The following is a 57,671-nucleotide window of genomic DNA, read 5'->3' on the forward strand; positions in this document are numbered from 1 at the left end:
CAACACAATGATGGGATACCGCCAGCAGAGGCCGAAAATCGGCTTAACTGTGTGTCCGGATTTAGTTGACCACTACAATCCGCCAGGCCGAAGACGGCTTTGCCTGGTACCCCACCAGCCCCGAGGTGGCGGCATGAACCAGCAACCTGATAAATCAGCATCACTCGCTTACGGCGCACCGCTGAGCAGCGACTCCTGGTCTGACTTCGTGGCAAGACTACACCACGACTGCATGGGTGAAGGCGTTCATGACCATTGCACCGCCGATGCCATCTTCAAGGTCGAGGCCCGCGAAATCATCTATGGGATAGATCAGGACTATACCGACAAATTAGCAGTGCTCATTGATGACTCCGCATGGTTCAGCCCACAAGAATACTGGGATGACCTGGATGAGGAACAGCAGAGCCAACTTAACGAATTGGCACAAGATCTCGAGGGAAAGGACTTTCTTGAACTGGGAGGATTCCGAGCTCAGTGGAGCCTCCTCGGAGATCTGAAGGATCACACAGTAACTGGCTGGGACGAAAAATGGGTTCCTGTAAACAGCCACTTAACCAAGGATGCGGCTGAGGCATTCATCCAACGCAAGAAGCACGATTACCGTAGAGGGTTGCGTGTATACGTCGATGCCCAAACCCACTGTTGGGAATACAACACCATCAAGGAAGCAATATTGAAGGGCCGTATCGGGCCGACAGACGATCTGCAGCAAATCAAGGATGAGCGGAATACGCTGTTGGCAGCCTTGGAGTTTTACCTGTCCTCTTGGGAGGGTGGCGAAGTGACTTGGTTCAGGGACTGTTATGCAGTTGAGGAAAAGGCCAGAGCCGCAATAGCCACAGTCAAAGGTGGTGCAGCATGAACCACTACGCCCAAGCGCTGGCCGAACTGCAAGCCCAGCCTGACCACGAGCTCAAGCAGATAGGCGACCAATGGCAGACCCCCAAGGCGCTGGCCTGGGGCCTGTTCCACCAGTTCGCCCCCACCCTGGGGCCGGTGGTGCTCGACATGTTCGCCGACGACTGCAACCACCTGGTGCCGCACTACTACGATGCCGAAGACAACGCCCTCACCCAGGAGCTGGCCGCCGACCTGCGCCGCCTCGGTGGAGCAGCCTACGCCAACCCGCCCTACTCGCGCCCCTGCACGGATAGCGAGGGGAACCCCATCACCGGGATGGAGGCCATCCTCAACTACTGCCGCGAGCAACGGGCGCTGGGCGCCAAGATCATGTTGCTCATCAAGGCCGCCACCAGCGAAACCTGGTGGCCGGAAGATGCCGACTTCATCCAGTTCATCAGCGGCCGTATCGGCTTTGAGGTGCCGAGCTGGTACGTGCCCCGCGACCCGAAGAAGGACAAGCCCAGCTCCAGCGGCTTCGCCTCAGCCGTGGTGATCTTCGACGCCGGCTGGCAGGGCGAGCGCCGCCCCGAGGCACGCCTGCGCCGTGACGACCTCATCACCACCGGCACCATCATCCTCGACATGATCCACCGCCAAGCGGTGGAGCTCACCCTGGCCGCCGATCACGTTATCCGTAACGCCACGCCCAAGCTGACCCCCGTGGTCACCCAGGAGCAACCCGCCGAAACAGAACCGGCCGCGGGGGAACCACCAGCAGCCGACGATAACGAGGCCAGCGCCGCGGCGGCGGCCGAACTGGGCTATGCCGACGCCACCAGCATCATGGCCAAGCAGTTTGAGTGCGTTGATCTCGGCGAAGAGCAACAGGATACGGTCAGGGATTATGTGCAAGGCTGGCTGGACGAGCCTTATCCACTCTCCGAGATCTTCTATCGGCTCGATCTGGCCGTCGCCAACCTGCTGGCCGGCAAGCCTATCCATCAGGGCTTTGTCGCAGAAGAGAGTCGTTCCCCCACCCTGCCCCACTGGCAACGCCACCCCGCAGTGAAGGGGGTTATCTACCAGATCGACGATGCGGACATCCTGACCCCGGCCAGGACCGCCGAGCTGGCCGCCTGGATCATCGACAACCTGACGGCGCCAGGCGATCTGCAAGAACTGGCCACCGCCAAGGCCGCCGAGCTGTTGGCGCAGAGTACCGAAGCCACCATCCCAGAGCCAAACCATGCAGAGCGGCAGCTCGAGCTGCTGGATGCCCACCACCCAACCGAGGAACCCAGCACCAAGTCGCTCGAGGACTGGGCCTTTGACTACCAGAACAACGAGCTCAATTTGGGCGGTGCTGTCTGGCATCGCTTTGTCACCGTGCTGACAGTCCTCTATGGGGAGCGGGAGCGCTACACCGCCCGCGAAGTGGCCATCGCCATCTCATTGAGTGATGCGCAGTTGCGTGACCAATTCACCATCATGCCCGATGACGAGCGCGAGCGCCTTGAGCGAATCCTCAATGCTATGGACACGATGGAATGGAACTATAAAGGAGCCCAGCGACCGCTGAACGACCCGCAACGCCAAGCTGCTGCTGTCGCAATCTTCACGGCTCTCATAGCAACGGAAGATGTGCCCAAGCATGAGTTACTCCAACGGGCCATTGCAGCCATCGACAACCTTGAGGAGGAATTCGTATGAGCATCATTCAGGAGGTTGCCGAGTGGGTTCATGCCCGAACCGATGGCGCCATCAGCGCAGAGGTGGCTGCGACCTTCTCCCTCACGGTCAGCAAGGCCAGCATCGTGATGGGCCAGATACACAGGGAGGCCCGCTTCACCACCCGGGTTGAACACTTTTGCATGGTCGGGGAGAACGGCAGAGGGCGGCACACTCGCCGCCTCTTCGTGGACCAGGTGCGGGATCCGCAATGGCACAAGACGCCGGTGATCGGCATCAACGAGGAGCAGCAGATTGTGAGGTTCGACAGCATTGTCGAGGCGGAACGAACAGGCGGGTTTGTGCGCGTCAGCATCACCCGGTGCCTGAACAACTCTCAGGCAACCCATGGTGGCTATCGCTGGACCATCGCTACAAATGAACAGAATGGATAGGAGGAAGCATGCAAGAACAGATTGAGAAGATTGACCAGAGTGAGCTGATGGTCATGCTGGGAAAAGGGCGCACGGCGCTGTATCACCTGCGCATGAGGGATACCACCTTTCCCAAACCCATCGACCACCAGCCACTGCGCTGGATCAAGTCACACATCATGGCCTGGATTGACAGCCACAACCGGATCAGTGGCAACGCCTAGCTCCCGCTGGATCACTGTCCACCAGCGCTCATAGGCAGCCGCTTGATCCTCAAGCCAGTCATGTTTGTTGTAAACAGCCATCACGCCAGTCAGGGTGTGCCCCAGCATCACTTCGGTGATATGGGGCGACACCCCCAATTCCGATAGCCGGGTCGACAGCGTTCGACGAGCATCATGAATCCTCCAATGGGGGATCCCCAGGCTGCTGCGCAAGCGGCTCACCAACCGATTACATGAGTGGATCTCCAGCGGCCCATTCCCCTCCCCCTGACCCGGGAACAGATAGACTGGGTCCACCGACGCCATGGCTGCTCGTTCGAACAGTTGCTTGCCCACCGATGTGATGGGGCGGCGGATAGGCCGGCCGGTCTTGCTGATCTCCGCCGGCACGGTCCAGACCATAGACTCGAAATCCAGGTCCTGACGCTTGAGCGTTCTGGCCTCGGACAGCCGGCACCCATAGACCAGACAAAGCAAGTGAATCACTTTGTTGCCGGTTCCGGCCCGGCTGGCCTCAATGGCCCGCCAGATCTTTGCAACCTCTGGCACCGTCAACACCCGGTGACCGGTCTTGGCGGGAGCGCCAACATCCCTGGCCCGCAGACTCATCATGTTGGGCATGTTGATCGTGCCGCGGCGAACATGCCAGTTGAAGCAGGCCTTTAGCCCCGTGATCACCATACGGGTAACCCCGGGTGCCCGTTCGCTGATGGCATCGAAATAGCTCAACCACATGTCCATGGTGATCTGGTTGATTGGCCGGTCAGGCAAGCGGTTCTTCACCGATGAGAAGGTATAGCGATAGTATTTCTGGGTACCTTCTCGGCACTCCCGCATCACGTACTTCTCGAACCACTCATCAAACAAGGCTGCAGGCGTAGGCTCGTCGCCCGAGGCACTGATCGGCGCAACACCGCTTTTGAGCTCATCGGCCTTTATCCGGGCCTCTCGCAAGGTCAGAGCCGGGTACCGACCAAGAGAGGTCCGAACCCGCTTCCCGTCGACCACATGCCGAACCTGGAACGCAACCACCCCCTTCGGTGAGACCCGGACACTCAACCCATCACCGTCGCTCACTTCGCTCGGGCCAGCATATGGTTTACCATTCACCCCTCGAAGCCAGCTATCTGATAACGCCATTGCTACCCCATTAAAATTTTGTACCACTCTCATGGGGTGTTTTGTACCAGATAATGTACCAGCAGGCCATTGAACAACGTCAGGTTTGGGTGAACGATGAAAGTGTCTTCGGAATTTGCACCTCACCAGAACGGCACTAAACCCTGAAAAATCAATCAGAAGCGCGAACACACAAGAACACATGAGCACATCAGCGAAGCAGACCACCCAGCCCACTTACTACTTCCACGACTACGAGACCTTCGGCATCAGTCCGGCCAAAGACAGGCCGTCGCAGTTTGCGGGCATTCGCACCGACGCGGATTTCAACGTCATCGGCGAGCCGCTGGTGATTTACTGCAAGCCGCCGGCAGATTACCTGCCGGAGCCGGAAGCCTGCCTCATCACCGGCATCACGCCGCAAAAGGCGATGAAGGACGGGCTGTGCGAGGCGGACTTCATCCGCCAGATCCACGCAGAGTTCGCCACCCCGGGCACCTGCGTGCTCGGCTACAACAGCATCCGCTTCGATGACGAGGTGACCCGCTACACCCTCTATCGCAACTTCTATGACCCCTATGCCTACGCCTGGCAGAACGGCAACTCCCGCTGGGACATCCTCGACATGCTGCGGGCCTGCTACGCCCTGCGCCCGCAGGGAATAGAGTGGGCGTTTGACGACGAGGGCAAGCCGAGCTTCCGGCTGGAGAAGCTCACCGTGGCCAACGGCGTGGCCCACGCCAACGCCCACGATGCGCTCTCGGATGTGCTGGCCACCATCGAGATGGCCAGGCTGGTGAAAAAAGCCCAGCCCAAGCTCTTCGAGTACCTCTTTGATCTTCGCAACAAGAACAAGGTGAAGGCCCTCATCGACGTGGTGACCATGAAACCCCTGGTGCACGTCTCCGGCATGTTCTCCCCCTGGCAGGGGTGTGCGAGCTGGGTGTCGCCGCTCGCCTGGCACCCCAGCAACCAGAACGCGGTGATCATGGTGGATCTGACCCGTGACCCGACTCCGCTCATCGAGCTCTCCTGCGAGGAGATCCGCGAGCGCCTCTACACCAGAAAAGAGGAGCTGGGGGATCTGGCTGGCATTCCGGTCAAACTGGTGCACATCAACAAGTGCCCGGTGCTGGCCCCGGCCGCCACCCTGACGCCGGAGCGGGCGGACGAACTGGGCATCAATCGGGCACAGTGCCGCAAAAGCCTGGATCTGCTGCGGGCCCACCCCGAGGTGCGGGAAAAACTGGTGGAGGTGTTCAACCAGGAGTTTGCCGGCAACACCGACGGCGACCCCGACACCCAGCTCTACGCCGGCTTCTTCGGCCACGGCGACAAGTCCACCATGGATCTGGTGCGCGCCACTCCGGCGGATCTGCTGGGGGAGCGGGAGTTTGCCTTCACGGATCCCCGTCTGCCCGAGATGCTGTTCCGTTACCGCGCCCGCAACTGGCCTCACACCTTGAGCGAAGCGGAGCAGAAGCGCTGGCGCCTGCACTGCAGCGACTACTTCAGCCGCCGCCTGCCGGATTATGTGCCGCGCCTGGAAGCCCTGGCGGAACAGAACCAGGGGAACGAACGGAACTTTGCGATTCTAAAGAGTCTCTATCACTACCTTGAAAATCTGTGAGATGTGAGCCGTTTCACAGTTAAAAACCGATGCGTTTCCCCGGCTCGCGACATAATGGGCAGGGAGCCCAAGCTCCTGATAGTGTGAATATTTAGATGCGCTGACGGCATGGATGCCGTGCTTTCGACTGTTGGGGAACTCTCGTTTTATGCGTTCAGCTCTGCCTGCTTTGACACTCGTCGCCTGTGCCCTGCTGCCCCAGGCCGCCCTCGCTGGCGCCCGGTTCGAGGTGCCAGACTACCTCTTGCGCCTGCCGGAGCAGACCTACCGGCTCATCGAGCACAACTTCAGCACCCTCTACCAGCAGACCGACTTCACCCCGCAAATCACCAACAGCTATTTCAACCACTCGGATCTCTACCGCTTCGCCGGCATTCCCCTGGCCATCACGCCGCAAAACGGCTTCCAGATGGAGGTGTTCGGCCAGCTCTACAACAAGTCGTCCCAGATCTATGCCCAGATGAGCCAGGATCTCTCCCTCTATCGCACCCTGCGGGTGGACATGATGGGGGATCAGAGCGACGAGATCGCCATCGGCATGGGGCTCGGCATCCCCCTGACAACCCGCCTCACCGTCAAGGCGCTCGCCTCCAGCAACGAGATCCCGGGCTATGGCTCCGCCAATTACGCCATCGGGATGGAGTGGCACTTCTAGAGACCATTTCGCCACGTAAAAAAGGCTCCCGAGGGAGCCTTTTTGCAGTGCAACGCCATCAGGGGTAGCGGATCACCGCCCCCTGCCCCCCTTGCAGCACCAGGGTGCTCCCCAGGGGCGTCTCGTCCCAGAAGTCCGTGCCCCCCGGCGTCAACGGGAACTCGCAGGCGTGCTCCCCCCAGTTGAACAGGCAGAGCAGCTCGCCGCCCACGGGCAGCGCCACCCGCCCGCGCTCGAATGTCATCCCCTCGAAGCGGGCCGCCGGGGTACGCGCGGCGCACAGGGCGAGCAGCTTGCCAAGGCGCGCCCCTTGCGCCTCGTCCAGATCCTGCAATCTGTCCCCCGCCAGCACCATGCCACCGCTCGCCACCAGGGCGGCCAGGTGAAATTCGTACTCGGCGCGGCTCCCGTGCTGGCCCGGGATATCCCGCAGGCAGACGCAGTCGGGGTCCAGCACCCAGAGCCGCTCGTGCTGCCAGGCGCGGCAGAAGGCTTCTCGCGCTATCTGGCGAAAACGGGGGCCCTGGCGCTCCACGTCATCGCTCACCCGCATGCCGTGCACCAGGCCGAGGCTCGGCCACAGCGGCGCATTGCAGCCGAGCAGGAAGGCCCCCTCCCCGGCGCCGCGCAGGATGGCGGCCATGCCGCGCCGATAGGCCTCCACCCGGGTGGCGGCGGGGTCGTGGAAGCGCCCACCGTGGATGGCCCCCCAGAAGTTGGCATCGAGCTTGAAGTAGTGAATGCCCCACTGGGTACGCAGGGTGCGAAATACCTGCTCCAGGTGGGCCTGCACCTCGGGGTGGGTGCCATCCAGCACGTACCAGGGGGTGCAGCGCCAGCCCCCGTAGGTGACCCGCTCCGAGGGGAGCGGCAGGCCATCCTCCCCTTTCACGAACCAGTCAGGGTGATCCTGGAACACTCGGGAGCCGGGCTCGGCGATAAAGGGGGCGACCCAGAGCGCAGGCTCGCAACCGGCGGCGCGGATCTCCCCTGCCAGGGCCGCCACCCCCTCCTCGAACTTGGCGGAAGGGGTGAGCCAGTCCCCCATCCTGGCCTGATAGCCGTCATCTATCTGCACGTAGCGCAGGGCCGGGAAACGCTCGGCCCGCACCGCCAGGTTCTCGCGAATGTCCGCCGCGCTCACGTTCGCGTAGTAGTGATACCAGGAGCACCAGCCGCTCGGGCGCGTGGGCACCTCCCCCACCAGGGAGCCGTGCTCGGCGGCGATATGCTGCGCCAGCGTCGCGAGCAGGGCCTCCCTGTCCGGCCCCTCCAGGCAGATCAGCGCCTCGCTCTGCCAGTGCGCACCCGGCGCCAGGGTGCGCCCTTCGGTGTTCATCACGATCTCGAGGCGCCCGTCGGGATGGAGGCGAAATTCCCCGCCAAAGCGCTGGCAGCTCGCAAAGGCCAGCAGCAGCCAGCCCCCCTCCTGCGCCACCAGCAGCAGGTTGTGCACCGTGTGGTAGCCATGATCGGCGGTGATGCGATAGACAGACGCATCGGGGCAGCGGCCCAGGTGCTCGGGGGCATTCCAGCGTCCCCCGGTCTGGGCCAGCATCTGGAATCCCTCCCCGTAGATGGCCGCGTCGGGCGCAAGTCCGAGATCCCCCTCAAACAGCCGCCAGTGGTGGACGGCCTCGGACTGCTTCCCTGTGTTGTCAAGCCTCACCCGGCAAAGCGGCCCCTCCCACTGGCGGGTTTGCAGCAGGGCGTCAGGGAGGGCGGGATCGGCGGGCAGTTGGCGCAACCGGGCCAGGAGAGAGGGGGTCGACATGGGAACTCCTTCTTGTGAATGGGGTTGAAGCCGGGCCATTGTATCCCCTGCGGGCCAGTTGACCCTGTTCCCTCCCCCCCGTGCCTGTTAAACTGCGACCTTGCTCACACTTGCCAAGATGAGGCCCCCGTGCTGCTGCAACGCACCCTGCGCTACCTTCGTGATTTTCTGGTCATCATCGCCTGTCTGCTGGCAGGCAAGGCCGTGGCGGCCATCCTGCCCTTCGCCTTCCCCGGCAGCATCATCGGCATGCTGCTGCTGTTCGTGCTGCTCTCCTTGCAGATCGTCCGCTTCTCCTGGGTCGAGCTGGGGGGCGGCCTGCTGCTGCGCCACATGGGGGCGCTGTTCGTGCCGGTGGCGGTGGGCCTGGTGGCCTGGCTCGAGCCCCTGCGCCAATCCTTCGGTCTCATCATGCTCTGCGTCGTGCTCGGCATCGTGCTCATCCTGGGCGCGGTCGGCCACCTCTATCAAAGGATGAACAAGCCATGATCCTCTGGTTCGCCCTGCCCCTCACCCTGGCCCTCTATTTCATGACCCGGGCCCTCTACCGCCGCCTGCCCTGGCCCGTCATCAATCCGGTGCTGATCCCCACCGCCGTCATCATCAGCCTGCTGCTCTGGCTCGATCTGCCCCTGGATCAGTACCAGCAGGGGGCCTCGCCCCTGACCGCCCTGCTGGAACCCGCCGTGGTGGCCCTGGCCCTGCCGCTTTACCAGCAGGCACGCCAGATCCGCGACAAGCTCACACCCATCCTGGCCTGTACCCTCACCGCGGTGCTCATCTCGGTCTGCACCACCCTGGGGGTCGGCCACCTGATGGGGGCGGATCCGGCGCTGCTCGCCTCCATCGCCACCAAGTCCATCACCACGCCGCTCGCCATGAGCGTCAGCCAGTCCCTCGGCGGCATTCCCGCCATCGCCGCCGCCGTGGTGGTGGTGGTGGGGATCCTGGGGGCCCTGGTGGGCTATCCCCTGCTCAAGCTGATGCGGGTCACCGACCCCGAGGCTCAGGGGCTCGCCATGGGAGCCTGCGCCCACGCCATCGGCACCGCCGCCTCCGCCGAGCAGGGGGTGACCCAGGGCGCCTTCTCGTCGCTGGCCATGGTGGTGTGCGGTGTGCTGACCGCGGCCATCGCCCCCCTGCTGTTCGCCCTCTACCACTGGCTGACCTGATCCCCGTTGCCATGGCCGCCCCTGCGGCCATGGCCTCTGTGCCCTTTCACCGTTTCCATCCGATACCCTCGCCTCCCTGATGCCGGGAGCTGGCGCACAGATTGCGAAAGACAAACGTTTCCTTTACCATCCCCGCCCCTTTGCCCATCAAGGCGTGAGCGCGCTCACACAATTCGCCGCGCTTGCTCCCTACAATGGCCCCCCAATTGGCCTTTGAGGACACAGTATGCATCCCCGCTTTGCCAAGCCATTCGAGACCCTTTCCGCCCCGCTCCAGGCCGCCCTGCTGCCCATGCTGGGGGACGATTTCCAGGCCCGTTTCACCCCGGACCAGGTCGCGACCCTGAAAGCCGCCACCGGGCTGGATGACAGGGCCCTGCGTCTGGCCTTGCTGCCGCTGGCGGCCGCCTGCTCGGTGGCCCCCATCTCCAGGTTCTTCGTCGGCGCCATCGCCTGCGGCCTGAGCGGCACCTGGTACTTTGGCGCCAACATGGAGTTCGCGGGCCAGGGGCTGTTCCACTCGGTCCACGCCGAGCAGTCCGCCATCTCCAACGCCTGGCTGGGTGGCGAGACCGGGATCTCCGAGATCACCGTGAACTACACCCCCTGCGGCCACTGCCGCCAGTTCATGAACGAGCTGAGCACCGCCAAGACCCTGAAGGTCTCCCTGCCGGACGATCTCAGCGAGCTGCAATCCTTCCTGCCCCACTCCTTCGGCCCCGCCGATCTCGAGATCACCGATGCCCTGATGAGCCCCCAGGCTCACGACGAGCTGGTGCTCGAGAGCGACGACCCCCTGTGGCAGGCTGCGCTCGCCGCCGCCCGCCAGAGCTATGCCCCCTACAGCCAGGGCTATGCCGCGGTGGCGCTGCAGTTCGAGGACGGGCGCATCTTCTGCGGCCGCTATGCCGAGAACGCCGCCTTCAACCCGAGCCTGCCGCCGATGCAGATGGCCTGCGCCCACGCTGTGCTGGGTGGCGAGGATCTCGCCACCGTGCGCCGCGCCGTGCTGCTGGAGAGCAAGGATGGCCAGATCAGCCAGCGGGATTCGGCCCAGTCCACCCTGAAGGCGCTGGGCTCGGTCGAGCTTGAGTACAAAGCCGTCTGACCCCGGCATCCGTCAACGGGAAGGGGAGCTGCGGCTCCCCTTCTTGCTCTCTGCGGCTCTCATCCTGCCCCTCACCCCCTTTCTCTGCGCCTCTGGCGCCGTGCATCAGATGCCCCCCTGCCCCATGTGAGGGCGGCCTCCCTCCGATGACCTTATTGGCAGACCTCCTCTGCGGTGGCGGGAAGCCCAGGTTAAGGGGCCCAATGCCCCGCCCCCGCCCCTTGCGGCCCCCGTGTGTGACCCCAAGATGCATTTGCCAAGCCACTGGGATCCCGCCTCTCCATGGATTTTGCAAATACCTTCCCTGCCTGTTCCGCCGACGCGGGGCCATATGGCCGCGGCGGGAAATATCGGGGAAGGGATAAATACCCCGCCCCCGCCCCTTGCGACCCCCGTGTGTGACCCCAAGATGCATTCGCCAAGCCACTGGGATCCCGCCTCTCCATGGATTTTGCAAATACCTTTCCCTGCCTGTTTCCTCGACGCAGGGCGGCATGGCGACGGCGGGAAACGTCGGGGAAGGGGTCAATGCCCCGCCCCTTGCGGCCCCCGTGTGTGACCCCAAGATGCATTTGCCAAGCCACTGGGATCCCGCCTCTCCATGGATTTTGCAAATGCCTTTCCCTGCCTGTTTCCTCGACGCGGGGCGGCATGGCGGCGGGAAACCTCGGGGAAGGGATCAATGCCCCAGCCCCGCCCCCTGTCGGCTGCTTCCCCCTGAAATACAGCGGGGGAGCCACTGGCTCCCCCGCTGTCATTGATGTGGCCGATATGGCGGCACCGACCCCTGTCAGGACTCCCACAGGATGCGCTGGCTGCCGGACCAGCGCTCGCCGATGTCCGCGTATTTTTGTTCCAGCAGGTGGCGGCGGATCTTCATGGTGGGGGTCAGCACCCCGTTCTCGATGTTCCAGGGGCTCTTGACCACCAGGATGCCCCGCAGGCGAGCATGGGATTCCAGCTTGTCGTTGACCCGATTGAGGGCAGCCTCCAGCTGGGCTTCCACCCCGGCCTTGTCCCCCTTCATGGCGCTCTCGGCGAGCTGCACCAGGGCGACCGGCTGCGGCATGCCGTAGCCGATGACGCAGAGCTGCTCGATGATGGGCTCCTGCCCGAGCATCCCCTCGATGGGCACCGGGGCCACGTACTTGCCCTTGGCGGTCTTGAAGACGTCCTTCATGCGGCCGGTGATGGTGAGGTAACCCTCCCGGTCCAGCTTGCCCATGTCACCGGTGTGCAGCCAGCCCTCGGCGTCGATGGCCTCCGCACTGTGCTCGGGATCCTTGTAGTAGCCCACCATCATGCCGTCGCAGCGACAGAGGATCTCCCCCTCGTCGGAGATCTTGATGGTCACCCCGGGCCCGGCCTTGCCGACGGTGCCTATCTTGTCCGCCCGGAACGGGTAGTTGAGGGTGGAGTAGGCGTGGTTCTCGGTCATGCCCCAGGCCTCGGTGATATGGATGCCGATGCTGTGATACCACTCCAGCAGCGCCGGGGCCACCGGCGCAGAGCCGCAGCCCAGCACCCGCGCCTGATCCAGCCCCAGCCCCTTTTGCAGCTTGCTCTTGATGAGGCTGGAGACGAGGGGGATCTTGAGCAGCAGCGCCAGCTTTTTCTGGGGCAGCTTCTCGTGGATCTTGATGCGGAACATGGCCCAGAGCCGCGGCACCGAGATGAAGACGGTGGGACGGCAGCGCTTGACGTCCTCGATGAAGGTGTCGAGGGATTCGGGGAAGGCGATGGTGGCACCGCTGAACAGGCTGCCGCCGTAGATGTAGACCCGCTCCGTGATGTGGGCAAGGGGCAGGTAGGAGAAGCCGCGATCCTCGGCGGTGAGGGAGACCGCCTCCACCAGCTTCTCACAGGACCAGGCGTAGCGCTCCACGCTCAGCATGGCCCCCTTGGGCTTGCCGGTGCTGCCGGAGGTGTAAACCAGGCTCAGCAGGGCATCCGGCGCCTGCACCGGGCTGTCCGGGATGGGGTCGTATTGCGCCAGCAGATCGTCCCACTGGTGGGTGGCCGGCATGGTGTCGTAAGGCAGAGCGATACGCAGCAGATCCCCGGGCACCCCCGCCTCCTGGCTCTTCCAGTCGTCCAGCTTGCCGACGAAGATCGCCCTGGTTTCGCTGTGGCGCAGCACGTATTCGATGGTGTCGACGTTGGCGGTGGGGTAGATGGGCACGCTCACGTATCCCCCCATCTGCATCGCCAGATCGGCGATGAACCACTGGGCGCAGTTCTTGGAGAGCAGGGCCACCTTGTCACCGGGCACCAGGCCCAGGGCGCGCAGTGCCGTCACCATGCGCCGCGCCTCGTCGGCAACCTCACCCCAGGTGAAGTCGACGTATTCGCGGTGGATGGTCTGACGCAGATAGATTCGGTCGGGACACTGCCGCTCCCAGTGATAGAGCATCTCGAGCGGCAGTCTGGTGGCAATGCGTGAGGTGGAGGCCATGGTTTAATCCCTGAAACAAAAGGCGAGCCTCATTATTAACCTTTTGATAACACTCAGGGAAGCAGATTACTTAAACTTGTGTTTGAACTGCGAATGGGATCAAGCTTCCGCCTGGGCCTGCAGACGCTTCCACATCTCCTGCACCAGCACCTCGTCCTGCTCGGAGAGCTCACCCTGCAAGATGGCCTCGTTCAGGCTGCGCAGCACATAGCTCTTGACGTCCCGCACCAGGGTCTTGCCCTCCAGCTCGGCGCGCGCCACCGCAAGGGAGATGTGCCCTCGCAGATAGCCACCCGCAAACAGCTCGTCTTCGCTGGCCGTGGCGACCATGGCGTCGATCAGTCCCAACAACTTGTGTTCAAAATCGTGAATCGTCATTTAACGCAGCCTCATTTCCGGGGTTGCCGGCAAAAAATTCGGGGAGTGGAACCGCGATCCGGTTGATCGCGGCTCTCTGGCGCCAGGCCAGCCGCATCCTTGATGTCCTATTCCGGGTTGGCCACCGGGTAGATGACCTGATCCTTGTATCCCGTGGTTATGCGCAGATAACCACTCAACGACCGGTTCAGTGCCGGATCGTCGGTGTCCACCAGCAGCGGACGGCCTTCTAGCGCCGCCAGCTTGGCTTTGGTGGCGAGCACCTGGATATGCTCGCGCCCGACGGCCCGGATCACGTCTGGACTCAATTGCTGATTTCCGCGCCCGAACAGATGTCCCTGACCGCCGATCAGGGTGATGATCAGACGGCAGCGACGGCCGCGGATCCGGGTCAGGATCTCGGCGGCGGACAGATCCTGCCCGATAAGCCGGCCATTTTCCACCAGATCCACACCGAGCAAGGTATTTTCCAGACCCAGCTCACCCATGCAGGCGGCCACCGTGCTCCCCGACCCCATCAGGTAGAGGGTATCGGGCTCCATCTGCTCCACCACACCGGCGGCGAGATCGGCGAGCACCAGCTCCTCGGACTCCCGCCCCCCCTGCTTGACCGCCTGCACGTAGCGCAGATCCCCGGGCACCAGCAGCTGGCCGTAGTGGCGGGCGCGCACCTTGCCGGCGCGAAACGCCTCCTCGTCGATGTCCATCACCTCCGCATCCACCAGGCTCAGAAGCTCCCCTGCGATCATTCTGGCCGCCACCCGGCCGCTCGCCGCCGGCGTCACCCCGTAGACCCCGGAGTGGATTTTGCACCCCGCCGGGATGCCGAGCACATGGCAGGACTCCCCCACCGCCGCGCAGATGTCACGGGCGGTGCCATCGCCACCGGCGAAGAGCAGCAGATCCACCCCGGCATCGCGCAGGGCCAGGGCGGCAGCCCGGGTGTCCTCGGCGCTCGTCTGCGCCCCGGCAGGCCGATGGACGATGCGATGGGGCAGCCCCAGCTCGGCGGCGAGGTCGGCCCCCATCTCTTCGGCCACCGTCAGCAGCTCGAATGACGTGGTCAGCTCGCACAGGGGCAACAGGGCCTGGCGGGCCCGCTCCCGGGCCTTGGGGACGGCCCCGCGCGCCAGCGCCTCGGCGACCATGCCGTCACTGCCCTTGAGACCGACGGCCCCGCCGATGCCGGCGACGGGGTTGATGATGAGCCCTAATCGAAACATGTTTCCCTCCTGTTGGATCGCCGCCATTTTTATCTTTTCCCGCCACTGGGACAAGCCATGACCCCCTGCTAAAATGCGCGGCTTCTACCTCAATCACTGTTCAACCAAGGTTCAATCATGCTGGAATGGATTGCTGACCCCTCCGCCTGGGTCGCGCTCGCCACCCTGACCCTGCTCGAGATCGTGCTCGGCATCGACAACATCATTTTCATCTCCATCCTGGTGGGTCGCCTGCCGGAAGCCCAGCGCCAGAAAGCGCGCATCCTGGGGCTGGGGCTCGCCATGGGCACCCGCATCCTGCTGCTGCTCTCCCTGGCCTGGGTGATGCGCCTCACCGAGCCCCTCTTCACCGTGCTGGGGGAAGCCATCTCGGGACGGGATCTCATCCTGCTGGTGGGGGGTCTGTTCCTCATCGCCAAGAGCACCCACGAGATCCACCAGAGCCTGGAAGGGGCCGCCGAAGAGGCGGGTGTGGTGAGCAAGACCGCGGGCTTCCTGTCCACCCTGGTGCAGATCGCCATACTCGACATCATCTTCAGCCTGGACTCCGTCATCACCGCCGTGGGCATGGCGGATCATGTCCCTGTCATGGTGCTGGCCATCATCATCGCCGTCGGCGTCATGATGTTTGCCGCCAAGGCCATTGGCGACTTCGTCGATACCCACCCCACCATCAAGATGCTGGCCCTCTCCTTCCTTATCCTGGTCGGGGTGGCGCTGATGGCCGAAGGGCTGGATCTGCACATTCCCAAGGGTTACATCTACTTCGCCATGGCCTTCTCGCTGGTGGTGGAGATGATCAACATCCGCCTGCGCGGCCACCAGGAGCGGGCCAAGTAAACCGCGACCTGCCGAGAGATGGCCAAACAAAAAGCGCGACCCAGGGTCGCGCTTTTTTATTGCCCCGCCAACGGGGCGCCTTGGGCTCAGAGGGCGTTGCGAGCGGCCACGGCGTCCGCCAGGTTGCGCAGCAGCACCTCGGTATCGGCCCAGCCGATGCAGGCGTCGGTGATGCTCTGGCCGAAGGTGAGCTCGCACCCGTCCACCAGATCCTGACGCCCTTCCACCAGGTGACTCTCCACCATGACGCCGAACACCGCCTTGCTGCCGGCACGCAGCTGACCGGCCACGTCCTCGGCCACCAGCATCTGGTTCTTGAACTGCTTGCTGCTGTTGGCGTGGCTGAAGTCGATCATCACTTTCTGGGGCAGACCGGCCTTGTCCAGACCACTCACCACCTCATCCACGTGACGGGCGCTGTAGTTGGGCTCGCGGCCACCGCGCAGGATGATGTGACAGTCCGGGTTGCCAGCGGTCGAGACGATGGCGGAGTGGCCGTACTTGGTCACCGACAGGAAGTGATGCGGGGCGCTGGCGGCGCCGATGGCGTCGATGGCCACCTTGATGGTGCCGTCGGTGCCGTTCTTGAAGCCCACCGGGCAGGAGAGACCGGAAGCCAGCTCGCGGTGTACCTGGGATTCGGTGGTACGGGCGCCGATGGCACCCCAGCTCATCAGATCCGCCACGTATTGCGGGGTGATCATGTCGAGGAACTCGGAGGCGGTCGGCAGCCCCATGTCGTTGAGATCCAGCAAGAGCTTGCGACCCAGGCGCAGGCCGTCGTTGATCTGGCAGCTGTTGTCGAGATAGGGGTCATTGATCAGCCCCTTCCAGCCCACTGTGGTACGGGGTTTTTCGAAGTAGACCCGCATCACGATCTCCAGCTGATCTTTCAGCTCGTCGCGCAGCACCTTGAGGCGTTTGCCGTATTCCAGGGCGGCGACCGGATCGTGGATGGAGCAGGGGCCGATCACCACCAGCAGGCGATCATCGTCGCCGGCCAGGATGTTGTGGATGGCCTGACGGGATTCAAACACGGTGGCCGAGGCGGTGTCGGTCGCCGGAAACTTCTCAAGCACCGCAACCGGGGGCAATAACTCTTTGATTTCACTGATACGAACGTCGTCGGTTTGATGCTGCATGACCAAGTTTCCTGCTAGATGACTGCGATAAAGAGATCTCAATCTAGCCCTGTGCCGGGTCGGTGTAAATAGAAAATTACATTCTTCGGCAAGGAATTTTATTATCGCACCTTGCAAGTTTGCATAATGCTGCTAGGAGGCATGAAAAAAGCGGGGGGGCAGAGATGAAAAGGCCCGCACGAAGCGGGCCGAAAGGGCTCAGGCCTGACTGACGCTGGCCAGCTTGTCGAAGTAGTCCGGGAAGGTCTTGGAGGTGCAACCCGGATCATTGATGGTGACCGGCGTATCGGAGAGCGCCACCAGGGAGAAGCACATGGCGATGCGGTGATCGTTGTAGGTGTCGATGGCCGCGTGGGTCAGCTGTGCGGGCGGGATCACGGTGATGAAGTCGTGCCCCTCCTCCACTTCCACGCCCAGCTTGCGCAGCTCGGTCGCCATGGCGTGCAGTCGGTCGGTCTCCTTCACCCGCCAGTTGTAGATGTTGCGGATGGTGGTGGTGCCCTCGGCAAACAGCGCCGTGGTGGCGATGGTCATGGCCGCATCCGGGATGTGGTTCATGTCCATGTCGATGCCCTTGAGCGGCCCCTGCTCGGCCTCGATGAAGTCATCGCCCCAGGTGATGCGAGCCCCCATCTTCTCCAGTACGTCAGCGAAGTGGATGTCCCCCTGGATGCTGTGCTTGCCGATGCCGGTAACCCGCACCTTGCCCTTGATGGCACCCGCCGCGAGGAAGTAGGAGGCGCTGGAGGCATCCCCTTCCACCAGGAAGTCCCCCGGGCTGACATAGGTCTGGTTGCCCTTGATGTAGAACACCTTGTAGTCGTCGTGCTCGATGACCACCCCGAACTGTTTCATGATGTGCAGGGTGATGTCGATGTAGGGCTTGGAGACCAGCTCCCCCTTGATATGGATGCGGGTGTCGCCGGCCGCCATGGGGGCCGCCATCAAGAACGCCGTCAGGAACTGGCTGGAGACGGAGCCGTCGATGTGGACATCGCCACCCCAGAGCCCCTTGGCATCCACCACCAGGGGCGGATAGCCATCTTTCTTCAGGTACTGGATGTGGGCACCCGCTTCGCGCAGGGCATCCACCAGGTGGCCGATGGGGCGCTCTTCCATGCGCGGCTCGCCGCCCAGGGTGTACTCGCCGGAGCCCAGGCACAGGGCGGCGCACAGGGGGCGCATGGCAGTGCCGGCATTGCCGAGGAACAGGTTGACCGGCGCCGAGACCGCGAAGCTGCGGCCCAGACCGTGCACGGTGCACTCGGTCTTGTCGGCGGAGAGCTTGTACTTGACGCCGAGCTGGGTCAGCGCCGCCAGCATGTGGCGGATGTCATCGCTGTCGAGCAGGTTGGTCAGCCGGGTGGTGCCCCGGGCCAGGGCCGCCAGCAGCAGGGCCCGGTTAGAGACACTCTTGGAGCCGGGCAGATTGACCACCCCGGCCACGCTAGAAATGGGTTCCAAACGCAACGAATTCATAGACTTCCTGTTCGATCTCAATTAAATCACCTGACCGGACGTTAACAGCCCGCGTCCCCCGCGGCAAGTTCGACAGTGGCACGACCGCGGGAGAGGGCAGCCTGGGTCAGGATGGGTCTGAAAAACAGACGCCGGGGAGTCCCCGGCGTCTGGCAATGGGGAGGCACGCCTCAACCGTGGCGTTTGGCAAAGTCATCCATAAAGCTGACCAGGGCCTTGACCCCTTCCAGGGGCATGGCGTTGTAGAGGCTGGCGCGCATGCCACCGACGATGCGGTGTCCCTTGAGGGCCAGCAGACCGGCCGCTTCCGACTCCGCCAGGAACAGCTTGTCCAGGGCCTCGTTTTTCAGCTGGAAGGGCACGTTCATGCGGGAGCGGCAGGCCACATCCACCTTGTTGCCATAGAAGCTCGACTGATCGAGGTAGCCGTAGAGGAAGTCGGCCTTCTCCTTGTTGCGTGCTTCCATCGCCGCCAGGCCACCCTGCTCCTTGAGCCACTCGAACACCAGACCGGCCAGGTACCAGGCGTAGGTGGGGGGCGTGTTGAACATGGAGTCGTTCTTGGCGGTGAGCTGGTAGTCAAAGATGGACGGCACATCGGCGCGGGCCTGGTTCAGCAGGTCGTCGCGCACGATGGCGATGGCCAGACCAGAGGGGCCTATGTTCTTCTGGGCACCGGCGTAGAGGATGCCGAAGCGGCTCACATCGAGGGGACGGGAGAGGATGGTGGAGGAGAGATCCGCCACCAGGGGCACATCGCCGGTGGCCGGGATGTCGAACATCTCGATGCCATCGATGGTTTCGTTCGGGCAGTAGTGTACATAGGCAGCATCGGCGCGAAACGCCGGCGTCGGCAGCAGGTGGGAGACTCCCTGCTCGTTCTTGGCTACCCCCTGGAAGGTCTGGATGTCACCGTATTTCTGGGCTTCATCCACGGCACTCTGGGCCCAGACGCCGGTCACCAGGTAATCCGCCTTCTTGTTGGCGCCACCCAGCAGGTTCATGGGCACGGCGGAGAACTGGCCGCGGCCACCGCCGTGCATGAAGAGCACCTTGTAGTTGTCCGGCACCGCCAGCAGGTCGCGCAGGTCCGCTTCGGCCTTCTCGGCGACCGCCATATAGGGCTTGCCGCGATGGGAAAGCTCCATGACCGAGGCTCCCAGCCCCTGGAAATTACAAAATTCGCGCTGGGCGCGCTCCATGACTTCAACCGGCAACATGGCGGGGCCGGCGCAGAAGTTGTAAATCTGTTTGCTCATGACGCTTTCCGTGAATGGATGTGTGTGATCGGTGACTCGAACGTTTTTACACGACAGCCCCCCGTGGGGGCAAAGGCTTTTTGGGATCCAGCGCAACCTTTTGCCCCGGCACCACCGGGCCCCCATCAGACAAAAGCCCTGAACGGGCCAGGGCTTGCAGAGAATATGCATGGAAACGGGGGCGAGACAGCACGGACGGCTTTCTTCGCCCCTTTGTGGCAAATTTACAGCTTGGCGGTGAGCTCCGGCAGCAGGGTGAAGAGATCCCCAACCAGACCGTAGTCCGCCACCTGGAAGATGGGGGCCTCCGCGTCCTTGTTGATGGCGACGATCACCTTGGACTCCTTCATCCCCGCCAGATGCTGGATGGCGCCCGAGATGCCCACCGCGATGTAGAGCTCGGGGGCCACCACCTTGCCGGTCTGCCCCACCTGCAGGTCGTTGGAGACATAACCTGCATCCACGGCGGCCCGCGATGCCCCGACGGCAGCCCCCAGCTTGTCCGCCAGAGCGTCGATGAGGGCAAAGTGCTCTTTCGAGCCGAGTGCCCGCCCGCCGGAGACCACCACCCGGGCCGCCCCGAGCTCGGGTCTGGCGGAGCGCACCGCACGCCGCTCGATGAGCCGGGTACGGCAGCGCACCTCGGCCACCGGCAGCGATTCCATCACGGCACGCTCCTCCCCGGAATCGGCCTTGGCGAACGCGGTGGGCCGCACGGTGAGCACCTTGACGGGGGCGCTGCTTGCCACCCGGGCGATGGCGTTGCCCGCATAGATGGGACGCAGGAAAGTGTCGGGCCCCTCGATGCCGGTCACCTCGGCGATCATCTCCACCCCGAGCCTGGCCGCCACCCGCGGCAGCAGATCCTTGCCCTGGCTGCTGGCCGCCATCAGGCAGTGCTGGTAGTCCCTGGCCACCTCGGCGAGCAGTCTGTCGACCCCGTCGTTGAGCCCCTCCGCCAGCATGGGATGTTCCGCCAGCAGCACCCGGTTTACCCCCGTGAGGGCGGCGGCCTGCTCCCCCGCCTCCGTCAGCCCCTGCCCCAGCAGCAAGAGGTGCACCTCGCCCCCCAGGCGCCCCGCCGCCGTGACCAGCTGGGCCAGGTTGTCGGCGATCCGCCCCTGATGATGTTCCGCAATCACAAGTACGCTCATGGCAGCACCTTCATGTCATCCATTGATCCCTTGCTCCCCTGGGCCGCTGCCCCATGCATGGCGCTCACGCCTGCGGGAGGCATCCCTCTCATGCCCCTGCCCATCAGAGCACCCGGGCTTCGTGCTTGAGCTTGTCCAGCAGCTCGTCCACCGAGCCCACCCTGATGCCGGCGCTGCGCACCGGCGGCGCCATTACTCCGAGCTGCCGTGTCTGGCCGGCCGGCACTACCCCGAGGGCGGCGAACGGCTGGCTCTCCAGCGGCTTGCGCTTGGCCTTCATGATGTTGGGGAGGGAGGCGAAGCGAGGCTCGTTGAGGCGCAAGTCCACGGTCACCACGGCGGGCAGCGCCATGCCGAGGGTCTCGAGGCCACCGTCTATCTCGCGGGTCACCTGCAATTCCCCCTCCACCAGCCTGATGGCGGAGGCGAAAGTGGCAAGTGGCCAGTCATTGAGGGCGGCGAGCATCTGCCCTACCTGATTGTTGTCAGAGTCGATGGACTGTTTGCCGAGCAGCACCAGATCGGGCTGCTCCTGCCCGCACACCGTTTGCAGGGCCCGGGCCACGGTGAGCGGGGTCAGGGTCTCGCCGGTAACATAGTGCAGCGCCCGATCCGCCCCCAGCGCCAGGGCATGGCGCAACTGCTCGGCCGCCGCCTCGGGGCCGAAGGTCACCACCACCAGCTCGGATGCCACGCCGGCTTCCCGCAGCCTGACCCCCTCCTCCACCGCGATTTCACAAAACGGGTTGATGCCCATCTTCACATTGGCGAGCTCCACATCGGAGCCATCCCCCTTGACCCGGATCCTGACGTTGTAATCAACGACCCGTTTGACTGCGACCAGCAGCTTCATGGCGGTCATCCCTCATACCTGTTGTGTGGGTCCACCTTGTCGTCACTCACTTTTCTGCTGACAAAGTGGTTTACGTTTACGTAAACTACCAGCACTACCCTAGGCCAAGTCGAGCGCAGAGGCAAGATGGAACGCGAAGCAATGGAATTTGATGTCGTCATCGTCGGTGGCGGCCCGGCAGGCCTGAGCGCCGCCATCGCATTGAAGCAGCAGGCCCCGGCCCTCTCGGTCTGCCTGCTGGAGAAAGGGGCCGAGATCGGCGCCCACGTCATCTCCGGCGCCCTGCTCGATCCCGTCGCCCTCAGGGAGCTGCTGCCAGAGAGCTGGCAGGAAGCCCCCCTCGGCGTGCCGGTGACGGATGATCAGGTCCATCTGCTGCAAAGCAACACCCGCTCCCTGCAACTGCCCCACTGGGCGGTGCCGCCCCGCATGCACAACGACGGCAGCCACATCATCAGCCTCGGCACCCTCTGCCGCTGGCTCGGCAAGCAGGCCGAGGCCCTCGGTGTCGAGATCTACCCGGGCTTTGCGGCGAGTGAGCTCATCGTGGAAGAGAACAGGATAAGAGGGGTGGTGACCGGCGATCTTGGTCTCGACAAGGAGGGCAACCCCAAGCCGGATCACGTGCCCGGCATGGCCCTGTATGGCCGCTATACCCTGTTTGCCGAAGGGGCGCGCGGCCACCTCGGCAAACAGCTGATCGCCCGATTCCATCTGGAAAATAGCGCCCAGCCGCAGCATTACGCCATCGGCTTCAAGGAGGTGTGGCAGGTGCCTGCGGGACAATCCCATCCTGGGCGGGTGCTCCATGGCAGCGGCTGGCCCCTTGGTGAGGGAAAGGGCAACAAGAGTCAGGGGGGCTTCTATCTCTATCATCTGGCCCAGGATCAGGTGGCAGTTGGCCTTATCGTCGATCTCAACTACCAGAATCCCTGGCTCAGCCCCTTTGACGAATTCCAGCGTCTCAAGCACCACCCCCTTATCGCGGCAACGTTGCAGGGGGGCGAGCGCATCAGCTACGGCGCACGGGCCATCACCAAGGGGGGCTGGCACTCATTGCCGCGCATGCACTTTCCCGGCGGCCTGCTCATCGGTTGTGACGCGGGCACCCTGGACTTCTCCCGCATCAAGGGGATCCACACCGCCATGAAGTCCGGCATGGTGGCGGCCGCGACGGTCGCCATGGCACTGCGAGGAGGGGATGAAGGGGGACGGGATCTGGCCGAGTTTCAGGACGCGCTGCTGCAAAGCTGGCTGACCCGGGAACTGAAGAGGGCCCGCAACGTTGGGGCCGCCCTGCACCGCTTCGGCCCCTGGCTCGGCGGCGCCTTCAACTGGCTGGAGCAGCGACTCTTTGCCTTGACCTCTCCTTTTACTCTGCTGGACAAGGAGCCGGATTACCGCCAGCTGCGCCTGGCCAGCCGTTGCAAGCCCATCGACTACCCCAAACCCGACGGCAAGCTCAGCTTCGACAAGCTCTCCTCCGTCTATCTGGCCAGCACCAGCCACGACGAGGATCAACCCTGTCACCTGACCCTTCAGGACGCGCGCATTCCGGTCGAGGTCAACCTGCCCACCTGGGCCGAACCCGCCCAGCGCTACTGCCCGGCGGGGGTGTTCGAGATCCTTGATGGGGATACCCGGCCAAGGCTGCAGATCAACGCCGCCAACTGCATTCACTGCAAAACCTGCGACATCAAGGATCCCAGCCAGAATATCGTCTGGACGCCGCCCCAGGGCGGCTCGGGCCCCAACTACCCCAATCTGTAACAGGCTTGCCCACGCACACCAGAGCAGATAACAAGGAGACGCAGCCCCGGAACACCGCCCGGAGACCGTTTCCTGCGCTTGGCCGGGGGCTGTCGCAGGGCGACCAGCAACCCGCCATTCCCGCCGGTGAGCCCGGGCCCTCCCCCACACCAGGGCGAACAAAGGAGGCGACGCCGGGATCGCCCGTTTCGGGGTCGCCACGGCTGATCCGACCTCGCCGCTTTTTTGAGCGAACAGGCTGAACCCCTGATGAATAGGCCCTGACAAGCGGGTCCCGCCCCTGTATAGTTCGCCGCATTCAGGTTGTCCATCGGCCTCGTTATGCTATTTCATGGGATCGCTTTCCGTGCGATCTAAGGCCGCATGAACCTGTGCAACCATCCCTGATTACCCATGACTTCTTAAGGGGGGACAGATGATCACCGCCTACATTCTCAACAACAAGGTGCTGGACATAGTCACGCTCGGGCCGGATGACATCGTTCCCGACAACACCGTCTGGCTGGATGCCTACAAGCCGGACACTGCGGAGCGAGAATGGTTGACGGGCCTGTTCCTGGAGGAGGTGCCGGACAAGGAGGAGCTCGATGACATCGAGGCATCCGCCCGCTTCTACTGGGACACCGATGGTCTGCACATCCACTCCCTGTTTCCCCAGCGCATCGGTCGCGACACCAAGGGGGTGCACGTCTCCTTTACCCTGCGCAACAACCTGCTGATCAGCATCCGCGAGGATGACATCGGCCTGGTGCGTCTGCTACGCCACTACATGCGTCAGGACAGGCTGGAGGTCGAAGACGCCCTCGACATCCTGCTGGAGGTGCAGAACCTCAAGGTGGAGTATCTCTCGGATCTCATCGAGGATGGCTACAAGACCCTGGAGAACACCGCCGATCAGATCTTCGAGCCGGACCAGATCAACCCCATGCTCAAGGAGCTGATGGCCCAGGAAGAGGCCAACGGCCAGATCCGTCTCTCCCTGCACGATACCCGCCGCGCCCTGCGCTTCCTCAAACGCAGTCTGCGCCAGCGCATGACGGGGGAGCAGAACAAGTGGATCGACGAGATGCTGCACGACGTGGAATCCCTGCTGCCCCATACCCAGTTCCTGTTCGACAAGATCAACTTCCAGCTGGAGGCCTCCATGGGGGTGACCAATCTGGAGCAGAACAAGGTGATCAAGATTTTCTCGGTAGCCGCGGTGATCTTCCTGCCGCCGACCCTTATCGCCAGCATCTACGGCATGAACTTCGGCCGCATGCCGGAGCTCGCTTGGGAGTATGGCTATCCCCTCTCCCTGGTGCTGATGGTGATGTCATCGCTGGGCACCGGTCTCTTCTTCAAGCGAAAAGGCTGGCTGTGACGCCGGAACCCGGCAACTAAAGACTGCGGATTGGGGGGCATGGCCCCCCGATTAATTCCCGGCCGTTGCTGACCTTGCAATGGCCTGCCCTGTGCCCCATATCCCCTTCATCACTCGCACTGCATGAATGGATACCGGGCCACCATGACCCTCTACCCCGAACACCGTTACGACGATCACGGCCAGTTGCGCCCCCCGCTCTGGTTCTGGCCCATCGCCCTCTTGCTGACCCGCTCGGTCTGGCTGTTTCTGATGGCGGGGGTCACCCGGGAGAGTGGCAGCGCCATCCTGACCCTCTTCTACCCGGACAAGCTCACCCTCTATATCAGCCTGCTGACGGACGTGCCCGCCATGCTGGCGCTGCTCGCCTGCGGCGGCACCCATCGCCAGACCCACAGTGCCAGAGCCTGGCTCAGACGCCACAGCCCCTTGCTGCTGCTCTGCTCTGCCGTCAGTGGCCTTCTGATGCAACTGCACAGCCTCAATCTGCAGCAGTGGTCGTTCAACTGGCCCACCGCCCTGGTGCTGATCGCCAGCCTCTGGGCGCTCTGGTATCTGCTAAGAAGCCGCCAGTTGCGGGATTACGCCCTGGATCAGCCCCACTGACAGGCTGGTTCACTGGCGCGTGACCCGGATCTGCAGAGTCTGGCGTTCGCTGCCGCTGGCCCCGCCCATGCCTGATGGATTGGCGATCGCGGCCTCCCGGCTGCCTTGGGTTGTGGAAAGCTCCCCCACCGTCAGCCACTGGCCCGGGGCGCCGCTCACCTCGGTGGCACTCTGGCCGGTGTGTATGTTGCCTCGCTCCACTCTTGCCTGTTCACTGCTGAGGGCCACCTGCACCCTGTCCCCTATCAGGGTCGCGGTGGCGTAGAGACCGTTCATCAGCGGCATCATGCCCACCACCCTTCCCCCCTGCCACTGGTAAAAGGTGACCGGCTGATAGGACCCCATCTGCAACAACACGGGCCGTCCGGAGAGGCCACGCACCTGCCAGTTGTCACTCTGGCTGCGTTCATAGTGCCGGGCATCCCCCTCCAGCAGCCACTGCCGTTTGGCATCCAGGCCCAGCCCCACTCCGGCCTGCTGACGGCTGGAGGCGCCATCCACCCGCCACTCGATGAGCAGGCTTTGGGGCGGCTGGTTCACTTGCGCCAGGGTACGCTCGGCCTCCTGCAACTGGGCGGGGGTTCCGCTCAGTACCAGCTGGTTGCCCATGGCGCTCACCCCGAGATCCGGGTAGATCTCCTTGAGCGTCTGCACCACGGCATCCGCCTCGAATACCGGTATGACCTTCACTTCGGCCCTCAGGGGCAATGCCAGCAACAGGCAGCACCCCAGCCCCCAATACCCTGATCCAGCGCGCATCTTCTCCTCCCGGCGTTCACCGCCACCCTCTCGCTTCCTGCCATCATGGTCCATGGCGCCTCGATTGCAACGGGCCTGGTATGCAACCCCACACAGAGGCACCAGATAAGGACTCATCAAGACACCTAATTAACACAAATAAAAATGGTTATCATTTGTTGTCACAACAAAAACCCTCGGATACAATTCGGACTCATTTTTTCGAGTCAGCCTCTGATGAAGCCAGAATCCGTCGCATCCACCCCTGCCGCCATCCACCTGGCGCTGCTCATCAACATGCTCTCCATGGGCTGCATGATGATGGTGATGCCCCTTGGCCCGGAACTGGTAACCCGTCTGGGGATGCTGCCGGAGCAGACAGGTTACTTCAGCGGCGGCGCCACCCTGGGCGCCGCTCTGCTGGGCCTCCTGGCAGCCCCCTGGCTCGATCGGGTCAACCGCAAACCCGCCCTGCTGGTACTGCTGGTCCTGCGCTTCCTGCTCTTGATGGCTTGCGCCCTGGCCGAGGATAGCCAGACCCTGCTGCTGATCTTTATCCTGTCCGGCTGCGTGGCCGGCCCCCTGGGGGCCATCCTGATGGCGGCGGTGCTGGATCTGGTACCGCCCGCCGAGCGGGGCCGCCGTCTCGCCTACGTGGGCATGGCGTTTTCCCTGGCCGCCATTCTGATCGTGCCCGCGGCCCTCGTGCTGGCCCAGTGGTCTGGCTGGCAGAGCCCCTTCCTCTTGTTTGGTGCTGGCGGCCTGCTGCTGGCCCTGCTGTGTGCGATCTGGCTGCCGTCCCTGCCGGTCAACCGGGCCCCGGCAGGCCAGGGGATGCGCCAGTTGCTGGGGTCACCGCTCTGCCAGGGAGCCCTTTTCATCCTCTGCCTGCAGATGTTCGGCCACTTCCTGCTCATTCCGCACTTTGCCAACTACTTCCAGTTCAACCTGGGTTTCCCGCGCGAGCAGATCGCCAGCCTCTATCTGTGCGGCGGTCTTGCCAGCATGGCCACCATGCGCCTGTGCGGCGGCTGGATCGATCAGGGCCGCGCCCAGGTCGCCATCCTGCTCACCAGCCTGGCCCTGGCCCTGATCACCCTGGTGGGCTTTGCCTTGCCGGCAGGCCTGCCTCTCTATCTGCTGTTCACCCTCTTCATGGCCCTGAGCTCCGCCCGTGCCAGCACCACCCTCGCGGTCACGGCGGCCATTCCGGCCCCCCATCAGCGCGCCGCCTTCATGTCTTTCCAGGGCTCGGTCACCAATGTGGCGGCGGGCCTCGGCAGCCTGCTCTCCGCCAGATATCTGGTCTCCGACGAGGGGGGCGCCCTGCACGGTTTCCCCACCCTGGCCTGGATCAACATTGCGTGCACCCTGGTGGCCTGCGCCGGTGTCTGGTTCCTCATCCGGGGCCTGAAGAGCACAAGAGATAACAATAATCCTGCCTCTGGCACCGCCAGACAAGGAAGTCAGTGAGCACCGGACCAGAAGAATCCGGACCCCATAACCTCAGTTATATCCATGGAGTTTTTGACAATGCAGTTGCAGCACGGCCTCTTTAAACTGAACCCCATTCTGCTCTCCCTTGGTCTGCTGGCCGTACCGGGCCTGGCCCAGGCCGAGTCCGTCAAGGCCAACGAGACGGTGGTGGTCACCGCCACCCAGACCAAGCACACCGAGCTGACCGCCCCGGCCAGCGTCTCCGTGGTCACCCGCGCCGATCTGGACAAGATGAACGTCAACAACATCGGCGATGCCCTCAAGCACGTGCCCGGTGTCAACATCATCGGCACCAACCCCACGGGTCGCAACGAGATCAAGATCCGCGGCATGGGCGGTGACTACACCCTGCTGCTGGTCAACGGCAAGCGGGTCAACGCCCGCGAGACCCTGGGCAGCTCCTTTGGCAACGACTTCGACTTAAGCTCCATCCCCATGGCCGCCATCGAGCGCATCGAAGTGATCCGCGGTCCCGTCTCCTCCCTGTACGGGGCCGATGCCCTCGGCGGCGTGGTCAACGTGATCCTGCGCCAGGCCAAGGAGAACACCGAAGCGGCCGTCGGCTACACCCACACCATGCCCACCAAGGGGGATGGCGGGGATGCCAACCAGGGTAGCGCCTTCGTCTCCGGCGCCCTGATCGACAACAAGCTGCTGGGCAGCGTGGTGGTGGAAGGCTATCAGCGGGATCGCTGGAAGAGCGAGCAGTCCAACAACCCGGATGCCGACGCCCTGGAGAAACGGGAAGTGGTCAACGTGCTCTCCAGCCTGAAGTGGCTGGTGGCCGACAACCAGGACATCGACTTCGATCTGGGTTACAACCAGAACGACATGGACAGCTACTTCAACAACGTGCCCCGTGCCCCGACCGCACCGGCCACTCCCCACAACGTGCAGAAACTCGATCGCCTGAGCCTGGGGCTGACCCACAACGGCCGTTGGGAACACTTCGACAGCCGCGCTCGTTACTACTTCGAGCAGACCGATCTGATGGATGACTCCCAGCTCAACGGTGGCGCCGCCGACATCACCCAGACCAACAACACGGTGGATGGCCAGTTGAGCGGCTACCTCGGGGATCACCTGCTGACCTCAGGTGCAGAGTTCCGCAAGACCGAGCTGGAGCACAGCCGCAGCATCCAGAACGGCAGCGTGGATGCGAGCCAGAGCGCTCTCTACCTGCAAGACGAGTTCGGCTTTGGGGATCTGGCCCTGACGCTCTCCGGCCGTCTGGATCACCACGAGACCTATGGCAACGAGTTCAGCCCCCGTGCCTACGCCCTCTACTCCCTGAGTGACGAGTGGGTGATCAAGGGGGGCGCCGGCAAGGCGTTCAAGGCCCCGACCCTGGCCCAGTCCAGCGAAGGGTTCGCCACCACCGCCTGCCGCGGCGCCTGCAAGGTGATAGGCAACCCGGATCTGAAGCCGGAAACCTCCGTCAGCTACGAGCTTGGCACCGCCTACAACGCCGATCGCTTCGGCGCAGGGGTGACCGGCTTCCACAACGAGATCGAGGATCTGATCCAGAGCGATCAGTGGGGCCCGGGCTACCGTCCGACCGTCATGACCTACCTCAACGTCAAGAAGGCCCGCATCAAGGGGCTGGAGCTGACCGGCTGGTTCGACGTGCTCGACAACGTGCAGCTGACCGGCAACCTGACCCTGCTGGACTCCGAAGACAAGAGCACGGGTGACGATCTGGCCAAGACCCCGGATCACACCGGCAACATCGGCCTGGACTGGAAGGCGAGCGACGTGGTCAGCGCCAACCTGGCCTGGCAGTATGTCGGCAGCCAGGTGATCAAGGTGCCGGCCCGCAACGCCCAGGCATTCACCTCCAAGCACTACCAGACCCTGGACGTGAACACCAAGTGGACCGTCACGCCGGCCCTGGACTTCAAGCTCGGCATCACCAACCTCACCAACACCCAGCGTGACGAGGTGGCGACCGACGCCGACTTCATCCTGGAAGGTCGCACCGTCTACGCAGGGGTCGATTACAAGCTGTAATCCATCCTGTATGCGGGAGCCCCGGTCGCGGGGCTCCCTTTTTGCGTTTCTGCCTCCCCGAATTCAAGGAGTCATTGAGTGCTCAGATACCAAGCTCGGCTGTTCTGGCTCGGCGTGCTGCTCCTCTTCCTGCTGATTTGTCTGTCACTGGCCACCGGGGCCGGTGTCTATGGTGGCCGCGAGGTCGCCGGTTTCCTGATGGGCGATCCCGCCTTCGTGGCCGATGAAAAGCTCGCCATGATAGTCCATACCCTGCGCCTGCCCCGTACCCTGGCAGCCCTGGTGGTGGGGGCATCACTCTCCCTGGCGGCCTCCATGCTGCAAAGTGCCACACGCAATCCTCTGGCCGAACCCGGCCTGCTCGGGGTCAATGCCGGCGCCGTCTTTGCCCTGGTGATCGGCCTCACCTGGTTTGGCGTCGAATCCGCCTACGGGTATCTGCTCTGGTCCGGCATGGGGGCCCTGCTCGGCAACCTCATCGTGCTGGGCCTCGGCCTCATGGTGGGGCGCTCCAACCCCCTCAAGCTCATCCTGGTAGGGGTCGCCCTCTCCGCCACCTTCGGCGGTCTTTCCAACTTCCTGCTGCTCTCCAACCGGGTGGTGCTGGAGCAATTCCGCTTCTGGAACTTAGGGTCCCTTGCCGCCTCCAGTCTGGAAGCGGTACTCACCGTGGTCCCCTTCGCCCTGGCCGCCCTGCTGCTGACCCTGGCGCTCTGTCGCCCTCTCACCCTGATGCAGATGGGGGATTACCAGTCCAGGGCCCTCGGCATCCGCCCCACCCGGGTGCGGATCGGCGTGCTCCTGGCCGCAACGCTCTTCACCGCCTGCGCCATCGCCATCGCCGGTCCCATCGGCTTTGTCGGCTTCCTCGCCGCCTACTGCGCCCGCCTGGTGGAGCCGGTTCGCCTCACCATCCAGGTGCGCTTCTCCGCCCTGTTCGGGGTGCTCTTTCTGCTCGGTGCCGATGTACTGGCCCGCTGGCTGATCCAGCCCTACGAGCTGCCCAACGGCGTCATTCTGGCGCTCATCGGGGCGCCCGTGCTCATCCTGGTGGTGCGCAGCGGCGGCTTCCGCTCCCTGCTGGCCGTCAAATAAGGTGCCACGCCCATGAAGAACTCTCTCTCACTCCCGAGCGGCACCCTCTGCCTTCGCCTTGGCAGCCGCACCCTGTTGCTGCACCGCCACGCCTGGCTCATCACCCTGGGGCTCCTGCTCGCCCTCACCCTGCTCTCCCTGCTGGCCCTCACCTTGGGTTCCGGCAAGATCACCATGATGGGGGTGATCCAGACCCTGCTCGGGGAGGGAAGCCGACTTGATCAAGTGACCGTCTTCAAGATCCGACTGCCGCGCCTGTTGGCGGTGCTGGTGGCCGGCGCCGCCATGGGACTCTCGGGCTGCCTGGTGCAGACCCTGGTGCGAAACCGCCTCGCCACCCCGGACATGATCGGGGTCAACGAGGGGGCATCCCTTGCCATCATCATCTTCTCTCTCTATCTGACCCTGGGTACCTGGCCCTGGTGGGCCGCCCCCTTCGGCGCCCTGTTTGCCGCCGCCGTGCTCTATGCCCTGTGCAACAAGCCGGGGGAGCAGGGCTACCTGTTCGTGGTGATCGGCATCGGGGTCTCGGAGCTGATGAACGCCCTCGGCCAGTTCGTCATGTCCACCCAGTCCCTGGTGCACCTCACCAGCCTCTATCTGTGGAACATGGGCAACTTCGTCGGTCAGGGCTATGGCACCTTGCTGCCGGTGAGCCTGCTGCTCCTGCTCATCTGCCCCTGGACCGTCTGTCTCTCCCGCTCCCTCGGCGTGCTGCGCCTGGGACCGATCACCGCCCGTACTCTCGGGGTCAACGTGAACCGGGTCCAGCTCGGGGTCCTGGCCCAGGCCATCATCGTCGCAGCCCTTGGCACCGCCATCGGCGGCCCCGTGGTTTTCATCGCCATGGCGGCCCCCATCCTTGCCTCCTGGCTCAGCCGGGATCGCATCGTGCCGCTGTGGATTGCCGCCCTGTGCGGCGCCCTGATGCTGCTCGCCAGCGACACCCTGGTGCGGGTGCTGGCCAGCCCCCACGAAGTGGCTACCGGCATCATGACCCGCATTCTCGGCGGCCTGCTGCTGCTCTTCATCCTGCTCAAAGATCGCCAGAAGGCCGACTGACCATGGCATTCATCCATTTTCAATACAGACCGAGGGCTGCCCGATGACGCTCACCGTAAACCGACTCCAGTTCGGCTACCCGCAAAAGACCATCTTCAAGGAGATCTCCTTCTCCCTCCCCCGGGGTAAGCTGGTGGGGATCGTCGGCCCCAACGGCGGTGGCAAATCCACGCTGCTCAAGCTCCTTGCGGGACAGGAGCAACCCCGGTCCGGGGAGATCCTGCTCAAGGAGAAGCCACTCGGTGCCTATGGCGCCAAAGCCCTGGCTCGGGAACTCGCCTATCTGCCCCAACGTCCCCTGGTCCCCCCCGGTATCCTGGTGGAGCAGCTGGTGCAATACGGCCGCCATCCCCATCAGGGCTGGTTCAATCAGTGGAGCGAGGAAGATGCTCGCATGGTGGACTGGGCCCGGGAGCGGATGCAGCTCGATGCCATCTGGCACCAGAGTGCCAGTTCGCTGTCCGGCGGTCAGGCCCAGCGGGTGTGGCTCGCCATGGTGCTGGCACAGGATGCGGACATCATCTTGCTGGACGAGCCCACCAGCGCGCTGGACATCGGCCACCAGACCGAGGTGATGGAGGCCATCCATCGGGTCGCCGCCGAGGGCAAGACGGTGCTTATCGTCATCCACGATCTCGCCACCGCCGCCCGCTACTGCGACGAGCTGATTGCCCTGGGGGATGGCGCCATCCAGGCCATGGGCCCGGCCCGGGAGGTGGTGACCAAGCCCCTCATCGATCGCCTCTACCAGACCGATGTGGACATACTGCACGCCCCCGGCGACGGGGCCCCTGTCATCGTGCCCCGCCGACGCGCTGACGAAGTGCCTCGCCTGCGCGCCGACCATGGCGTGTCGGCCTGAGCCATACCCTGTGCCAGAGAAAGAAACCGCCTGATGGCGGTTTCTTTTTTGGGTTTTGCGTTGGCGTTATCCGGGCGCTGGCATCGTGCTCACAGCAGCAAGACGGTGAGCACGCCCCCCGGCAGGGCTTGCCAGTGCAGGGTGCAGCGCCAGCCAGCTGGCAGGGCCGGCGTCAGCGGGCATTTGAGCTCCAGGGTGAGAGTCTGCGCCGTCATGGCGAGCCAGCGGGCATCGAGAAAGTCAAAGTAGCGCCCCACCCGGGGATAGAGCCCCTTGAAGAGGCTCTCCTTGGCGGAAAACACCAGGGTCACGCCCTCTGCCAGGCTCAGCTGGGCGTCGTGAGCCCCCGCCTCCAGCCGTCCCCACTCCTCCCCATCCATGATGCCGGGCCAGAGCTGCGCCCCTTGGTCGCCATCGAGCCAGGCCTCCAGATCCAGCCCTATGCCCTCCTTGCCCGGGCGCACCGCACACAGGGCCACCCCCTCTCCCGCCAGCCGGCTGTGGCTGATGCTCCCCTCCACCCCCTCAGGCCAGAGTGGCTCCCTGGCCGCTCCGATGGCCACGCTGCATCCTGCAAGACCGAAGGGACGCAGGGCCTCACGGGCTGCGAGACGCCCTGCCAGAAACTCCCCGAGGCGCTTGGGGGCAGCCCCCTGCAATGAAGCAGGCAAGATGATGCCCTGGGCCCCAAAGCACTCCGGCGAGAAGGCGGCGGGATCAAAACAGACCCGATGAAGAGGCAGCGTCTCCAGGCCCGGCAGGCACAGGGTATCGAATTGACGGACAAAGGATCCATCGAGTGAGGGACAACGAGGCAACATGAAAGGCTCCTGACAGGGGCCTGCGATGGTACCAAAGCAAGCCGATGTCATGCCACAAATACAAATGACAACGCTTCTCACTTGCTTTGTGGTAGCATGTCCCCGCCCATTCGGGGCTGGCCGGGCGGCTCTCAGGCACTTTCCACAGACTCCGGCCCACCGATTTAACCCATAAGGATGTCACCATGAAGATCTTCTCCCCGCTGGCCACCTTGCTCATGCTGGCCAGCCTGACGGGCTTCCAGGCCCAGGCGGGCAGCCGCCAGGTCATCGATGCCAACGGCCAGCCCCAGAGCGTCCCCGATGCGCCCCGGCGGGTCGTCGTGTTGAGCGAACTCGATCTCGACAGCGCCCTGACTCTGGGGGTGCAGCCGGTGGGCACCGTCAATGGGCGCGGCCAGTCCACCCTGCCCCGCTATCTGCTGGACAAGGCGGGCAAGGAGATCGCCGTGGTCGGGGATCTGGACAACCCCAATCTGGAGAAACTCATCGATCTGGAGCCCGACCTCATCCTCACCGGCCAGACCAAGCCCGAGCTCCTCGCCCTGCTCAAGGAGATCGCCCCCACCGTCGTCACCGGCAACTGGGGCGAGCCCTGGAAAACCGTATTCGGTCGCAGCGCCGACGCGATGAACCGGGGGGCCGAGGCCAAGGCGTTCCTCACCCGGTATGAGGCCCGCCTGGCAGAGGCCCGCAGCAAGCTTGCCCAGCATCAGGGGGAACAGATGAGCATAGTGCGCTGGAACCCCAAGGGGCCGAGCTACATGCACGGCGGCACCTTCGCCAGCAGCGTGGTCACCGAGATGGGGCTCACCCGCCCCTCCCACCAGATTGGCGACAAGAGCCCCCACTCCCCGGCCCTGAGCCTCGAATCCCTCAACCTGCTGGACGGTGACTGGCTGGTGATCGGCACCCTCAGCACCAGCGGGGATGCGGTGGATGCCATGAAGCAGGCCGAGCAGACTCCGGCCTTCCAGCAGCTCGGCGCCATCAAGGGCAAGCGCTTCGGCGCCGTGGACGGGTCACTCTGGACCTCCACCGGCGGCCCCCAGGCGGCCCTCAAGGTGATCGACGACGTCGAGCGCCTGCTCACCAAACCGGATGCCGCCCCCATCGCTCACTAATCCCTCGGTTGACGGCCAACAAGAAGCCCGCATGATGCGGGCTTCTTTTTATCCATAGCTCTTACCATCCGGCAAGGCGACTACTCGGGCAATGGCAGCGCCTTTCTGTCCAGTTTGCCGCTGCCAGTCTTTGGCAGGGCATCCAGCAAGATGAGCCGCGCCGGCACCATGTAGTGAGGCAGCGTCGCCTGCAAGCCCTTTGTCACCCCGGTAATGGCAGCGCCTTTCTGTCGAGCTTGCCGCTGCCAGTCTTGGGCAGGGCATCCAGCAGGATAAGCCGTGTCGGCACCATGTAGTGCGGGAGCGTCGCCTGCAGCCCCTTGCGCAGGGCCAGCCGGTTGAGGGTCACCCCGCTTTTCGCCTCCACGTAGCCCACCAGCATGGCGTCATCCCCCTCGCCCACCAGACGCACCGCCGCCTCCTGCACCCCGGCCTGGCGGCGCAGTCCCGCCTCCACCTCGCCGAGCTCGATGCGAAAGCCCCGCAGCTTGATCTGATCGTCGCGCCGTCCCAGATAGAGGAAGCGGTCCGCCCCCAGCCGCCGCACCCGATCGCCAGTGCGATAGAGGCGATGGGTGGCAAGGCGCAGGAAGGCGGCGCTGGTCAAGGCCGGCTTGCGCCAGTACCCCTCGCACAGGGCCGGGCTCTCGATGCAGAGCTCGCCGCACTCCCCCTCTGCCACCGGCTGCCCCGCCTCGTCCAGCACCCAGTGACGATAGCCGGGCAGGCTGTGGCTGATGGTGATCTGCCCGCCAACCGGCGGCCAGCGCACCTCGCTCACCAGGGACCAGACGGTGGCCTCGGTCGGCCCGTAGCAGTTCCACAGCCGCCGGGTGCGGGCACAGAGCTGCTCGGCCAACCCTGAGTCCAGCGCCTCGCCGCCGCACAGGGCGGTGAGGGTATTGCGCCCCTGCCAGCCAGCCTTGAGCAACATACGCCAGCAGGCCGGGGTGGCCTGCAGCCAGTTGATGGAGGAGTCGGCCTCGAGCAAGGCCTGCATCCCCAGGGGATCCTTGTTGTGCTCACCGCCAGCCACCGTCAGCCGGCCACCGCCCCAGAGCGGCCCCAGCATCTCCAGCAGTGAGATGTCGAAAGCCGGAGTGGTGATGAAGAGCCAGTGGCAGCCAGGTGAAAGCCCGAGCCGCTCGCGGATCCCGTCGAGGAAGCAGAGCAGGGCCCGCCGGCTGATGACCACCCCCTTGGGCTCGCCGGTGGAACCCGAGGTAAACATCATGTAGGCAGCCAGGGCGTCATCCACCTGGGGCCAGGAGACGGGCCCTGCCGCTGCCGGGCCATCGAGGGTACGCAACGGACAGCCGAAGGCGGGAGCCGGCCTGTCGCCGTCGCAGATCACCGCCGACAGGCGCGCCTGGCGTGCGATCCCCTGCAGCCGCTCCACCGGAAAGTCCGGCTCAAGGGGCACGAAGGTGAGGCCAAGGCGCAGGCAGGCCAGCAGGCTGGCCACCAGATCGGGGCTGCGGGAGAGATAGAGGCCGACCCGCTCCCCCACCGCCAGCCCCTGCAATCGGGCGGCAATCTCGCCGACCCTGACATTGAGCGCGCCGTAGCTGAGCCACTGCTCATCTGATCCGCCCTCACCGATACCCTCCCCGCCCATACGGATGGCGGGGGCCAGCGGACTGGCGGCCAGACAGGCGGCCAGCCGCGCACCCAGGTTGGCCGCCCCCTCACGGGGGGCTGGCCGGGTTTGCACGAGCGGAGCCTCATGCTTGATGGTCACCGTCATAGCGCTGCCTCCGTTTGGCGCACCAGCCAGTGCCGATAGAGCCGGCTGGGGGATGGATGGGCCTTGAGGGTCTGCAGGCTGAGCGGCGCCCGCTCCTGGCCAAACGCCTCGTTGAGGGCCGCCAGCAGGGCAAGCTGCTGCACCGAATCCACCCCGAGTTCACACAGGGTCTGCTGCCAGATGCCGGGCACGCCGCACTGACGCTCCCACAAGGCCACCAGCACGCGGGCCTCGGCCGGCGGCGGAGCCAGGCCGGGGGCAGCCACTTGTGTGACAGTCGATGGTGTGGCGGCCACCTGCGGCATCACCGGGGGCAGTGCCGTCGCCACCACACTGGCCGGCTGGCCCAGATCCGTCTGCGCCAGCCAGTCGAGCTCGGCCAGCCAGTCAGCCAGCACCGCCTCGGCCCGGGCCTCGGGGATCTGCTCGCCATCGAACTCGAGGCGCAGCTGGAGCGTCTCGCCCCGGCTGCTGACCACCAAGGAGAGCGGCAGCTCCACCTTCTCCACCACGGCGCCAAAGCGCGGCACCAACTGGTGGGGTTCGGGGGCGGCAGGGGTTGCCGGCATGGGATAGTTCTCGAACACGAACAGGCTCTGGAACAGACGCGACCGGCCTTTGGTCAGTGCCGCCAGCGACTGGGTGCCGTGCTCATTGAGCGCCATCAGATCGGCCTGCAACCGGGCGATATGCTCGGTCAGGGTCAGCTCGGTGCGCCACGCCAGGGCCAACGGCAGGCTGTTGATATAGAGCCCGACGCTCGCGGTGATCCCCTCGATGGGGTAATCCCGGCCTGGGGTCACGTTGCCCACCAGGGTGACGGCATCGTCAGAGCGGCGTGCCAGCAGACGGTGCCAGGCATATTGGGCCAACAGGCCCGCAGTCACGCCCAGGTCGCGGGCACGATGGGCGAGCAAGGTCGCCACCTCGACCGGCAACGCCGTGGCGCACACCGCCGGCCGCTGCTGGGTATGGCGCCCGCTTGAGCCAGCGTCCAGCGTCACCCCGAACAGGCAGGCGAGATCGTTGGGCTTTGTTAGCAGCTCGCCCCGCCCCTGCCAGTAAGCCTCGGCGCTGCGGGCTTGGCTCGCGATATGGCGGCCAAATTCGAGCCAGGCGGTATCCGGCTCGCCCTGCGGCAACAGGCCGTTCATCAGCGCCTGATAGGCGCGATGCAAGGAGCCCAGCAGCACGGGGCCGCTCCAGCCATCCAGCACGCCGTGATGGGCGCTGAAGATCACCTTGTGGTGATCGGGAGCCAATTTGAAACAGGCAAGGCGTAGCAGGGGGGCCTGCTCAAGCGGGATCGGGCGGGCCAGATCCTGCTCGCGATAGGCCTGGACCCGTGCCTCTGCATGTTCCACTTCAGACAAGTTCTCATAGTGGAATGGCAACTCGGCGCGCTTGAGGATGCGCTGGAGCGCCACCCCATCCGCCAGCACCAGTTCGCTGCGAAGGGCCGGCCAACGGGCGATCTGCCCCTGCCAGGCCTGACGGTAGACCGCCACGTCCAGCGGCTGGCGATAGTCGATCTCGGTCTGCAGGTGATAGGCGTGATCCCGGGGCAGCAGCGCCCTGTGATGGAACATGCTCTGCTGAAGCGAGGTCATGGGCAACAGGGTCTCCACCTCGCGCCCGCTCAGCACCCGATCGAGCGCGCTTTGCGAGAGGCCAAGCCCCGGGAAGTCGCTCGGGGTATGGCGCGGAACCTTCACCGCGCAGCAGTGCTCCACCAGCGCCGTCAGGTTGTCCGCCAGCCGCGCCATCAGGGCGTCGCTCCCTTGCTGGTTGAGGGCGCCCACCTGGCGCAGGGTGAGGCGGCCATCAAACACGCCCCCATGCAGACTGACCAGTTCCCGCGGCAGGTTGTCAGGGGACGTGGGGGCCCCCGGCGCCATCGGCAGGGGTTGCCAGGGTTGAGCGGCCTCGCCCTGATGGCTGACCCCCAGGTAGTTGAAGACGGCAAGGGCCTGGGGCAGCTCAGCCCCACGTGGGTGGTGCAGCCGCAGGGCGTTGAAGCCCACCCCCTTGTCCGGCACGGCGCGCAGCTGCTCCTTGGTGGCGCAGACCAGCGAATCCCACTCCTTGGCATCCGCCAGCGCCAGCGGGTAGGTGCTGGTGAACCAGCCCAGGGTACGGCTCACGTCGAGTTCAGCATCGATGGCCTCACGACCGTGTCCTTCCAGCATCACGCAGTGACGGCTGCCGTAACCCTGCTCGCTCAGGGTACGGGTCAGGGCCGCCAGCAGCAGGTCGGGCACCTGAGTGAAGTAGGCCTGGTTGGCGGTGTCGATGAGACGAGCCGTGGTCTCCTGACTCAGTTGCAGCAGGCTGGCGGCGGCGCGGCCATCGGTGGCGCGCGCCGCTTCCAGCAGGTGACCCTGGCTGCCTTCCCCCTGAGCCAGCCAGAAGCCAAGCTGATCCTGTTCCCGTTTGGCGTAGGCTGCGAGCCCCTCGCCCCACTGGCGATAGCTGCTGCCCTTGGCGGGCAGCGGCTCGCCCCTGCTCACCCGGGCCAGATCCTCGGCCAGGATGCGCCAGGAGACCGCATCGATCACCAGGTGATGGAAGGCAAGGAAGAGCCCCTCTACCGTCTCGCGCTCGCCCTCAAGCTCACCCTCCAGAGAGAGATTGCGCAGGCGGGCCCAGGCCAGGGTGTGGCCGCTGGCAGGGTCGAGCTCTCCCTGCAGCTCGGTCAGGCGGGCCTGCAGTTCGGCCTCGTCGAGATTGGCGGCATCCAGGGTCGGCAGCGGCGGTAATGGCAGTTCGGCCAGGTAGCGCTGGCCGGTCGGGGTCACCGCCAGACGCAGGGCATCGTGGTACTGGCGCAGGGCATTCAGCCAGCCGCGCAGGGCCTCATCGTCCACCCCGGCCGGCAGGCGCAGGATCACCCCCTGGTTCCAGTGACCGGGCCTGGCAAAGCCCTGCTCGAAGAACCAGTGCTGAATGGGGTGGAGCGGAAACTCGCCGGTCAGGCTGCCCTGCTCGCTCCTGTGGCTGACCGCCTGCTGCTGGCCGAGCTGTCGGCAGAGGCGGCGTACCGTCTTGGCTTCGAACACGTCCTTCACGCTGCAGTGCAATCCCGCATCCCGCAACCGGGTGGTGAGCTGAATGCTGAGGATGGAGTCACCGCCTAAGCGGAAGAAGTCATCCTCCACCCCGAGCGGCTGCTTGAGCACCCCTTGCCAGATGGCGAGCACGGTCTGCTCCAGTTCGTTTTGCGGCTCGCCCTTGCTCTGCTGCCAGACGATGGCGGGCAGGCGGCGTAAGTCCAGCTTGCCGTTGGGGGTGAGGGGCATCTCGGGCAGCCAGCAGAGGCGCGCCGGCACCATGTATTCGGGCAGGCACTCGCCGGCCCGCTGCAGCAAGGCATCGCCATCGGGCTCGCTCGAGCCGGCCTGCAGACAGGCATACGCCAGCAGGCGTCCCTCCTGCACCACCACCTTGATCTGACGAATGGCCGGGCACAATTCGGCAAGCCGGGTCTCTATCTCACCCGGTTCGATACGATAGCCGCGCAGCTTGATCTGCTCGTCTATCCGGCCCAGATACTGGATGTTGCCGTCGCGGCGCAGCAGGGCCCGATCGCCGGTGCGATAGAGGCGATGGGTACGTTCCGCCAGCGCCAGCTCGATAAAGGCCTCCTGGGTACGCTCCGGCAGATTGAGGTAGCCGCGGGCCAGCCCCAGCCCTGCCAGGCAGAGCTCGCCGGGGACCCCCACCGGGCAGGGGTTGCCCGCCTCGTCCAGGATCAGCGCCTTCAGGTGGTTGACCGGTCGACCGATTGTGATGGGCGCCCGCGGGGTGAGCCGCGCGCAGAGCGCGGTGACGGTGCACTCGGTCGGGCCGTACATGTTGTAAAGCGCCACCCGTTCCCCCCAGCGCTCCACCAGGCTGCTCGGGCACGCCTCGCCGCCAAAACCGATGGCCTTGAGGGAACCGAGATCCGTCGGTGGCAGCAGGTTCGCGAGCAAGGCGGTCGGCAAAATCATATGGCTGGCACCCCGAGCGATCGCGGCACTGATCACCCCCTCGCCCGGCTCGCCAAAGTGCAGGGCCGCGCCGCAGTAGAGCGGCAGTAAGCTGGTCATGTTACCGGCATCAAACGAGAGGGACATGCAGTTGAACATGGCGCCATTCTGATCGAGGGCGATACGTTCGCCGTGATCCGCCATCAGGTTGACCAGGCTGCCCTGCTCCACCATGACCCCCTTGGGCAGGCCGGTGCTGCCGGAGGTGTAAATGATCTGGGCCAGCATGGCGGCGTCCCGGGGCAGTGCAGGCGTGCTGGCTGGCATCTTGTCCAACGCAAGCCCGTGCAGATCGTGATACGCGGCCGTCGTGCCCGCCAGCGCCTCGCCAAGCCGCGGATCCGGCACGCCACCCAGCACCAGGCTGATGGATGCATCGCCAAGGATATGGGCCAGCCGCTCGGCGGGATAGGCAGGGTCGAGCGGTACATAGGCCGCCCCCGCCTTCCAGCAGGCGAGCAGGGCGATGATGAAAGCGACATCGCGCCTGGCCTGGATGCCGATGGCGGCGCCCGGGGTGACGCCCTGAGCCAGCAGCCAGTGGGCCAGCCGGTTGGCACGCGTTTCCAGCTCGCCATAGGTCAACGATTGCGCGCCGTCGCTGACCGCCAACGCGTCCGACAACTGAATAGCGCGCCGCTCGATATAACAGAGCAGGGTGTCGCGGCTCGGGTAATCCGGCGGCAAGTCGGCAAGCTCGGCGGCCAGCGCGGCCTGGTCGGTGCCCGCCTCCAGCGGCAACTGCCAGATGTCGGTCTCGGGGGCCGCCACCACGGCGCGCATCAGGTGCAGCAGGCGATCGGCGTAGGCCTGGATGGTCTCTCGCTCGAACAGTGCGGTGGCAAACAGCCAGTCCACCCTGACGGAGTCCATCAGCTCGGTCACCTTGACCGAGATGTCGGTCTTGGCCGGCAGCACCGGCGAGGTCTCCTCCACCAGCTGGCAACCGGGGATGAGATCGTTGAAGTCCACCTTGGCCTGATAGACCAGCATGACCTGGAAGATGGGGTTGATGGCAGTGGTGCGATCGGCACCGATGGCCTCGGCCAGCGCCTCGAAACGGTAGAGCTGGTGATCGAAGGCCGCCAGATCTTCCTCCCGGCACTGCTGCAGATAGTCGATAAAGCTGGGCTTGCCGCTGAGTTGAGTGCGCAGCACCAGGGTGTTGACGAAAAAGCCCACCAGCGACTCGATTTCGTGGCGCTCGCGATAGGCAAGCGGGGTGCCGATCACCACCTCCTTCTCGCCGCTCTGGCGCACCATCAGCAAGGCAAACAGGGCGTGCAGACCGATGAAGTTGGAGGTGCTGTGGCGCTGACAGAGGCGCTTGAAGCTCTCCCACAGGTCGCTCTCGATGGTGGAGAAGACCAGCTCGCCGCCGCTGTCCTGATGGGCCGGGCGCGGCTTGTCGAGCGGTAGACCGTGCACCTCTGGGCTGCCACCGAGCCGGTCGACCCAGAATGGCTTGAACTCGGCGTGATAATCGAGGAAACGCGGCGAGTTGAACCAGCGGGCATAGTCGATGTAGGTGAGCGGCAGCTCGCTTACCTGCAGGGGCTCGCGGTTCTGATGGGCAAGAAAGGCGCGCTTGAGATCCGCGAACATGTTCTTGACCGACCAGCCGTCGGAGATGATGTGGTGCTGGGTGATCAGCAGCACGTGCTCGCGGCTGCCAAGGCGGATCAGGTGCACCCGGCTGAGATCCCCTTTGGTCAGGGAGAAGGGGCGCCCTATTTCCTCGCGCACCCGGCGGGCCACATAGGCCTCGCGCTCGGCAGCGGGCTCTGCGCTCACATCCTCAATCTGCAGCTTGAAGGGCGTGTGGGGCAGGATCTCCTGGGCCCCCCTGCCCGCCTCATCCTTGATGAAGCGGGTACGCATGCTGGGGTGGCGGGCAAACAGGTGGTCGAAGGCAAACTCCAGCGCCGCCGTGTCCAGCTCCCCCTTGACGCGAAAATAGACCGGCATGTTGTAGAGGTGGGAGGCCTCCTCGTACTGCTCGATAAACCAGAGCCCGCTCTGGGACGACGAGAGCGGCCCCTGCCGGGCGCCCTCGGCATCACGTTGCGCAAGAATGGGCGCCTCGAAGGCGGCACGAGCCGCCAGGCAGCGCACCAGCTCATCCTTGTGGGCCTTGATGGTGGCACCGATGGCCGGCGTCACCGCCTCCTTGCTCGACTGGGAGATAAGCTGGCCCTTGTCGTTCAGCGCAAGCTTCACTCCCTGCCGTTCCAGCTGTTTCAACAGCAAAATCATATTGTTCATCTGTTTCTCAAGCCTCAGGCACTCAGGGTGGCGCCGCCGTCGACGACCAGATCCTGCAGCGTGATGTGGCTGGCCAGATCCGAGGCCAGGAAGAGGACGGTATGGGCGATCTCCGCCGGGGTGGCGACCTTGCGCAGGGGGATGCCGAGCTTGAACTGCTCCGGCAACCCGGCAATGGTGCGGGCCATGGCCTCCTCGCTTGGCAGCATGCCGCGCAGCATGGGGGTATCCGTCGAGCCCGGCGACACCAGGTTGGCGCGCACGCTGAAGGGGGCCAGCTCCAGCCCCACCGTCTGGGTTAGGCTGGTGACCGCCGCCTTGGAGGCGCAATAGGCCGCCATCTGCATGCGCGGCACATGGGCCGCGTTGGAGCCTATGGTGACGATGGCGCCGCGCCGCTGCCCCTTGAAGTGGGGCACCAGGGCCCGCAGCAGATAGAAGACGCCGCTGGCGTTGACCGTCATGCAGTCGTGCCAGTCATCATCGCTTAAGGTTTCGGTGGGGCCGAGACGCAGTACCCCGGCCCCGTTCACCAGCACATCGAGCCCGCCGTCCGCCAGCAGCGCTGCGCAGCAGGCGTTGACCGCCTTAGAATCGCCAATATCGAGCAGCCGAGTGGCATAAGGGTAGTCGGCTTCGGGAAACACCAGGTCCAGCCCCACCACGGATGCGCCGGCCGCCACGAACTGCGTCGCCACCTCGCGGCCGATGCCGCGCCCGGCCCCGGTCACCCAGACCCGCTTGCCAGTAAAATCAAAGGCCATCGCTTGTTGCTCCTTGCTCATCACCACACCATCTCCACGCTCTCTTCGTCCTCGGCAAGCAGGCCGTCGAGGAAACGGCAGAAGTCGTCGAGGCGCGGGTGATCGAACACGTCGGAGACCTTGACCTGCACCCCGAACTCGGCGCCGAGCCGGTTGACTATCTGGATGGTCTGCAGGGACTGGCCCCCCAGTTCGAAAAAGTTGTCGGCAGGCGACATGGTGGCGAGCCCCAGGATCTGCTGCCAGATGGCGCCGACCCGGTTCTCGGTCTCGCTGCCCAGGGTCAGGGCTTCATCGCCCGCCTGGTAGGCGGCCAGCAAGGCCTTGCGATCCAGCTTGTTGGAGCCGGTGCGAGGCAGCTGGTCATAGTGGCGATAGTCGGTGGGGATCATGGCGGCAGGCAGCACCCTGGCCAGCTGCGCCTTGATGACCCGGCTGTCGCGCTCCAGCCCCGCCACGAAGGCCACCAGCCGGCGCACGCTGCCGATGCTCACCCCCTGCACGCAGGCCTCATCCACCCCGGGCAGGGCCAGCAGCTGGGCCTCCACTTCGCCGGGCTGGATGCGATAGCCGCTTATCTTGAATTCGTTGTCGCGCCGGCCGAGGTAGACCAGCCGGCCGGACACCAGGCGCACCCGATCGCCGGTGCGATAGACGGGCATCAGCTCCGCGCCAACCCGCAGGGTGCCAAAGCTGCCTTGCACGCCCCCCACATAGCCGTTGGCCAGCTGCGGGCCGAGCAGCACCAGCTCACCCTCGCTGGCGGGTTGCTCCCCCGCCCCCAGAATGAGCGCCTGCATGCCGGGCAGCGGCAGACCGATGGGCAACTGGGCCTGGCTCGGATCTTCCTGCTGCAGCTCCTGAGTGGTCACCACCACGGTCGTTTCGGTGGGACCGTAGGTGTTGAACAGGCGCACATCGGAGCGACCCTGGCGCTGCCACTGGGCCAGCTGCTCGGGGTAGACCGCCTCGCCGCCGATGATGACGGTGGTAAGCCCGGCAGGAATGTGGGCCTGACCCGCCGTCAATGCCACCACCCACTCGTTCCAGAACGCGGTGGGCAGGTCGAGGTGGGTGATCCCCATCTGCTCCACCCCGGCCGCAAAGGCGGGCATGGATTCGAGCAGGGCGTCGGTGCGCAGTACCAGGGTGGCGCCGGCGCTCAAGGTGGCGAACACCTCCTCGATGCTGGCGTCGAAGTTGAAGGGGGCGAATTGCAACATCCGCGCCTCTTCATTCAGGTGATAACGGCAGCGGGCGGCGGCGGCGAAGTGATCCAGCGCGCCGTGGCTCACCGCCACCCCCTTGGGCAGGCCGGTCGAACCCGAGGTGAACATCAGGTAGGCGACGGCGCGACCGGCGGCCGGCTGGTTCAAGCGGTTATCGCTCACCAGATCCCCCGCCAGCAGCGTGCGCCCCTCAAACAGGCTGGCCAGCTTGTGACGGTACTCGGCCTGGGTGATCAGAGTCTTGACCTCCCCCAGCCGCAGGATATGGCCCTGACGCTCCAGCGGCTGCTCGGGATCGAGGGGCACATAGACGGCGCCCGCCAGCAGCACAGCCAGTTGGGCGAAGATGGCCTGGGGGGTGCGGGCCAGCATGACCCCCACCTTGTCGCCGGGGACGACGCCTGCGGCTTGCAGGGCGGCCGCCATCTGTTCGCAGCGGGCCAGCAGCGCCTCGTAGCTGAAGCGGACCTCTCCCTGCGCCGTGCTCTGAATCAAGGCAATCTTGTCCGGGGTCTGGGCGGCGAAGTGGCAGAGCGCCTCCAGCACGGGACGCACGTTGATCACTTCATGGGCGGGGCCGGCGATCAGGGCGCTGGCCCGCTGCTCGGCCAGCCAGTCGGCCTTGAGCGCCCCCAGGGTCTGGGTGGGCTCGGCCAGCCAGCGGCCCAGCAGGGCAAACAGGGTATCGGCGATGGCAGCCAGATCCCCCTGCTGGTAGCAGCCGGGGTTGGCGTCCAGATCCAGTCTGGGCTGGCCATCGACGCCGACCTGCACCTCGATGGTGAGATCCTCCACCGGCCCGGCGCTGATGTTGAGAATATGGGCAGATAGCGGCCCGAAGCGGCGAGCGTGATCAAACGGCATGATGTTGACCAGCGGGCCGAACAGCCGCTTGTCGCCCCCCACCAGGCCAAGGTCGCGGCGCAGCAGCTCGTAGCGGTAGTGCTGGTGCTTGCGCACCCCGCGCTTGGCCTTGGCCACGGCGCCGGCGGCTCCCGCCAGATCCAGTTCTTCACCCAGAGTCAGCGCCAGCGGGGTGATGTTCATCTGCATGCAGGGCACGGTCAGCGACGCCGAGCCGATGCGGTTCATCATCATCAGGCCGAGCAGGGTCTTATCCTGGCCGCTCGACAGCGACAGCTGGGCAGAGAGACCGGCCAGCAGCAGATCGGGCCAGCCCAGCTTGTGCTCGTCGGCAAAGCCGGTCAGGGATTGCCAGAGCGCCGCCGGCAGCGGACGGCTCTCGCGGATAAATTCGGCGGCAATCGGTGCGCGGGTCTCCCCAAAGGACTTCACCTCGGGCCAGCCTTGCAGCTGCTCCTGCCAGAAGGCGCGGGCGGCGTCGTTCTTGCCGCTCTGCTCGCGGCTCGCCTCTTCTGCCAGCACCTCAGCCAACGAGCCGAAGGGAGATGGGGAGTTCATCTCACCGGCCAGCCCCTCTGCATACAGTTCGGCGATGCGCTGGAACAGCAAGGTGGTGCCAAAGCCGTCGAGGGCGATGTGGTGCACGCAGCTGTAGAGATAATCGCGGCCGGGGCCGCGCAACAGGGCGAAGCGGCAGGGCGCCTCTTGGGTCAGCTCGAACGGGCGGCGCAGATCGGCCCAGGCCCAGGCGCGGGCCAGCGTCTCGTCATCGTGCTCGAGGGAGACCTCTTCATAGGCCAGGGGCAGATCGGCCGGGACGAAGCAGACCGCCTCATTATCGTCTTCGAAGTGGCCCTTGAGCGCCTCGCACTCCCCCACCGCCTTGGCAAGGGCTGCGGCCAGCACGGCCGCCTCGGCCTTGCCATCGAAGGCGATGCACTCGGCGGTGTTGAACATCGCCTTGTCGTCGTTCAGCAGATGTCCGGACCAGAGCCCCTGCTGGGGGATGGTCAAGGGGAAGCGGTTCATGGGGTCACCTCCAGCGCCTGGGCTGCCAGCCAGGCCTCGATGAGGCGCCACCAGCCATTGAGGGTCGGCAACTTGGCGAGATCCACGAAGCCCAGCTCCACTCCGGCGGCGCGCCACTCGGTGAGCAGGGCCATGATCCGCACCGAATCCAGACCGTAGTCGATGAGGTTCTCGTCGGGGTCAAACTCCCCCTCGTCCTCGTCGATGTGGCTCAGCAGCCGCGCCTTGAGTCCCTCATACGTCAGCAATGGGTTGGTCAGCAACGGATTGCTCTGGACGGCAGATGTGGCAACCGGCGCAAGGGCCAGCACCTCCTCGCAGCGGATCACCTTGCCGCAGCGGGTCGCCACGTAGTCGAGCGCCATCTGGTGGTCGGCCAGGGAGAAGTCCGCCACCCCGTCCGCCAGGAAGAAGGACTGGATGTCGCGCATGAAGGCGTCGCAGGCGGTCATCATGCAACCGATATGGCCGTAGATGCCGCCGATGATCAGCTGATCCCGCCCCAGCGCTTTGAGCATCTGCTCGAGCTCGGAGCGCTGGAAGGCGCTGTAGCGCCACTTGACCAGCACGGTGTCGTCCCGCTCCGGGCGCAGGGCTGCCACCACCTGCTGCTGCTCGGGCCGTTTGTTGAGCCCCGGGCCCCACATGTCGTTGAGCAGGGCGCGATCCTCAGGGGATTGATCCTTGGGCTGGGCGGTGTAGAAGACCGGGATGCCGAGGGCCTTGCACTGCTTGCGCACGGCGGCCAGGCGCTCGGTGAGCGCCGCGATCAGCGGGCTGTTTTCGCCATAGAAGGCGGTGAAGTACTCCTGCATGTCGTGGATCAGCAGGGCGGCACGTTTGGGATCCAGAGACCAGTTGACCTTGTTGGCCTTCCACTGGCTGGGCATGGCGTAATTGTTCAGGGTTGGGATAGCCATAACGTCATGATTCCTTACTAGTTTTTATGCTGTAGAGGCTGGTTGGCGGCGATGGCGTGCGCAATGCGTGCCCGCAGCCCCTGCTTGTCAATCTTGCCCACCGCCGTCATGGGCAGGGCGTCCAGGGTTTCGAAGCGGTCGGGCAGCTTGAAATCCGCCACTCCGCGCTCGCGCAGAAACTTGCGCAAGGCCAGCGGCTTCAAGGCGGGATCCGTGCTGACGATAAAGGCGCAGCTCTTCTCCCCCATGGCGCTGTCAGGCATGGAGACCAGGGCCGCATGGGTGATGGCCGGGTGGTGCAGCAGCTGGTTTTCCACCTCTTCCGCCGCGATCTTCTCGCCGCCCCGGTTGATCTGATCCTTCTGCCGCCCCACCACGGTGAGGTAACCATCGGCATCCTGTACCACCAGATCGCCGGAGCAGTAGAAACCCTCGCCATCGAACACCCGGGCGTTGTGGGCCGGGCTCTGGTAGTAACCGCGGAAGGTATAGGGGCCGCGGGTGTGCAGGGCACCAGGCTCGCCGGGGGCAACCGGATTGCCCGCCTCATCGAGGATGCGTACCTCGTCGTCCGGGCTCATGGGGCGGCCCTGGGTATGGATCACCTTCTCGTCGGGGTCGTCCAGCCGGGTGTAGTTGACCAGCCCCTCCGCCATGCCGAACACCTGCTGCAGCCGGCAACCGAGCAGCGGCCCAATCTTGCTGGCCACCGCCTCCCCCAGCTTGGCGCCACCCACTTGCAGCAAGTCGAGGCTCTCGAGCTGAGTGCGCGCAGTGAGGTCCGCTTCCGCTGCCTGCAGCCAGAGCGAGACCGCAGGCGGCACCAGCGAGGTGAGATTGACCCGGTGGCGGGCGATCAGCGGGAAACAGCTGATGGGGCTGGGATCGGGTGCGAGCACCACAGTGCCGCCCGCCTCGAACACCCCGAGGGCGCCAGGGGAGCTCAGGGGGAAGTTGTGGGGCGCCGGCAGGGCGCACAGATAGCGGGTATGGGGGCCGAGGCCGCAAATTTCGTTGCTGCGGCGCACGCTGTAGTAATAGTCGTCATGGGTGCGGGGGATGAGCTTGGGAGTGCCGGTGCTGCCGCCGGAGAGCTGGAAGAAGGCCACCTCGTTCGCCGGGGTCGGGGCAAAAGAAACGGATGGGGAGCTCCCCTCATCCCCCTCGCAAAGCCAGCGGGTCAGCCCCAACTCTCCTGCGTCGCCATCCAGCAGCACCAGTTCGGCGCCGATGGTTGTCAGCAGCTCGCTCTCGCGACCCTTGCTCGCAAACTGCGGGTGGGTCAGCGAGCCGATAAAGAGGCGGGGCCGGATCTGCTCGGCGTAAGAGGCCAGCTCCAGCCGGTTGTGGCTAAAGAGCGCGTTGACCGGCGCGATGCCGGCCTTGAGCAGGGCAAAGAACACCAGATAGAACTCGGCCACGTTGGGGAGCTGCACCAGCGCGGTATCCCCTACCCCCAGGCCGTGGCGGGCCAGATTTGCGGCCAGCCGGCTCGAGGCGGCGTCCAGCTCGCCATAACTGAAGCGCCGCCCGCCGCAGAGAATGGCCTCGGCGTCGGGGGCCAGCTCGCACTGACGCGCCAGCATGGCGGTCAGCGGCTCGCCGCGCCAATAGCCCTTGGCGCGGTACTGCTGGGCCAATTCGTCGGGCCAGCGGGTATAGGGCAGGAAGCGGTTGGTATCGCTCATTGCGCCACCTCCAAATCCAGGCCCAGAGCTTTGAGCATGGTGCCCAGCTTGGTGCCGGTCTCGGCCCACTCCATGGCGGGATCCGAGCCCGCGACGATACCGGCGCCAGCAAACAGCTCCACCTGATGGCCATCGAGCACGCCGCAGCGGATCACCACGGCCCACTCGCCGTTGCCCTGGCTGTCGCACCAACCGACGATGCCGCTGAACAGGGCGCGCCGGAAGGGCTCCTGCTCGCGGATGAACTGGCGGGCCAGATCAGTGGGATAGCCGCACAGGGCCGGGGTGGGATGCAGCTGGCAGGCAAGTGACAGTACCGATGCCTCGCCGCCATTGAGCCGCCCGGCGATGGGGGTGCCCAGATGCCAGAGGGTATCCGTGCTCATCAGCGAGGGATGAGCGGGGATCGCCAGCTCGCGGCAGTGGGGGGTCAGCACCCGGCGGATCTCGTCGATCACCAACTTGTGTTCATGCTGATCCTTGCGAGAAGCCAGCAGATCCCGGGCCACCATTTCGTCTTGCGCCGGCTCGCTCACCCGTCTGGCGGAGCCCGCCAGCGGGTGGGTGAACACCTCTCCCCCGCTGACCCGCAGCAGCAGCTCGGGGCTTGCGCCCAGCAGGCGGCGACCCTGGCCGAGCGGTAGAGAGAAGTGGAAGGCGTGGGGATTCTGGGCCATCAAACGGGCCATCACCTGCTTAGGGTCGGCAGGCTGGTGCAGGGTAAGGGTGAGTTTGCGCGACAGCACCACCTTGGCGAGCCGACCTTGTGCAAACGCATCCAGCGCCGCGCTGACCGAGGCCTGGAATTCGCTGGCCGGCGGGGTGCTCTGCACCGAGATGACCCGGTTGGCCTCGGGGGCTTGCTCTACCATCGCCTCTGTCATCGGAGCCTGTTCCGCCAGCGTGGTTCGCTCGCCCCACTTATAGCGGCCGGGCACATAGAGGCAGGAAGCCTCTGCCGGGTCGAACGCAAAAGCACCGATGAGCAGAGGGTTGGTCTGGCCGGCAGCCCTGGCGGCATCGAGGGCCAGGGTTATCTGCTGTGCCAGCAGGGGCCACTCGCAGGCGGGGGTGGTGATGGGTTGCCCCAGGTCAGTGGCACTGATCGTGCCCTGACCCGAGGTAAACAAGAAATCAGGCGACATCTTCGCCTCGGCAGGTGTGCCATTGTCCATTACTCGAGTCTTCACGTAACACCCTCAAAGAAGATTCAAAATGATAATGATTATCAATTTGACTTTGTGCGGCGGTAAAATACTCGCTTTGAAATCGCGGGGTCAATGGGATTTTGCATCGTTAAAACAGGAGCTTGTCTGTGGGTACTTCAGAGATGACGCCAGGGCGGGCCTGCTGGCGGTGAAGGGAAACAGCTACTCGAATGAAAACGGATTGCCATCCCCATATGGGGGATGCGACAGAAACCGGTCATAGAGGCCCCACTGGCGGCCAACCCGCTTTGCCTCTAAGATGGCGCCACCTCTTGTGACAGCCCCGAAAATGGAACCCTCCCATGTTGAAACACCTGCTTCTGCTCCCCTTCGCCCTGCTGCTGGCGGCCTGCTCGCTGACCCAGTACAGCGTCAGCGAAGGGGAGATCAACCAGTACCTCAAGGAGCGAGTCGCCTTCGAGAAACAGCTGGGGATCCCCGGCATCATGTCGAGCAAGATCCGACTCGATGACATGCAAAGCCGCATCGGCCGCAGCCAGGCCGACAAGGTCGAGCTGGATGCCGCCGGCGAGCTGCAGGTGGCAAGCCCCCTTGGCAGCCAGCAGATGAAGATCCGCCTCTCCCTGCGGGCACGCCCGGACTATGTGGCGGAGCAAGGCGCCATCTATCTGCGCGATCTCGAGCTGCTCTCCGTCAAGACCGAGCCGGCGGACGTGGGCACCGCCCTCTCCCCGCTCTTGCCCACCTTCAACCAGTCCCTCTCCCTGTTCCTCTCCCAGACCCCCGTCTACCGGCTCGATGGCAGCCGCCAGAACGAGGCGCGGATCAAGGAGAAGGTCGAAGCCCTCAAGGTGGAGCCGGGCCGACTGGTCATCCCCTTCAAACTGATGTGACACCTGCCGCCGCGCCTCTCCTCTTCACCCCACCGGGGCGCGGTTTTTTTCTTCTCAAGGCCCGCCCTTTGCCCCATAATGCACACCATTCTCATTTAGATTCATGAGAAGCGTCATAATAAAATCAACAATATGGTGAGAAGGACATGAGAAAAACCGTACTGGTGCAGGCGATCGCCTGCGCACTCCTCAGCAGCGCCGCACAGGCTGCCGTCAAGGTGGAGGACAAGACGTTCAACACCGCCGCCAACATGCTGGCCTACACCGAATTCGAGCTCTCCGGCGAGCCGCTGGCCGAGGCCCTCGGTCTGGATCTGGATGTGCTGGACGCCAACCGCGCCGACGAGCCGACCCCGTTCGACTTCGCCGCCGGCATCGAATCCTATGAATACTCCGAAGAGGCAATGTACGCCCTCAACTACCAGTCCGGCATGGGCCCCCATCTGGTAAACGGGCCGCAAAACCAGGCCCGTGGCGGCACCCTGGCCGACCTGGGCAAACGGGTACTGGCCATGGCAGAGGCCGTCGGCTTCCCCGCCGATGAAATTCCCCAGGGCATGTATCCCCTCTCCCTGCCCTACGCCTCCGCCAACCCGGAGTTCGCCCAGGCCGTGAACGCCACCCCGGTCAACGGTGACCAGATCACCATCAAGACCGCCAAGGGCAACGAGAAGAGCGTCAAGACCCAGGTCCCCGCCTACTTCCGCGACTACGCCACCCTGCGCTGGAGCGGCAGTGACAACCTGCTGGTCCCGGCCGCCGTAGGCGGCATCCTGCTCAAGGAAGTGATGTGGTCCCAGGACTTCCTGGGCGGCATGCACGTAGCCGAGACCGATGAAGAGGTGGAAGCCGCGTCCGCCACCATGGATCAGGACGGCAAGCACAAGCTGGGGGTTTCTGCCGCCGACGGCTTCAACGGCATGATGCTGACCGAGCAGTCCATCGACAAGCTCGCCATCCTGCAAGGTCAGCTCGGCTTTGACGGCAAGACCCTGGGCGCCAAAATCACCCCGCAGTACGATCCGGCCAAGGGGGTTGTCTACTTCCCTCATCAGGTGAAGGTGACCGAGACCAGCAAGAACGACGCCGGTGCCATCGGCAAGCTGGAGGTCGTGGACGGCTCCGCCCAGTTGCGCGACGCCTGGATGCTGCTGTGGCCCCTCTCCGAGTTCTACGCCTTCAGCGATCAGCGCACGGCCAACACCAATCAGAACCCTGCCTTCCACGCCGTGTTTGACGGTGCCCCGTTCGCCGCCGCTCCGGCTGCCAACCAGACCAACGATCTGGGCAAGGCGGTGGCGGGCAGTGATGCCTTCTCCCTGGCCCTGAACCTCTCCAACCTCACCTTCAAGAACCTGCTGGCCCTGCACTTCGAGCCCAAGGCCGGCACCCTGGTCGACAGCTGGCAGGCTGGCAAACAGGCCGGGCACGTCACCACCTTCGACGCCGCCTACGCCCTGGTCGCCCTGCAGATCTTCCAGCGCGCCCAGGATGCGCTGCCGGTGGGTTACGCCGCCGGTGACAATGGCGAGCTGAACCTCAAGACCCCACAGGGTGAGCAGGCGATCGCACTGGTCCGCAAGCAGGCCGATTTCATCCTCGCCAACCTCAAGGGCAAGAACGGCCTGGTCCATGACGGTCTGACACTGGGCGGCAAGCTTGACGCCGGTCAGTCCATCGACGCGCAGTTCGCCGCCATCCGCGGCCTGACCGCCGCCTTCCTGGCCACCTCGGATGCCAAGTACCGCACCGCGGCGCGCGAGCTCTTCATCGCCGCCGACAAGGCCTACTTCAATGCCAAGGCCGGAACCTGGCTCGCCGGCAAGCAGCGTGAATACACCCCCTGGACCCAGGCCGCCATCTCCGGCGCCCTGCGCTCTGCCATGCTGAACCTGCGCAACGAAGGGGCCGAGAAGGCACCCGAGCTTGAGCTGGCACAGCTGACCCAGCGCTACGTGAGCTGGTTCCGCGGCACCGTCAACGGCGGCATGCAGATGGCCGAATGGGTCGGCGACTCCGGCGAGAACGTCATCGAGGGTGCCGGCAGCGACACCGACGAAGATGGCGTCCCGCAAGTGACCGCCGCCGGTGGCAAGCATGGCACCGCCATGGTGATGGCCGGCAAGGCCCTGGTCAGCGAGAAATAAATCGACCACCAATAGAAAGGGAGCCCAGGGCTCCCTTTTTTTGTCTGTGTCGACGAGGTTAGCCGAGCTTGGCCAGCATCGGCTTGGTCACCAGCACGATGCCCTGCTCGGAGCGGTAGAAGCGGCGTGCATCCTCGTCCGCATTCTCCCCCACCACCAGGCCGTCTGGCAGCTTGCACCCCTTGTCCACCACCACCCGGCGCAAGCGGCAACCAGCCCCGATCTCGACCCCGGGGAAGATCACCGCTTGATCCAGGGTACAGAAGGAGTGCACCCGCACGTTGGTGAACAGCACCGAGTTGAGCACGAAGGAGCCGCTCACGATGGAGCCCCCCGCGAACATGGAGTTGATGGTCATGCCGTGCTGGCCGTTTCTGTCCTGCACGAACTTGGCCGGGGGCGACATGTTCTGGCTGGTCCAGATGGGCCAGTTCTCGTCATAGATGTCGAGCTTGGGCACCACGGAGGCAAGGTCCATGTTCGCCTCCCAGAACGAATCCAGGGTCCCCACGTCGCGCCAGTAGGGTTTTTGCCCCTCCTTGGCCCCGACACAGGACATGTTGAACGGGTGGGCAAAGGCCTTGCCCTCGCCCACGATGCGCGGGATCACGTCCATGCCGAAATCGTGCTTGGACTCCAGATTGTGGATGTCCTCTTCCAGCAACTGGTAGAGGTACTCCGCCTCGAAGATGTAGATGCCCATGGAGGCCAGCGAGCGATCCTCGCAGCCCGGCATGGCGGGCGGATTGGCCGGTTTCTCCACGAAGGCGCGGATCTTGCGTTGCTCGTCGATGTCCATCACGCCGAAGGCCGATGCCTCGCAGCGCGGTACCTCGATACAGGCCACCGTCACCTTGGCACCGAGGCGCACGTGATCGAGCAGCATGGCGGCGTAGTCCATCTTGTAGATGTGATCCCCCGCCAGCACCACGATGTACTTGGGACCGTAGTCACGGATGATGTCGACGTTCTGGTAGATGGCGTCTGCGGTGCCGCGATACCAGTGCACCTCGTCCACCCGCTGCTGGGCGGGCAGCAAGTCGATGAACTCGTTCATCTGGTAACGCAGGAAAGACCAGCCCGATTGCAGGTGGCGCAACAGACTGTGGGACTTGTACTGGGTCACCACACCCACCCGGCGGATGCCGGAGTTGATGCAGTTGGAGAGCACGAAGTCGATGATACGGAATTTGCCGCCAAAGTGGACGGCGGGCTTGGCGCGGTTATCGGTCAACTGCTTCAGGCGGCTGCCCCGTCCCCCTGCGAGCACCAAGGCCATACTCTGATTCAATAGTTGCCGTGCTTTGGCGGTGTCTACGGGTTCTAGCAACATATCTACCTCTGCTCTGTTGGGGCTGTTTTCAACCCATCTTCGCTTTTTTTACAGACCATGAAAGTGTTTTCACTCACATTTAGTTGCATTCCGCCGGCGCTTTATCGTGGAGTTGCGTGAGTACTCATGTTTTGCGCCAGCGACTTGGTTAGAATTTCTACATCATGAACATCATCAAGGATGAAACGATGTTGAATAAACATGAGGGAAACCTGCTGCTGGTCAGCGCACTGGTCTGCATTCCCATGCTGCTGTTGCAGGGAGTGCTGCTCGCCCCCCCCGCCTCACCGCTCACCCTGCTGCTGGTCCTGATGACCACCCTGACGGGATTCGCCCTGCTGCTCTTTCTCACCCACAGCGTGCGCCGTGGGGAAAAGGCAAGGCAGGAGCAACGCTGGCTGCTGGCGCTGCAGCAGCGGGATCCCGCCATGCTCGACAGCGTACAGGCACAAACGGCTCTGCGCCAGCTCCTTGCGTCCTTCAATGAGGCCGAGATCGATGCCCACCGCCAGATCACCGAATTGCACAATCAGGCGACCCGGGACGAGATGACGGGCCTTGGCAACCGCCACGCCTTCCGGCGCGATCTGACCGAGCTGCTGCAACAGGAAAACACCCAGACCGCCATCCTGGTGCTCATCCGCGCCACCGAGCTTGGGACCCTCAACGCCCAGCGCGGCTTCCAGTCCGGGGATGCCTACATCCGGGACATCGCCGCCCTCATCAGCCACACCGTCAGCCGCTTCCCGGGCCACCGGGTCTATCGCATCTCGGGAGCCGATTTTGCCGTCCTGCTGCCCCCCCTGGCCCAGATCCCGCCCCATCTGCTGGGACGAGATCTGAAGCTCGCCTTCGATCGCTATCAGCACGATCACGAGCTCGAGAGCGCCGCCTACTCGGGCATGACCCGCTTGAGCAGCGAGCAGAAGATAGAGGCCATTCTGGCCCGGGCGGATCTCGCGCTGGCCCGCGCCCAGACAGAGGTAGTCAATGGCTGGGCCATCCAGCAGAACGACGAGGTGGTCGAAGTGCAGGGTCAGCGTCACTGGACCCAGGTGCTGACCGATCTGCTGGAGCAGGAGAGCGTCAACTTCACCTGCCAGCCCATCCAGCCCCTGCATCGCGGCATGCTCGCCTATCACGAGATCTATCCCCGCTTTTGCAGCAGCGACGGCACCGTGCTGCCAAGCGATACCCTGCTCGCCATGGCGCAGCGGCTGGACATGGTACTGCGCCTGACCCAGATGGTGATCCGCCACGTCATCCGCCAATACCGCGCCTTCGGAGGCCACAACAGCCGATGGGGTCTCAACCTGCCGGGCTCCCTGCTGCAAAACAGCGCCTTTCTCATCTGGCTGGATCACCAGTTGCAAAAAGACCCCGACATCGGGGCCAACCTGGTGTTCGAGCTCGACGAGGAGCACCTGGAGCGCAACCTGACCGGGTCCAGGCGGCTGTTCGAGCTGCTCAGGCGCCACGGCAGCCGCTCGGCCATCTGCAACTTCGGCAAGGGGATCGGCTCCTTCAGCCTGTTTCGCGAGCTCAAACCCGACTACATCAAGCTGGACCCCGGTCTCATCACCGAGCTGGAGCAGGATCTCACCAATCAGCAGTTCGTGCGGATGATCGTCGACGTCTCCCATCGCATGGGCTGCCTGGTGATCGCGGAAGGGGTGGAACAGATAGGCCAGAAGCAGATGCTGCAGAGCATGTATGTGGACGGCTTGCAGGGCTACCTCATCGCCCGACCCCAGGAGCTGGGGCCGGAGATCGGTCAGATGGGGATCTTCACGGAGACGGTTTCAGCTTCAACAGGGTCAGAATGATGTCGTTGAGCTGGCGATAACGCTCCAGCTCCTTCTGATCGTAACGGGTCGCCAGCATGGTCGGGTTGTGGCGATGCTTGAGGTAGCGGTTGATCTGCAGGCGGTTGAACCCGGCCACCTTGTAGATCTGGCCGAGCAGGGCATTGAGCTCGTCGTCCGCCAGCCCGGCCCGGGTCAGGTAATCGGGTTGGGACGGGCTCTCCTGGCGGGCCGTGACCTTCTCCAGCTGGCCACGCTCCTGCAAATAGGTGAGCCACTGCTCCACGTAGAGCGGCTTGCAGCCCCCCAGCAGATTGAAGTACCCCACGGCATCGCAGCGGCACCCGCTCAGCAGCACCAGGGCCAGCTCGTCGCTGTCACACTGAAAGCTCACCGGGCCGCTCTGGCTCCAGTCCAGCGCCTGCACCTGGATCCTCCCCTGCGCCCCCGCCTTCGTGGTCACGTCAAAGACAAACATGGCACCTCCCGATCGGCAAAGGGTTGATGATGACCCATCCCCGGGACGGGTGCAAAGGCAAATCGCCTTTCATGGCCCATGGCGGCCATAAAAAAACCGGCCCCCCGAAGGGGGCAGGTTCATCACAATCCGGCAGGACGGCAGACTCAGGCGTCCAGTTCCACCAGCGCCTTGGCCAGCTCGATGGGCTCGAGCTCCTGACCTTCCAGATCGGCGTTCCAGTTCGGGCCGACCAGCACGTCATCCTCGTCCAGATCGTTGATCCAGATGTCCAGGAACTCTTCGAGCTCGATCACTTCCGGCTCGTAATCCGCCCACTCGTCCACGCAGTGCAGGCGGGCATCCCCTTCGGCGGACCAGAGCGGCATCACGTCCGCATCTTCGAACTCGGCGGAGCGGCACACCACCCAGTCTTCACCGTAGCGCAGACCCCACACCTGACCCGACTCGCGGACTTCTTCGATGAACAGCTGGAAATTGGCGTCAAGATTGTCAGTTAGTTTGCTCATGGGGTCTCTCTCTTGCAAAGCAATGGCAGGCTGTCGGCCAGGGCTGGCCGAGAATGGGGCAGATGGTGTCCCAAAAGCCCCCCAGACTCAAGCCTTATCCCGAAAAAGCGGGGATAAAGGCCGTCAGATGCGATATTTCGCCACCAGGGCCCCCAGCTCGTCGCAGGCCAGCGCCAGTTGCCCGGATGCCTGCTCGGTCAGCCGGTTCTGGGCCAGGGCATCCGCCGCCAGCTGGGTGATGGCCACCAGCCGCTGGTTGATCTCCTCCGCCGCCCGGCTCTGCTCCGCCGCCGCCGTGGCAATCTGCCCATTCATGGCAGTAATGGTGTGGACGGATCCATCGATGGCATTGATGGCGACATCCGCATCGCCGGCCCTGTCCGCCGTCGCGCGGGAGAGCTGCTGCAACTGGCTGATGCCGCTGACCACCTTGCCGGCC

The 57,671-nt window shown here is 64.6% G+C and carries 45 protein-coding genes (1 of these 45 running past the window's edge); 22 read left to right on the top strand and 23 right to left on the bottom strand.

Annotated elements, in window-relative coordinates:
• Nucleotides 1-133 precede the first annotated feature (133 nt).
• Genes OKC41_RS16115 through OKC41_RS16130 form a run of 4 tightly spaced genes read left to right on the top strand, consistent with a single transcriptional unit; the run spans nucleotide 134 to nucleotide 3,172 of the window.
• Nucleotides 134-865: a hypothetical protein gene (locus OKC41_RS16115; RefSeq protein ID WP_201894682.1), complete on the top strand. Its 732-nt coding sequence runs from the start codon at nucleotides 134-136 to the stop codon at nucleotides 863-865.
• Complete coding sequence (locus OKC41_RS16120; RefSeq protein ID WP_270672155.1) at nucleotides 862-2,556, top strand: phage N-6-adenine-methyltransferase; 1,695 nt, start codon at nucleotides 862-864, stop codon at nucleotides 2,554-2,556. The genes OKC41_RS16115 and OKC41_RS16120 overlap by 4 nt, the downstream gene beginning before the upstream one ends.
• Nucleotides 2,553-2,969, top strand: coding sequence for a hypothetical protein (locus OKC41_RS16125; RefSeq protein WP_201894683.1), 417 nt, complete (start codon nucleotides 2,553-2,555; stop codon nucleotides 2,967-2,969). Before OKC41_RS16120 ends, OKC41_RS16125 begins: the two co-directional genes overlap by 4 nt.
• A gap of 8 nt (nucleotides 2,970-2,977) precedes the next feature.
• Nucleotides 2,978-3,172, top strand: coding sequence for an AlpA family transcriptional regulator (locus tag OKC41_RS16130; protein WP_102948335.1), 195 nt, complete (start codon nucleotides 2,978-2,980; stop codon nucleotides 3,170-3,172).
• On the opposite strand, the gene OKC41_RS16135 is transcribed toward OKC41_RS16130, so the two are convergent.
• Nucleotides 3,119-4,312 (bottom strand): site-specific integrase, encoded by a 1,194-nt coding sequence (locus tag OKC41_RS16135; RefSeq protein WP_201894684.1) that lies wholly within the window; start codon nucleotides 4,310-4,312, stop codon nucleotides 3,119-3,121. The two genes, OKC41_RS16130 and OKC41_RS16135, sit on opposite strands and share 54 nt — an antisense overlap.
• 181 nt (nucleotides 4,313-4,493) lie before the next feature.
• On the opposite strand from OKC41_RS16135, the gene sbcB reads away from it, so the two are divergent.
• Nucleotides 4,494-5,921, top strand: a complete 1,428-nt coding sequence (gene sbcB / locus OKC41_RS16140; protein ID WP_201894685.1) for an exodeoxyribonuclease I — start codon at nucleotides 4,494-4,496, stop codon at nucleotides 5,919-5,921.
• Between the two features lie 148 nt (nucleotides 5,922-6,069).
• On the top strand, nucleotides 6,070-6,576 hold the full coding sequence (locus OKC41_RS16145) for a hypothetical protein (RefSeq protein ID WP_010674463.1): 507 nt from the start codon (nucleotides 6,070-6,072) through the stop codon (nucleotides 6,574-6,576).
• Between the two features lie 58 nt (nucleotides 6,577-6,634).
• On the opposite strand, the gene OKC41_RS16150 is transcribed toward OKC41_RS16145, so the two are convergent.
• The gene (locus tag OKC41_RS16150) at nucleotides 6,635-8,350 is read right to left on the bottom strand and encodes an alpha-galactosidase (RefSeq protein ID WP_270672156.1); all 1,716 of its coding nucleotides are present in this window, start codon (nucleotides 8,348-8,350) and stop codon (nucleotides 6,635-6,637) included.
• A 129-nt stretch (nucleotides 8,351-8,479) separates the two neighbouring features.
• On the opposite strand from OKC41_RS16150, the gene OKC41_RS16155 reads away from it, so the two are divergent.
• The 3 genes from OKC41_RS16155 (at nucleotide 8,480) to cdd (ending at nucleotide 10,630) form a co-directional block, all read left to right on the top strand.
• On the top strand, nucleotides 8,480-8,839 hold the full coding sequence (locus OKC41_RS16155) for a CidA/LrgA family protein (RefSeq protein WP_270672157.1): 360 nt from the start codon (nucleotides 8,480-8,482) through the stop codon (nucleotides 8,837-8,839).
• Nucleotides 8,836-9,522: an LrgB family protein gene (locus OKC41_RS16160; protein WP_270672158.1), complete on the top strand. Its 687-nt coding sequence runs from the start codon at nucleotides 8,836-8,838 to the stop codon at nucleotides 9,520-9,522. Before OKC41_RS16155 ends, OKC41_RS16160 begins: the two co-directional genes overlap by 4 nt.
• Before the next feature lie 226 nt (nucleotides 9,523-9,748).
• Nucleotides 9,749-10,630, top strand: a complete 882-nt coding sequence (gene cdd / locus OKC41_RS16165; RefSeq protein ID WP_010674459.1) for a cytidine deaminase — start codon at nucleotides 9,749-9,751, stop codon at nucleotides 10,628-10,630.
• A gap of 790 nt (nucleotides 10,631-11,420) precedes the next feature.
• On the opposite strand, the gene OKC41_RS16170 is transcribed toward cdd, so the two are convergent.
• From OKC41_RS16170 to OKC41_RS16180, 3 genes are all read right to left on the bottom strand, one after another.
• Complete coding sequence (locus OKC41_RS16170) at nucleotides 11,421-13,085, bottom strand: AMP-binding protein (protein ID WP_042863732.1); 1,665 nt, start codon at nucleotides 13,083-13,085, stop codon at nucleotides 11,421-11,423.
• Nucleotides 13,086-13,184: 99 nt separating this feature from the next.
• Nucleotides 13,185-13,463: a YfcL family protein gene (locus OKC41_RS16175; RefSeq protein ID WP_010674457.1), complete on the bottom strand. Its 279-nt coding sequence runs from the start codon at nucleotides 13,461-13,463 to the stop codon at nucleotides 13,185-13,187.
• A gap of 107 nt (nucleotides 13,464-13,570) precedes the next feature.
• Nucleotides 13,571-14,686 carry an ATP-NAD kinase family protein gene (locus OKC41_RS16180; protein ID WP_042881832.1) on the bottom strand — a complete coding sequence of 372 codons (1,116 nt, stop codon included), beginning with the start codon at nucleotides 14,684-14,686 and terminating at the stop codon, nucleotides 13,571-13,573.
• A 117-nt stretch (nucleotides 14,687-14,803) separates the two neighbouring features.
• On the opposite strand from OKC41_RS16180, the gene OKC41_RS16185 reads away from it, so the two are divergent.
• The gene (locus OKC41_RS16185; protein WP_010674455.1) at nucleotides 14,804-15,526 is read left to right on the top strand and encodes a TerC family protein; all 723 of its coding nucleotides are present in this window, start codon (nucleotides 14,804-14,806) and stop codon (nucleotides 15,524-15,526) included.
• A gap of 86 nt (nucleotides 15,527-15,612) precedes the next feature.
• On the opposite strand, the gene aroG is transcribed toward OKC41_RS16185, so the two are convergent.
• From aroG to OKC41_RS16210, 5 genes are all read right to left on the bottom strand, one after another.
• Entirely contained in the window at nucleotides 15,613-16,668 is a 1,056-nt protein-coding gene (aroG, locus tag OKC41_RS16190) for a 3-deoxy-7-phosphoheptulonate synthase AroG (protein ID WP_041212942.1), read from the bottom strand.
• 198 nt (nucleotides 16,669-16,866) lie between these two features.
• Complete coding sequence (aroA, locus tag OKC41_RS16195) at nucleotides 16,867-18,147, bottom strand: 3-phosphoshikimate 1-carboxyvinyltransferase (protein WP_042863731.1); 1,281 nt, start codon at nucleotides 18,145-18,147, stop codon at nucleotides 16,867-16,869.
• Between the two features lie 170 nt (nucleotides 18,148-18,317).
• Nucleotides 18,318-19,406, bottom strand: a complete 1,089-nt coding sequence (serC, locus tag OKC41_RS16200) for a 3-phosphoserine/phosphohydroxythreonine transaminase (RefSeq protein WP_010674452.1) — start codon at nucleotides 19,404-19,406, stop codon at nucleotides 18,318-18,320.
• 224 nt (nucleotides 19,407-19,630) lie between these two features.
• On the bottom strand, nucleotides 19,631-20,560 hold the full coding sequence (locus tag OKC41_RS16205) for an electron transfer flavoprotein subunit alpha/FixB family protein (protein WP_201894688.1): 930 nt from the start codon (nucleotides 20,558-20,560) through the stop codon (nucleotides 19,631-19,633).
• Nucleotides 20,561-20,663: 103 nt separating this feature from the next.
• Complete coding sequence (locus tag OKC41_RS16210; RefSeq protein ID WP_039038996.1) at nucleotides 20,664-21,413, bottom strand: electron transfer flavoprotein subunit beta/FixA family protein; 750 nt, start codon at nucleotides 21,411-21,413, stop codon at nucleotides 20,664-20,666.
• Nucleotides 21,414-21,539: 126 nt separating this feature from the next.
• On the opposite strand from OKC41_RS16210, the gene OKC41_RS16215 reads away from it, so the two are divergent.
• The 3 genes from OKC41_RS16215 (at nucleotide 21,540) to OKC41_RS16225 (ending at nucleotide 25,152) form a co-directional block, all read left to right on the top strand.
• Entirely contained in the window at nucleotides 21,540-23,183 is a 1,644-nt protein-coding gene (locus OKC41_RS16215; protein ID WP_201894689.1) for an electron transfer flavoprotein-ubiquinone oxidoreductase, read from the top strand.
• A gap of 415 nt (nucleotides 23,184-23,598) precedes the next feature.
• On the top strand, nucleotides 23,599-24,546 hold the full coding sequence (corA, locus tag OKC41_RS16220; RefSeq protein WP_005301617.1) for a magnesium/cobalt transporter CorA: 948 nt from the start codon (nucleotides 23,599-23,601) through the stop codon (nucleotides 24,544-24,546).
• A gap of 144 nt (nucleotides 24,547-24,690) precedes the next feature.
• Nucleotides 24,691-25,152, top strand: coding sequence for a DUF2919 domain-containing protein (locus tag OKC41_RS16225; protein WP_039038891.1), 462 nt, complete (start codon nucleotides 24,691-24,693; stop codon nucleotides 25,150-25,152).
• 9 nt (nucleotides 25,153-25,161) lie between these two features.
• Here OKC41_RS16225 and OKC41_RS16230 read toward each other — a convergent pair whose 3' ends face one another.
• On the bottom strand, nucleotides 25,162-25,911 hold the full coding sequence (locus tag OKC41_RS16230) for a hypothetical protein (RefSeq protein ID WP_201894690.1): 750 nt from the start codon (nucleotides 25,909-25,911) through the stop codon (nucleotides 25,162-25,164).
• Between the two features lie 216 nt (nucleotides 25,912-26,127).
• Between OKC41_RS16230 and OKC41_RS16235 the strand changes: the two genes are divergently transcribed.
• The 5 genes from OKC41_RS16235 (at nucleotide 26,128) to OKC41_RS16255 (ending at nucleotide 32,416) form a co-directional block, all read left to right on the top strand.
• A complete protein-coding gene (locus OKC41_RS16235) occupies nucleotides 26,128-27,363 on the top strand; it encodes an MFS transporter (RefSeq protein WP_201894691.1) in 1,236 nt (411 codons plus the stop codon).
• A gap of 60 nt (nucleotides 27,364-27,423) precedes the next feature.
• The gene (locus tag OKC41_RS16240; RefSeq protein ID WP_010674445.1) at nucleotides 27,424-29,397 is read left to right on the top strand and encodes a siderophore amonabactin TonB-dependent receptor; all 1,974 of its coding nucleotides are present in this window, start codon (nucleotides 27,424-27,426) and stop codon (nucleotides 29,395-29,397) included.
• Nucleotides 29,398-29,475: 78 nt separating this feature from the next.
• Complete coding sequence (locus OKC41_RS16245) at nucleotides 29,476-30,492, top strand: amonabactin ABC transporter permease subunit 2 (RefSeq protein ID WP_201894692.1); 1,017 nt, start codon at nucleotides 29,476-29,478, stop codon at nucleotides 30,490-30,492.
• A gap of 12 nt (nucleotides 30,493-30,504) precedes the next feature.
• A complete protein-coding gene (locus OKC41_RS16250) occupies nucleotides 30,505-31,554 on the top strand; it encodes an amonabactin ABC transporter permease subunit 1 (RefSeq protein ID WP_201894693.1) in 1,050 nt (349 codons plus the stop codon).
• 43 nt (nucleotides 31,555-31,597) lie between these two features.
• A complete protein-coding gene (locus OKC41_RS16255; RefSeq protein WP_010674442.1) occupies nucleotides 31,598-32,416 on the top strand; it encodes an amonabactin ABC transporter ATP-binding protein in 819 nt (272 codons plus the stop codon).
• Between the two features lie 89 nt (nucleotides 32,417-32,505).
• Here OKC41_RS16255 and OKC41_RS16260 read toward each other — a convergent pair whose 3' ends face one another.
• Nucleotides 32,506-33,237 carry a 4'-phosphopantetheinyl transferase gene (locus OKC41_RS16260; RefSeq protein WP_201894694.1) on the bottom strand — a complete coding sequence of 244 codons (732 nt, stop codon included), beginning with the start codon at nucleotides 33,235-33,237 and terminating at the stop codon, nucleotides 32,506-32,508.
• 185 nt (nucleotides 33,238-33,422) lie between these two features.
• On the opposite strand from OKC41_RS16260, the gene OKC41_RS16265 reads away from it, so the two are divergent.
• Entirely contained in the window at nucleotides 33,423-34,361 is a 939-nt protein-coding gene (locus tag OKC41_RS16265; RefSeq protein ID WP_201894695.1) for an iron-siderophore ABC transporter substrate-binding protein, read from the top strand.
• Nucleotides 34,362-34,563: 202 nt separating this feature from the next.
• Here OKC41_RS16265 and amoH read toward each other — a convergent pair whose 3' ends face one another.
• From amoH to OKC41_RS16300, 7 genes are read right to left on the bottom strand one after another with little or no spacing between them, the layout of a single operon-like run.
• A complete protein-coding gene (amoH, locus tag OKC41_RS16270) occupies nucleotides 34,564-36,108 on the bottom strand; it encodes an amonabactin biosynthesis glycine adenylation protein AmoH (protein WP_201894696.1) in 1,545 nt (514 codons plus the stop codon).
• The gene (gene amoG, locus OKC41_RS16275) at nucleotides 36,105-42,404 is read right to left on the bottom strand and encodes an amonabactin biosynthesis non-ribosomal peptide synthetase AmoG (protein ID WP_270672160.1); all 6,300 of its coding nucleotides are present in this window, start codon (nucleotides 42,402-42,404) and stop codon (nucleotides 36,105-36,107) included. Before amoG ends, amoH begins: the two co-directional genes overlap by 4 nt.
• 14 nt (nucleotides 42,405-42,418) lie before the next feature.
• Complete coding sequence (gene amoA, locus OKC41_RS16280) at nucleotides 42,419-43,168, bottom strand: amonabactin biosynthesis protein AmoA (protein WP_201894698.1); 750 nt, start codon at nucleotides 43,166-43,168, stop codon at nucleotides 42,419-42,421.
• 20 nt (nucleotides 43,169-43,188) lie between these two features.
• The gene (gene amoF / locus OKC41_RS16285) at nucleotides 43,189-46,290 is read right to left on the bottom strand and encodes an amonabactin biosynthesis non-ribosomal peptide synthetase AmoF (protein WP_201894699.1); all 3,102 of its coding nucleotides are present in this window, start codon (nucleotides 46,288-46,290) and stop codon (nucleotides 43,189-43,191) included.
• Entirely contained in the window at nucleotides 46,287-47,210 is a 924-nt protein-coding gene (amoB, locus tag OKC41_RS16290) for an amonabactin biosynthesis bifunctional protein AmoB (RefSeq protein WP_201894700.1), read from the bottom strand. Before amoB ends, amoF begins: the two co-directional genes overlap by 4 nt.
• Before the next feature lie 17 nt (nucleotides 47,211-47,227).
• Nucleotides 47,228-48,898 (bottom strand): (2,3-dihydroxybenzoyl)adenylate synthase, encoded by a 1,671-nt coding sequence (locus tag OKC41_RS16295; protein ID WP_201894701.1) that lies wholly within the window; start codon nucleotides 48,896-48,898, stop codon nucleotides 47,228-47,230.
• Nucleotides 48,895-50,088, bottom strand: a complete 1,194-nt coding sequence (locus OKC41_RS16300; protein ID WP_119197730.1) for an isochorismate synthase MenF — start codon at nucleotides 50,086-50,088, stop codon at nucleotides 48,895-48,897. The genes OKC41_RS16295 and OKC41_RS16300 overlap by 4 nt, the downstream gene beginning before the upstream one ends.
• 320 nt (nucleotides 50,089-50,408) lie before the next feature.
• Between OKC41_RS16300 and OKC41_RS16305 the strand changes: the two genes are divergently transcribed.
• Both OKC41_RS16305 and OKC41_RS16310 read left to right on the top strand, forming a co-directional pair.
• Nucleotides 50,409-50,960, top strand: coding sequence for a lipoprotein (locus OKC41_RS16305; protein WP_039038906.1), 552 nt, complete (start codon nucleotides 50,409-50,411; stop codon nucleotides 50,958-50,960).
• A gap of 146 nt (nucleotides 50,961-51,106) precedes the next feature.
• A complete protein-coding gene (locus OKC41_RS16310) occupies nucleotides 51,107-53,107 on the top strand; it encodes a hypothetical protein (RefSeq protein ID WP_201894702.1) in 2,001 nt (666 codons plus the stop codon).
• Between the two features lie 58 nt (nucleotides 53,108-53,165).
• On the opposite strand, the gene glgC is transcribed toward OKC41_RS16310, so the two are convergent.
• Complete coding sequence (gene glgC, locus OKC41_RS16315; protein WP_270672162.1) at nucleotides 53,166-54,440, bottom strand: glucose-1-phosphate adenylyltransferase; 1,275 nt, start codon at nucleotides 54,438-54,440, stop codon at nucleotides 53,166-53,168.
• A 188-nt stretch (nucleotides 54,441-54,628) separates the two neighbouring features.
• Here glgC and OKC41_RS16320 point away from each other — a divergent pair, with 188 nt between their 5' ends.
• Nucleotides 54,629-56,266, top strand: coding sequence for an EAL domain-containing protein (locus OKC41_RS16320; RefSeq protein ID WP_069652607.1), 1,638 nt, complete (start codon nucleotides 54,629-54,631; stop codon nucleotides 56,264-56,266).
• Here the strand turns inward: OKC41_RS16320 and OKC41_RS16325 are convergent.
• From OKC41_RS16325 to OKC41_RS16335, 3 genes are all read right to left on the bottom strand, one after another.
• Nucleotides 56,229-56,723: a hypothetical protein gene (locus OKC41_RS16325; RefSeq protein WP_010674428.1), complete on the bottom strand. Its 495-nt coding sequence runs from the start codon at nucleotides 56,721-56,723 to the stop codon at nucleotides 56,229-56,231. The genes OKC41_RS16320 and OKC41_RS16325 overlap by 38 nt on opposite strands.
• 146 nt (nucleotides 56,724-56,869) lie before the next feature.
• Nucleotides 56,870-57,232, bottom strand: a complete 363-nt coding sequence (locus OKC41_RS16330) for a DUF2750 domain-containing protein (protein WP_010674427.1) — start codon at nucleotides 57,230-57,232, stop codon at nucleotides 56,870-56,872.
• A gap of 123 nt (nucleotides 57,233-57,355) precedes the next feature.
• Nucleotides 57,356-57,671, bottom strand: the 3' portion of a protein-coding gene (locus OKC41_RS16335; RefSeq protein WP_039038910.1) for a methyl-accepting chemotaxis protein. The gene runs 1,313 nt beyond the window's last position; only the last 316 of its 1,629 coding nucleotides appear in the window; its start codon lies beyond the right edge, outside the window; the stop codon is at nucleotides 57,356-57,358.

The organism is Aeromonas sp. QDB17, assembly GCF_027705305.1.
Lineage (GTDB): Bacteria > Pseudomonadota > Gammaproteobacteria > Enterobacterales > Aeromonadaceae > Aeromonas > Aeromonas caviae.

Excerpts from the sequence above, each read along its gene's own strand:
- OKC41_RS16115 (WP_201894682.1), top strand. The coding sequence starts at position 134 with ATGAACCAGCAACCTGATAAATCAGCATCACTCGCTTACGGCGCACCG.
- OKC41_RS16120 (WP_270672155.1), top strand. The coding sequence starts at position 862 with ATGAACCACTACGCCCAAGCGCTGGCCGAACTGCAAGCCCAGCCTGAC.
- OKC41_RS16125 (WP_201894683.1), top strand. The coding sequence starts at position 2,553 with ATGAGCATCATTCAGGAGGTTGCCGAGTGGGTTCATGCCCGAACCGAT.
- OKC41_RS16130 (WP_102948335.1), top strand. The coding sequence starts at position 2,978 with ATGCAAGAACAGATTGAGAAGATTGACCAGAGTGAGCTGATGGTCATG.
- OKC41_RS16135 (WP_201894684.1), bottom strand. The coding sequence starts at position 4,312 with ATGGCGTTATCAGATAGCTGGCTTCGAGGGGTGAATGGTAAACCATAT.
- sbcB (WP_201894685.1), top strand. The coding sequence starts at position 4,494 with ATGAGCACATCAGCGAAGCAGACCACCCAGCCCACTTACTACTTCCAC.
- OKC41_RS16145 (WP_010674463.1), top strand. The coding sequence starts at position 6,070 with ATGCGTTCAGCTCTGCCTGCTTTGACACTCGTCGCCTGTGCCCTGCTG.
- OKC41_RS16150 (WP_270672156.1), bottom strand. The coding sequence starts at position 8,350 with ATGTCGACCCCCTCTCTCCTGGCCCGGTTGCGCCAACTGCCCGCCGAT.
- OKC41_RS16160 (WP_270672158.1), top strand. The coding sequence starts at position 8,836 with ATGATCCTCTGGTTCGCCCTGCCCCTCACCCTGGCCCTCTATTTCATG.
- cdd (WP_010674459.1), top strand. The coding sequence starts at position 9,749 with ATGCATCCCCGCTTTGCCAAGCCATTCGAGACCCTTTCCGCCCCGCTC.
- OKC41_RS16170 (WP_042863732.1), bottom strand. The coding sequence starts at position 13,085 with ATGGCCTCCACCTCACGCATTGCCACCAGACTGCCGCTCGAGATGCTC.
- OKC41_RS16175 (WP_010674457.1), bottom strand. The coding sequence starts at position 13,463 with ATGACGATTCACGATTTTGAACACAAGTTGTTGGGACTGATCGACGCC.
- OKC41_RS16180 (WP_042881832.1), bottom strand. The coding sequence starts at position 14,686 with ATGTTTCGATTAGGGCTCATCATCAACCCCGTCGCCGGCATCGGCGGG.
- OKC41_RS16185 (WP_010674455.1), top strand. The coding sequence starts at position 14,804 with ATGCTGGAATGGATTGCTGACCCCTCCGCCTGGGTCGCGCTCGCCACC.
- aroG (WP_041212942.1), bottom strand. The coding sequence starts at position 16,668 with ATGCAGCATCAAACCGACGACGTTCGTATCAGTGAAATCAAAGAGTTA.
- aroA (WP_042863731.1), bottom strand. The coding sequence starts at position 18,147 with ATGAATTCGTTGCGTTTGGAACCCATTTCTAGCGTGGCCGGGGTGGTC.
- serC (WP_010674452.1), bottom strand. The coding sequence starts at position 19,406 with ATGAGCAAACAGATTTACAACTTCTGCGCCGGCCCCGCCATGTTGCCG.
- OKC41_RS16205 (WP_201894688.1), bottom strand. The coding sequence starts at position 20,560 with ATGAGCGTACTTGTGATTGCGGAACATCATCAGGGGCGGATCGCCGAC.
- OKC41_RS16210 (WP_039038996.1), bottom strand. The coding sequence starts at position 21,413 with ATGAAGCTGCTGGTCGCAGTCAAACGGGTCGTTGATTACAACGTCAGG.
- OKC41_RS16215 (WP_201894689.1), top strand. The coding sequence starts at position 21,540 with ATGGAACGCGAAGCAATGGAATTTGATGTCGTCATCGTCGGTGGCGGC.
- corA (WP_005301617.1), top strand. The coding sequence starts at position 23,599 with ATGATCACCGCCTACATTCTCAACAACAAGGTGCTGGACATAGTCACG.
- OKC41_RS16225 (WP_039038891.1), top strand. The coding sequence starts at position 24,691 with ATGACCCTCTACCCCGAACACCGTTACGACGATCACGGCCAGTTGCGC.
- OKC41_RS16230 (WP_201894690.1), bottom strand. The coding sequence starts at position 25,911 with ATGCGCGCTGGATCAGGGTATTGGGGGCTGGGGTGCTGCCTGTTGCTG.
- OKC41_RS16235 (WP_201894691.1), top strand. The coding sequence starts at position 26,128 with ATGAAGCCAGAATCCGTCGCATCCACCCCTGCCGCCATCCACCTGGCG.
- OKC41_RS16240 (WP_010674445.1), top strand. The coding sequence starts at position 27,424 with ATGCAGTTGCAGCACGGCCTCTTTAAACTGAACCCCATTCTGCTCTCC.
- OKC41_RS16250 (WP_201894693.1), top strand. The coding sequence starts at position 30,505 with ATGAAGAACTCTCTCTCACTCCCGAGCGGCACCCTCTGCCTTCGCCTT.
- OKC41_RS16255 (WP_010674442.1), top strand. The coding sequence starts at position 31,598 with ATGACGCTCACCGTAAACCGACTCCAGTTCGGCTACCCGCAAAAGACC.
- OKC41_RS16260 (WP_201894694.1), bottom strand. The coding sequence starts at position 33,237 with ATGTTGCCTCGTTGTCCCTCACTCGATGGATCCTTTGTCCGTCAATTC.
- OKC41_RS16265 (WP_201894695.1), top strand. The coding sequence starts at position 33,423 with ATGAAGATCTTCTCCCCGCTGGCCACCTTGCTCATGCTGGCCAGCCTG.
- amoH (WP_201894696.1), bottom strand. The coding sequence starts at position 36,108 with ATGACGGTGACCATCAAGCATGAGGCTCCGCTCGTGCAAACCCGGCCA.
- amoG (WP_270672160.1), bottom strand. The coding sequence starts at position 42,404 with ATGAACAATATGATTTTGCTGTTGAAACAGCTGGAACGGCAGGGAGTG.
- amoA (WP_201894698.1), bottom strand. The coding sequence starts at position 43,168 with ATGGCCTTTGATTTTACTGGCAAGCGGGTCTGGGTGACCGGGGCCGGG.
- amoF (WP_201894699.1), bottom strand. The coding sequence starts at position 46,290 with ATGAACCGCTTCCCCTTGACCATCCCCCAGCAGGGGCTCTGGTCCGGA.
- amoB (WP_201894700.1), bottom strand. The coding sequence starts at position 47,210 with ATGGCTATCCCAACCCTGAACAATTACGCCATGCCCAGCCAGTGGAAG.
- OKC41_RS16295 (WP_201894701.1), bottom strand. The coding sequence starts at position 48,898 with ATGAGCGATACCAACCGCTTCCTGCCCTATACCCGCTGGCCCGACGAA.
- OKC41_RS16305 (WP_039038906.1), top strand. The coding sequence starts at position 50,409 with ATGTTGAAACACCTGCTTCTGCTCCCCTTCGCCCTGCTGCTGGCGGCC.
- OKC41_RS16310 (WP_201894702.1), top strand. The coding sequence starts at position 51,107 with ATGAGAAAAACCGTACTGGTGCAGGCGATCGCCTGCGCACTCCTCAGC.
- glgC (WP_270672162.1), bottom strand. The coding sequence starts at position 54,440 with ATGTTGCTAGAACCCGTAGACACCGCCAAAGCACGGCAACTATTGAAT.
- OKC41_RS16320 (WP_069652607.1), top strand. The coding sequence starts at position 54,629 with ATGTTGAATAAACATGAGGGAAACCTGCTGCTGGTCAGCGCACTGGTC.
- OKC41_RS16325 (WP_010674428.1), bottom strand. The coding sequence starts at position 56,723 with ATGTTTGTCTTTGACGTGACCACGAAGGCGGGGGCGCAGGGGAGGATC.
- OKC41_RS16330 (WP_010674427.1), bottom strand. The coding sequence starts at position 57,232 with ATGAGCAAACTAACTGACAATCTTGACGCCAATTTCCAGCTGTTCATC.